We start from the raw sequence: 53,196 nt of genomic DNA, 5'->3' as shown, positions 1-53,196 counted from the left end.
CGCTGGGTGGTGACCACCTCGACCTCCGTGGTGGTCGCGTTGGCGGCTTCGGCTGTCTGAGGTTTCGACACGGAGGTCACCACCGGGCCCGGGCTACCGGAAGGCGGCGGCTCCGGCGACGAGGTCGGTGCGGGCGTCGGCGATCAGCGCGTCCCGGTCCTCGGGGAGGATGAAGCCTGCGGTGATGGCGGTGTCGGCGGCGCTCGTGTAACTCGCCAGGTATTCCCGCTCGTCGGCGTAGAGGTCGACGAGGATCGACGGCGGCAGGGGACTGGTGCTGCCGAACAGGACGCAGATCCGGGGCACATCGGCATCCACCACACCACTGAGGACCTGGGTCGGGACGTCGACGCACGGTGTGCGCACCCCGTCGAGGACATTGCCGACCGCGTCGACCTCGAACCGCGGATGGCCATAGGCATCGGTGACCAACAGCGGTGGGGCGACCGGGGGTTCGGCGGTCCCGACCACCCAGTCGCGTAGGTGCCGTAGCGCGGCCCGCAGCACGAACCGCTGCTGACCGCGGTTGACCGGTGTCGGGCAGCCGAGCATCGACTCGTACTCGCCGATCTGATGCAGGTCGGCGTGCGCGGTTCCGGCGATCTCCCACACCCGGAGACGATCCGAATCGTCCTGGCGTGCAAGGACATACTGGAAGTTGGTGAGCACATCGGTCTCGGTCTGCACCACGAACACCGGGACGGTGATGGTGGGGGAGATCGGCACCGGCTCCCCGCGGTAGGCATCGGTGATGTCGGCTGGACCACCCACCGGCCCCAGCGGTAGGGTGCCCATCGACCGGCTGTGGATGAGCACCCCGTCGAAGACCTGATGATGGTCGACGAAGAGATTGGTGTAGGTGGTCAACGCCATCGCCGACTGCGATTCGCCGACAGCGATCAGGTGCCGGATCGACAATCCGGCGAGCGGATGGGCGGGGAAGTCGTTGCCGGCGAGCGCCGCCCCGATCTGCCCGAAGATGTCCCAGCAGAACGCATCACCAGGATGATGCAGTGTGCCGTATCGTTCCGGTTCCTTCGCGGCCAGACCCCGCGGACCGCCGAGCGCATCACCCATACCCACCGAACCGGCACCACCCTCGATCCCGGTGAACTGCGCCGACACCCCCACCCAGGCATAGCCCGAGCGGACGAGTTCGTCTGCCAGATAGGAGTATTCGGGTGCTGCATCGGTCCCGGAGGACACGTTGAACCACTCGACGACGACGAATCCGTTGAAGTCATCGGCCCGCTCGGGTCTGCGGACCAGGATGCGAGTCGTGTACGGGGCGGTACCCGCCTCGACGAGCCCGCCGTGGGCATCGGCGAGGAATCGTCGGGCGGTACCGCCTGCGGCGTACTCGGTTTCGGAATAGCCCGCATCGGCAAGATCGGGGGTCTTCGCGGCTCCGAGGATGTTGTGTCCCTTCCCGCCGTGCAGGACGGTGAAGGTGACGACTGCGCTCATGTCCCGAGTGTAGGTCACGACGACTGCTGTGCCCCGTCGCTCTGCGCGGCCTTCTTCGCCTGCTCCTTGCGGTGTTTGGCGATGACATTGCCGAACATGAAGTGCATCTTGGTGCCCAGCGGCCAGCCCACGTAATAGCAGAGGAACAGGCTGATCTCCTCGAGCTGCTCGGGGGTGAGTTCACCGTTGCCCAGGGCGGATCCCGCCTGGATCTCGGCGACGTCGATCTGCCCGGCCTGTGCGAGCGCGCCGAGCAGGATCAGTCGCCGATCCCGGATGGACAGGCCCTCGCGACTCCACACCTCGCCGAAGACCTGGTCGGCGGTGTGCGCGAAATAGTCACCCGGGCCGTCGGCCATCTCCCAGCCGTAGACCTCGGCCATCTTGGCCAGGCCCTTGCGGCGCTGGGCGGTGGGTTCGGTGGGCTCGGTACCCGATGCGTCGGTGCTCACTGGTCTTCTCCTTCGGTGTGGGGGACGCCGAGTGCGGCGGCGAGATCGCGACGGGCCAGTTCGGCGAGCGGCAGGTCGACGCCGAGGTGCGCGCCGAGTTCGAGGGCCAGGGTCAGGTCCTTCTCGCCGAGCGTGCGCACCGGTGTGAAGATGCCGTACCAGAAGTCGTCCTCGGCGATCGGGGCGGTGGTGTCGCGGAGCATGATCGACCCAGCTCCTCCGGTGATCGCGTCGGTGTGGCGCACCACCTTGCCCAGTTTGGTGATGTCGATCCCGGCGGCCTCGGCCAGCCGTGCGGCCTCGGCGGTGGCGGTGAACGAGACGAAGTGCAGCAGATTGCGGGCCAGCTTCATCCGGGTGCCCGCACCCACCTCGTCACCGGCGTGCACCAGCATGTCCGAGGTGAGCGCGAACGGCTCCTTGATCCGCTCGTAGGCCTCGCGCGGTCCGCCGACCATGACCGCCAGTCGGCCCTCGGCGGCCCCGCCCGCACCACCGGAAATGGGCGCATCGAGCAGGGTGACACCTTGGGCCGCACAGGTTTCGGCCAGCTCGACGGCGGTCTCCGGAGAGATGGTGGAGTGCACCGTGATGATGGTGCCCTCCCGTGCCGCCGACAACAGGCCGCCGTCACCGGCCACGACGGTGCGCACCTGCTCGTCGTTGAGCACGCAGATCCCGATGATGTCTGCGGAGGCCGCGAGCTCGGCGAGCGAGCCGGCCCGCGTCGCCCCCTTCTCGACGACCTTGGCGATCGCGTCGTCGGACAGGTCGAAGACACTCAGGCCGCCATGCCATGTGGCGAGGCTGCCGGCCATCGGACCGCCGATGTTGCCCAGGCCGACATACCCGAGACGGAGGGTGGGGGCGCTCACGGCCGGTACACCTGCCCGCCGTCGACGTTGAAGATCTGGCCGGTGATCCAGCTCGCCTCGTCCGACAGCAGGAACTTGCACATGCCGACATGATCCTCGGCGGTGCCGAACCGCTTGAGCGGCAAGGCCTTGACCATCTCGGCGACCATCTCCTTGGGGGTGGTGGTGCGGGTGGCCTCGGTGTCGGTGGGGCCGGGGGCGATGGCGTTGACCCGGATGTTGTTGCCGCCCAGCTCGTTCGCCAGCTGGAAGGTCAGGTTGTTGATACCGGCCTTGGCGAGTCCGTAGAAACCGCTGTAGACGTAGGCGGCGGTGGAGGACTGGTTGACGATCGCGCCGCCGTGGGTCATGTGCGGGTACACCGCGCGGGTCACGTTGAGCGCGCCGTCGAGGTTGACGCTCATGAACTTCTTGTAGTAGTCCCACGGCACGGTGATCAGGAAGTCGAGCTTCATGCCACCGTAGATCGCCGCATTGTTCACCAGACCGTGGATGGTGCCGTAGCGCTCGACGGTGGCGGCGGCGAGATTCTGTGCGGAGTCGGGATCGGCGACGTCGGCGTGCACGTACAGGCCACCGATGTCGGCGGCGACCTTCTCGCCGGCCTCGTCGTTGAGATCGGCGACGACGACGTTGGCGCCCTCTTCGGCGAGTCCGCGGGCGTAGCCCTCGCCGATGCCGCCGGCGGCGCCGGTGACGATGATGGTCCTGCCGTCGAAACGTCCTGTGCTCATGGGGTTCTCCTCAATGGTGGCTGGGTGGGTTGTGCGTGGGTGGATCGGGAACGGGTGCCGGTCAGGCTGGGCGGGCGACGGCCTTGATCTCGAGGTACTCCTCGAAGCCGGCGACGCCCATCTCGCGGCCGATGCCGGAGGCCTTGTAGCCGCCGAACGGGACGTCGGCGGAATACCAGATACCGCCGTTGACGGCCATGGTCCCGGTGCGAACACCGTTGACCACGTGGTCGATCCGGTCCTCGTCGGTACCCCAGACGGCACCGGACAGGCCGTAGGGGGAGTCGTTGGCGATCCGGATGGCGTCGTCGTCATCGTCGAACGGCAGGATCACCAGCACCGGACCGAAGATCTCCTCCTGGGCGACGCGGGCGGAGTTGTCGAGGCCGGAGATCAGGGTGGGCTCGACGAAGAAGCCCTTCTCCTTGCCGGCCGGACGACCGCCGCCGATCTCGATGGTGCCGCCCTCCTCGCGGGCGAGGGCGATGTAGGACTCGACGCGTTCGCGCTGGCGGGCGGAGATCAGCGGCCCGCAGATGGTGCCCGGATCGGTCGGGTCACCGGCGACCAGACCGGCCAGGCTGTCGCGGGTGATCGCGGTGGCCTCGTCGAGCTTGCTGCGCGGGACGAGCAGGCGGGTGGTGATCGCACAGCCCTGCCCGGCATGGGTGACCACGGCGAAGGCGGCCATCGAGCAGGCGGCGGCGAGGTCGGCGTCGTCGAGGACGATGAATGCCGACTTTCCGCCCAGTTCGAGGAACACCTTCTTCAGCGACTCGGCGGCGCCGGCCATCACCTTCTTGCCGGTCGCGGTGGACCCGGTGAACGAGACGATGTCGACGCGCGGATCGGAACCGAGCTGGGCGCCGAGGGCGTGGTCGCTGGAGGTGACGATGTTGATCACGCCGAGCGGGAAGTCGGTCTCCTCGGCGATCACCTTGCCGACCAGCGCGGCACACCACGGGGTGTCGGGGGCGGGTTTGAGGACCACGGTGCAACCGGCGGCCAGCGCCGGTCCGATCTTGGCGAAATTGATCTGGTGGGGGAAGTTCCACGGTGTGATGGCGCCGACGACGCCGACCGCCTCGGCGCGCAGCTCGCGCCGGTTCTTCAGGCCCATCGGCTTGGCCTCGCCGAGATCGGTTGTCCACGCGTAGTTGTCGGCGAGATCGGCGAAGTAGCCGAGGTCGGTGATCGGCCCCTCGAGCTGGGGTCCGTGGGTGAGGAACACCGGGCAGCCTACCTCGGCGACGGTGAGGTCGCGCAGCTCGTCGGCGTGGGCGAGCAGGGCGTCGCGCAACTGGCGCAGGCAGCGTGCACGCAGGGCGTGGTCACGCGACCAGTCGGTGGTGTCGAAGGCACGGCGGGCCGCGGCGATCGCGGCGTCCATGTCGTCGGAGGTGGCGTCGGCGGCATGGCCGATCGTCTCCTCGGTGGCTGGATCGACGATGGCGAAGGCGCCCCCGCTGCCGGGGACCAGCTTTCCGTCGATGAGTAGATCCGATGCGGATTCGGGTCGGAGAGACATGAACTGGAACTCCATCTGGACAGGTGTCTGGACTCGAGTTCGAACCTAGTGTAGCGTCGGTCACATGTCCAGCCCCGTATCGCAGGAATCGACCCGACGACGCCTCTCGGCACAGCAGGCGGAAACCGTCGCCCGCCTCACCGACGCCGCCGTCGAAGTGCTCAACGAGGAGGGCTTCGACGGCCTCACCGTGCGTGCGGTCGCCAAGCTCGCGGGGGTGGCACCGGCGACTGCCTACACCTACTTCTCGTCGAAGAGTCACCTCGTGGCCGAGGTGTTCTGGCGGCGGCTGGCCGACGGGGTCGCCGATCCGGACACGGCGCTGCCGCCGAGCGAACGCGTCGCGCAGGTACTGCGTGACGTGTCGATGGTGGTTGCCGGCCAGGGGCAGCTCGGCGGTGCGGTGACCGTCGCACTGCTGGGCACCGACCCCGACGTCGAACACCTGCGCCTGCGGATCGGCGGGTTCATCCGCCGCCGCCTCGCCGAGGCCCTCGAGGTGGACCCGGAGAACCCCGGGCCCGTCGTCGAAGCCCTCGAAATGCTCTATGCCGGAGCGCTCGTGCACGCCGGCATGGGGCACCTCAGCTACGAACAGACCTCCGAGCGACTCGTCGCCGCAGCCCACCTACTCATGGAGAACCAGTCCTAGATCATGGAGCGATTCCGATGACCGACACCGTCACCCAGGCAGGCATGGAGCAACGGATCCCGTTCGATCCGTACGCCTATGACTTCCACGAGGACCCCTATCCCACCTATGCCCGACTCCGGAGCGAGGCGCCGGTCTACTACAACGGCGCGATGGACTTCTGGGCACTCGCCCGGCATGCCGACGTACGCAGCGCCTTTCGCGATTCGGTGAACCTGTCCAACGCGTGGGGAGTCTCGTTGGACCCGTCGTCGTACAGCCCCGACGCGCACAAGTCCATGTCGTTCCTGGCGATGGACGACCCCAAGCACATGCGGATCCGCAAGCTCGTCTCCAAGGGCTTCACCCCGCGCCGCGTCAACGACCTGTCCGAGCGGATCACCACGCTGACCCGCCGGCACTGGGATGCGTGCCTGGAGAAGGGCGAGTTCGACTACATCGCCGACTTCGCCGGCCTGCTCCCGATGGATGTGGTCTCCGAACTGCTGGGCGTCCCCGAGGCCGACCGTGCATTCCTGCGTCGGCAGTCGGATCTGTTGCTGCACCGCGAAGAAGGGGTGCTCGACATCCCCGAGGCCGCGATCTACGCCTACCTCGAACTGCACAAGTACTACAGCGCCCTGATCGCCGACCGCCGCAAGAATCCCGGCGAAGACCTCGTCTCCGCGCTGATCGACGCCGAGATCGACGACGAGAACGGCGACAAGACCAGTCTCAGCGAGGACGAGATCGTCGGCTTCATGGTGCTGATGGTGGTGGCGGGCAACGAGACCACCACCAAACTCCTGGCCAATGCGCTCTATTGGGGCTGGCGCAATCCGGATGAGCTCGCCAAGGTGATCGCCGATCCCGACGCCGTGCCCGAATGGACCGAAGAGACTCTGCGCTACGACAATTCGACGCAGATGGTGCTGCGCCGGGTGGCCAACGACGTCACCTACGGTGATCATCTGATCCCGGCCGGACAGCGCGTGCTGCTGCTGGTGGGATCGGCCAACCGCGACGCCGACGTCTTCGACGAGCCCGATGACTACCGGATCGGCCGCAACTGCGGGCAGGCCCTGATGAGCTTCGGGATGGGCACCCACTTCTGTCTCGGTGCCCACCTCGCCCGCCTCGAGGCCAACATCGGTCTGGCCGAGGTGGCGCGCACCGTCAGCGCCGTCGACATCGACATCGAGCGCGCCGTGCGCGTGCACTCGGTCAACGTGCGCGGCTTCGCCGAACTGCCGGTGCGGATCACCCGCCGGAACGGAGGACACTGACATGGGTTTCGTCCCACATCCCGACCGTCGTCCGGTGCTGGTCGCCGGCGCCTCCTCCGGAATCGGTGCGGCCACCGCCGAATGGCTTGCCGGACAGGGGTATCCGGTGGCGCTGGCGGCACGCCGGGTGGAGCGGCTGCAGGCACTCGCCGAGAAGATCGTCGCCGACGGCGGGGAGGCCGTCGCGGTTCCCCTGGACGTGACCGACGAGGCCTCGGTGATCGACTGTGTCGCCAAGGCGCAGGCGGCCGTCGGTGACCTGGAGATCGTCGTCGCCGGTGCCGGCGACCTCGCCGTCGGCCTGTCCTACCAGACCAGCCCCGAGGCCTTCGCCGACCAGATCAACATCCACCTCAACGGCGCCTACCGGGTGTATCGGGCGGTGATCGGCGGCATGATCGACCGTGGCCGAGGCGATTTCGTCTTCATCGGCTCCGATGTGGCGATCCGGCCGCGGCCCTGGTCGTCGGCCTACGTCGCCGCCAAGTCGGGGATCGACGGCCTGGTCGCGACCATCCAACTCGAACTCGAGGGCACCGGGGTGCGCGCCGGCGTGGTGCGACCCGGACAGACCCTCACCGGCATGGGGATGGACCTCGACCCCGAGGTCACCGAGAACATGCTCAACGACTGGATCAAGCACGGACTGGCCCGCCACGGCAATTTCCTTGCCCCCGAACACATCGCGCAAGCGGTGGCCGCCATGGTCACCATGCCCCGCGGCGCACACATGCGTTCGGTGGAGGTCGAGGCAGAGGGTGCGGTCCCCAAGAACAAGCTCGCTGCGAAAGGACAAGACCGATGACCACACTGACCACTCCCAAACGCGTCTCCGGCGGCGAGGGAGAACACGGCCACCTCGATGAACTCGCCACCGACCCGATCGCGCTGTTCTGGCGCATCCGTTCCGAGTGCGGCGACGTCGGACAGTTCCAGCTCGCCGACCGCGAGGTGGTGCTGGTGTCCGGGGCCACCGCCAACGAAGAGTTCTTCCGGGCCCCGGAAGAAGATCTCGACCAGGCCGCCGCCTATCCGTTCATGACCCCGGTCTTCGGTGAGGGCGTCGTCTTCGACACCAGCCCCGAGGAACGCTCCAAGGCGATCCACAACGCGGCGCTCAAGGGGCCGCACATGAAGCAGCACGCGATCACCATCCCCAACGAGGTGGAACGGATCATCGCCGGCTGGGGTGACGAGGGTGAGATCGACCTGCTCGAGTTCTTCGCCGAGCTGACCCTCTACACCAGCTCGGCCTGCCTGATCGGCCGACGCTTCCGCGAACAGCTCAACGGACACATCGCGCACCTGTTCCACGACCTGGAGAAGGGCACCGACCCGATCGCCTACGTCGACTACAACGCCGACATCGAGAGCTTCCGCAAACGCGACTCCGCGCGTGCCGAACTCGTCGAGTTCATCCAGGGTGTGATGAACGACCGGATCGCGAACCCCACCGAGAACAAAGACGATCGCGACCTGATGGACGTGCTCGTGCAGGTCGGATTCGACGCCAACACCATCACCGGGATGTTCATCTCGATGATGTTCGCCGGGCACCACACCACCTCGGGCACCGCCGCCTGGACGCTGATCGAGCTGCTGCGCAACCCCGACTACATGCAGCAGGTGTATGCCGAGCTCGACGACATCTATCGCGGCGGTGGCGGCGAGGGGGCCGACGACGGCGCCGCCGCCGGCACCGGGCGGGTGGAGTACAGCTTTGCCGCGATGCGCCAGATCCCGAAGCTGGAGAACGCACTCAAGGAGGCGCTGCGACTGCATCCGCCGCTGATCGTCCTGATGCGAGTGGTGCAGAACGACTTCCACATCGAGGACTTCGAGGTCAAGGCCGGACAGTCGATCGCGGTGTCGCCGGCGATCTCCAACCGGCTGCCCGAGGACTTCCCGAACCCCGACGCCTTCGACCCGGACCGGTACGTCAAACCGCGCCAGGAGGATCTGGTCAACCGGTGGACGTGGATTCCCTTCGGTGCCGGCCGGCACCGTTGCGTCGGAGCACAATTCGCGATCATGCAGCTCAAGGCGATCTTCTCGGTGCTGTTCCAGAACTACGAGTTCGAGATGGCCCAGCCCGCCGATTCCTATCACAACGACCACTCCAAGATGGTCGTCCAGCTCGCGCAGCCGTGCCGGGTCCGGTACCGCCGGCGGGCGGAGGCGAACGGAGCGGGCTGATGCGGATCGAGATCGATCTGGATCTGTGCCAGGGCCACGGGATGTGCGAGATGGAGGCCCCGGAGGTCTTCGTCGCCCACCGCGATCACGCCGAGATCCTCGACGCCCACCCGGACGAGAGCCTGCGCGAGCAGGTCCTCGCCGCAGTCCAGTACTGCCCCACCCAGGCGCTGCGCATCGTCGACGACGATGCGCAGAGCGCCTGACCCGGAGACCTGCCGAACCCCGAGACCTGCCGAACCCCGATACCTGCCGAACCCCGACACCGCCCGACCACCGGGTCCGCCCTGACCCACAACCGACGTTCACCGACGAAAGAGGTTGAGATACATGTCGTTCGACCGTGCCGAACTGGAAGAGATGAAAGAGCGTTGGCTGCAGGCCAACATCGAGGCCGAGAAGGCCGGTGACTGGAAGCCGCTCGCCTCGTTCTACACCGAGGACGCCACCTACGGCTGGAACTACGGCCCCGACAAGGACTTCATGGCCGTCGGCCGCGACGAGATCCGCGAGATTGCGCTGGGTCAGGAGATGGAGGGCCTCGAGGGCTGGACCTATCCCTATCAAGAGTGGGTGATCGACGACCGCACCGGATCGATGATCGGACTGTGGAAGCAGGTGTACGAGCGGACCCGCGAAGACGGCACCCACTACGCACTCGAGGGCATCCAGGGCAGCTGGTTCCGGTACGGCGGGAACTTCCAGTTCTCCTGGCAGCGTGACTTCTTCGACTACGGCAACGTGTCGGCGCTGTTCATCGAACTGCTCAAGAACAACGCGATGAGCGACGGCATGCTCAAGCGGATCGAGAAGGCCACCGGCGACCAGCCGGGCTGGTATCCGTTCGGCAAGGTACCCGTCCCGTTCTGGTGATGCACACCCACGAAAGCCGAACACGAACGCAGAGAACGAGAATGACGCATACAGCCCAGTCGTACTCCGACCTCACCGGCGAGCAGTTGGCCGGTCTCGTTCCCGAACTGCTGCTGTCGGGTCAGCTGATCGACCGCAGCGGCATGGCCCACCTGATCAGTGCCTTCGGCCGCGAGACCATGACCCGGGTGGCCATCGAGGAGTGGATGGCCGCCAGCCCGGTCTACACCCACCGCATGCGCACCGCCCTCGGGATCGACGGCGACGGTGTCGAGGACATGTTCAAATGTCTGCAACTCGACATCGGCGCACCACCGCAGTTCATGGACTTCCGGTACGAGATCACCGACCGCTATCACGGTGCGTTCGTGCTGAACCACTGTGGCGCACTGATGGATGTGGAACCCCTCGGCGACGAGTACGTCACCTCGATGTGCCATGACATCGAGGATCCCACGTTCGACGCCACCGCCATCGCCACCAACCGGCGTGCCCGGATCCGGCCCATCCACCGGCCGCCGCGTCGTCCGGCCGACCGGCATCCACACTGTGCGTGGACGGTGACGATCGAACCCGACCGTGACGAGCTGCCGCTGCCCGCCGACGCGGAGACCATGTTCACCTCACGCGCGGCGTCGACCGAACTCTCCGAGATCGACCCCTCGGCCCTCGACGGCTGGGTGGACTATCGCGGACCGCTGGTGGAGGACCTGCAGTTCCGCGAATGGTCGACGAGCGCCCTGGTGCGCATCGCCGAAGAGGTCGCGCTGCAACATCAGTTGCTGGCGTTGGGGTTCCTGCTGTCGGTGACGCGGTATGCGGAGTCGGCGGAGCAGGCACTCGAGATCTACCGCAAACAGTTCACCGGCATCGCGGGGTTGTCGGCGGATCGTCTGCGGCGGGCCCTGCGGTTGGGCACCGGGGCCGACGACCTGGCCCAGGTGATCCGCCTGGTGCCGGTCCTCGGGCCGCAGCAGTACAGCGGTGTCACGGCCACCGTGGAGGGGGACGGCCGTGATCACGGTGAGGTGGTGGTGCACATCCCGTCGTCGTCGGATGCCTATGCCGACGGCGGCTGGGTCACGGTGCTGACCGCAGACCACACCGAACCGCTGGCGGCGATCGGTGTCGCGGTACATCCGCGGTGGACGATCGGTGCCGCCGAACAGACCGACGACGGTCTGCGGGTGCGGTTCGTGCTCGGCCACGACGACCAGAAGGAATGCGGTGAGGTGGCCATCGCACGGTTCTCCTCGGGCGCCGACTTCTCCTTCACCGACCGCGGCCGGTCGATCCCGATCACCCCGGTCGCCAGCGGCGTCTGATGACCGACGCCGGATTGGCCGGGCGGGTGGCGATGGTCGCGGGCGCCACCCGGGGAATCGGACTGGCGGTCGCCTACGCCCTGGCGGGGAGCGGGGTGTCGGTGGTGGTCAACGGTCGGGACGAGGCCGCGGTGACCGCCACCGTCGACGAGATCGTCGGCGGTGGCGGCTATGCCGTCGGCGTGTGTGGTGCAGCGGGGCAGGCGGGGGTGGCCGAGAAGATGGCCGACGCCGCGCTGTCGGGGTTCGGGGCCCTCGACATCGCGATCAACTGCGCCGGGATCGCCGAGCCGGCCGGATCGACGGTACTCACGATCACCGAGGACGAGTTCCGCGAGCAGGTCGACGCACACCTGATGAGTGCCTTCCACATCACGCAGGTGGCGGGAAGAGTGTTCGCCGAACAGAATTCGGGGTCGATCGTGCTCACCGGATCGGCCGCATCCCTCGGGACGTTCGGCGGCAGCGGGTACCCGGCGGCGAAAGGGGGCGTCAACGCGCTCGCGTTGGCCGCCGCCGGGGACCTCACCGGCCTCGGGGTGCGCATCAACGTCGTGATGCCCGGGGCCAGGTCGCGGTTGTCGTCGGGCGACGACTACGTGCGGCACATCCACAGCCTGCACGAGCGGGGCATTCTCGACGACTACACCCGCGACGCCGCGCTCGACCCGGCACCGCCGGAGTACGTCGCCGCCCTCTACGAGTTCCTGGCGGGCGACCTGTCGTCGGGGATCACGGGCCAGATCTTCACCGCCGCAGGTGGTTTCATCGGCCGGTACGATCCGCAGCAGCCGACGTTCATCGCCTACCGCGACCACAAGGACACCGCGCCGTACAGCATGGCCGAACTGGCCGAGATGCTCGGCTGAGGTTTTGTGTTGTCAGAAGGGGCCGCTACGCGGTGTAGGTGTGGGTTCGCGGCTCCCGCACCCACAGCGTGCCGTCACCGGCCGTGGGGCCCTGGGCCTTGAGCGTCCGCTTGACGATCTTGTTGGTCGCCGTGGTCGGCAGGGTCTTGGCGACCCGCACATACCGCGGCCACGCCTTGGGGGAGAGGTCCGGCTGTGCCTCCAGCTCGGCGACGAACTCGTCCGGGGAGAGTTTGACGTCGTCGTCGAGGACGATGGCGGCCATCACCGCATCACCCACCTGGTCGTCCGGAACCCCGTATACCGCAACCTGATTGACCCCGGGAATGCGCTGCAGGATGCGTTCGATCGGTCCGGCGGTCATGTTCTCGCCGTCCACCCGCATCCAGTCGCCGGTACGGCCGGCGAGGTAGATCCAGCCGTCGGCGTCACGGTAGGCGAGATCCCCCGACCAGTACTTGCCGCCGCGCAGACGCTCGTCGGTGGTGGCCGCATCGTTGTAGTAACCGGTGAACATACCGGCGCCGTCGGTGTTCACGAGCTCGCCGATCGCCTCCTCGGCGTTGGCGAGGGCGCCGTTCTCGTCGAAGACGGCGACGGCACACTCGGTGTCGGTGGCCGGGTCGTAGACGGCGACACCGGGGAAGCCCTTGCCGATCGATCCGGCCGGGGTGTGGGGCTCACGGGTGACGATGATCGCCAGCTCCGACGACCCGTATCCGTCCCAGACGTTGCAGTCGAATCGTCGTGCGAACTCGGTGATGTCGTGATCGGTGGCCTCGTTGCCGAACGCCGCGCGCAGCGGGTTGTCGGCGTCGTCGGGCTTCTCCGGGGTGGCCAGGATGTAGGCGAGCGGCTTGCCCACATAGTTCATGTAGGTCGCGCCGTGGCGGCGGATGTCGTCGAGGAAGGTCGACGCCGAGAACCGGGCCGGCACCATCGACGCACCGGCGGCCGCCGCGGCGCAGTATCCGCCGAGCAGCGCCGCGGAATGGAACAGCGGCATCGACAGATAGCAGACGTCGCCGGAGGTCAGACCGAACTTCTGCACCAGGGGCGGTCCGGCGAAGGGGATCAGCATGTGTGCCAGCCGAACCGGCTTGGGGTTACCACTCGTCCCCGAGGTGAAGATCAGCATGAACGGGTCGAGCGGACCCGGCACCGAATGTGGCGTCAGCTCACCGGCATTCGCGACCCGCTCGGCCCACTGTGGGCTCGACGTGTCGATCACGGTGACCCCCGACAGATCCAGGCCGTCCAGCAGATCGCGGTGTTCGGCGTCGGTGAGCAGGATCTGGCAGTCGGCGCGCCGGATGTCGCCGAGCAGTGCGTCTCCACGTCGTGTGTTGTTGATCCCCGCCGTGACGTAGCCGCCGAACGCGCCCGCCGCGATGGCGATCAGCATGGTGGGGGTGTTCCCCAGCAGTGTGCCGATGTGCATCGGGCGGGCGGGGTCGGCGTCGGTGAGGACGGTGGCCGCCGTGCGGCGGGCCTCGTCGATGTACTCGCGCCAGGTCCATCGGCGGTCCTGGTAGGTGATCGCCACGTTGTCGTCGTCGCTGCGTTCGGCGAGGAGTTGGGTCACGGTGTCGGCCATGCCCCAAATCTAGAACGTGTTCCACCTACCGGTGGACAGATTCGCGAAAATGTCTACTAGCGGTTGACGTTGACGATTCCCGGCGAGAGCGTGACCGTGTTGCCGCCGTCGCCGAGCACGGTGACGGTGAGACTCAGGGTGCCCGCACCGGTCGGCAACGCCGGACTGATCGTCGGCTTACCCGAGGTGCAGGCCGGGAAGGTCGCATCGTCGGCCTTGTGGGTGGAGGTGTTCTTCCAGCTCACCGCAACCTTCGCGGTCCGCAGGCTGGTGGCGCACGCGTTCCCGGGCATCGGCTCGAGCCAGACGACGGTGGTGTCGGTACCCGTGGCCGCGGCGGCCAGCGGCGCGACGAACCCGCCGGTCGGCAGGATGCCCACGCGCGTGATGCCGATGGTCGGCGTCTGGTTGGACACGTCGAGCTGGCGGACGGCGGGCTGGGTGGGAGCGGTCGACCCCGGAACGGTGGCATCCGGTGCTGCAGGGCTCGGTGTGCCGGATTCCGGCGTATTCGTCTGTGGCCCGCTGTCGGGTGCGGCAGCGGCGACTCCGGCGGCAACGGGTGCGACGGCGAGTGCGAGGACCCCCGCTGCCGAGACGGCAATTCTCTTCAACATCATGAGTAACATCAGCCCCTTCCGTCACACGACGGTACCAGCGGGCCCATCCAGGGGCCACTTCGTCGAAATGGGTACATGGGTGTATCGGGTGATAGGACTGTGGGCATGACCGAGGCTCCATCTGTTCCCGCTGCCACGACCGAATCCGCCACCCCGATGTCCGTACTGCACATCGGGCACATGGTGGTGGAGGGGACCACGATCCGCGCCGAGCAACAACTCTGCGCGCGATTCGCCGATCATCGCGGGCGTATCGACCTGCCTGCCCTCGGGGTGCTCTTCGACCACGTCGCCGGTATCCCGTTCTTCCGCCTCGGCGCCGAGGCCGGCGCGCTGAGCATGCAGGCCCGCCTCGCCATGTCCGGCCTCGGGCACATCGACGTCGACGAGAAGATCAGCTGCAGCGCCGAGGTGGTGATGCACGACGACGGGACGGGGATCACCACCGTCGACATCCGTACCTCCGACGGCACGCTGGGCTGCACCGGCCTCGCCCGCAACATGCGGGTCGCGCGGCCGGCCGCCGGCGACGAGGACGAGACCCCGATCGCCGTCGACACCCCGGACTGCGACGGACACGGCATCGAACTCCCCGGTCCGGTTCCGGCCCACCTCGACGGACGTGACGTGATCGCCGAGATCGCCGAAGGCCGGCGTCCCATCGGTCCGCTCGCCGAACTGCTCGGCGGCCGGATCGAGTTCGACGGCGACACCGGCATGCTGCGCTTCACCGCGGCCACCGACCCGTGGATGGCGAATGTCTTCGGCACCATGCACGGCGGCGTGATCGCCACCATCATCGGACAGGCCTTCTCGCTGGCCGGCCAGGCACACGCCGCCGCAGGCAAGGACTACCGCGTCGGCGACCTCACCTTCGGCTTCTACCGCTCGCCCGCGGTCGGTGGCGTGGACGTCGTCGTCGACGTCACGCCGGTCAAGATCGGTCGTCGGATCGCGGCCTTCCGCGCGACGATGGTCGACGCCGACGGGAAGCTGCTCGCCGACGGTAGCGCCGACATCCACTACTCCTAGGGTCCGCCCGCCACCTGGGTCTGCCCGGGTCGGCGACCCGCTGCGTCACGCCCGGCGGCGCAGTCTCCGACAGAAACAATCATGTGTGCTTGATTTTTATTGTCGGATGTGTGACGCTCATCGCATGTCGAACGTGCAGGAGGTCGTGGCCGACCTCACCGCAGAGTCCCGGGTACTCGACGAGCTGGTCGCCGGTCTCGACGCCGCCGGCTGGGCCACTGCGACCCCCGCACCCGGGTGGACCGTCGCCCATCAGATCGCGCACCTGAGTTGGACCGACACCCAGTCGGGGATCGCCGCCACCGATCCGGCGGCGTTCGCCGCCGTCGTCGCCGAAGCGCTGGAGAATCCCACCGGCTTCGTCGACGAGGCCGCCGAGCAGGGGGCACGGCTGCCGGGGGCCGAACTGCTCGCGCAGTGGCGGACCGCCCGGGAAGCCCTGGCGGCGGCGCTGCTCGCCGTTCCGGATGGCACCAAGATCCCGTGGTTCGGCCCGCCGATGTCGGCCACGTCCATGGCCACCGCCCGCCTGATGGAGACCTGGGCCCACGGCCTCGACGTCGCCGACGCGCTCGGCGTCACCCTCGAACCCACCGACCGGATCAAGGCCGTGGCCCACATCGGCGTGCGGACCCGCGACTTCGCCTACGCGGTGAACGGCAAACAGCCACCCGCACAGCCGTTCCGCGTCGAACTCGTCGCGCCGTCGGGGGCGCTGTGGACCTGGGGCCCCGACGACGCCACCGACATCGTGCGCGGTCCCGCGCTCGACTTCTGCCTGCTGGTCACCCAGCGGCGTGCCCCCGCCGATCTCGCACTGCACTTCGTCGGCGACGACGCACGTGAATGGTCCACGATCGCACAGTGTTTCGCCGGTCCTCCGGGGGCCGGACGCGAACCCGCGACGACCACCCCGGATGCGACCACGACAGCGGAGGGCTGATCACATGACCGTGCAGAAGAGCGTACGGATCGGCAATGCGTCCGGTTTCTACGGCGACCGGTTCGCCGCGGTGCGGGAGATGCTCGAGGGCGGCGAGCTCGACTTCCTCACCGGCGACTACCTCGCCGAGCTCACCATGCTGATCCTCGGCAAGGACCGGCTCAAAGACCCCAAGGCCGGTTACGCCAAGACATTCCTGCGTCAGATGGAGGACTGCCTGGGCCTGGCCGTCGACAAGGGCGTCAAGATCGTCACCAATGCCGGCGGACTCAACCCGCACGGCCTGGCCGTGGCGTTGCGCGAACTCGCCGACCGGACCGGCATCGATGCCGGCATCGCCTTCGTCGACGGTGACGACCTCCTCGGTCGCGCCGCCGACCTGGGTCTCGGGAAACCGTTGACCGCCAACGCCTATCTCGGCGCCTTCGGGATCAAGTCGGCCCTCGACGCCGGAGCCGACGTCGTCGTCACCGGACGGATCACCGACGCCTCGCTCACCGTCGGCCCGGCGGCCGCCGTGTTCGACTGGGACTACGACGATCTCGACGCGCTCGCCGGTGCGGTGGTCGCCGGTCACGTCATCGAATGCGGGGCGCAGGCGACCGGCGGCAACTACGCCTTCTTCACCGAGCTGCCGTTGCGCGAGTCGCGCGCCGCCGGACACATCGGATTCCCCATCGCCGAGATCGCCGCCGACGGCTCGTCGGTGATCACCAAACACGACGGCACCGGGGGAGCCGTCACCGTCGGAACCGTCACCGCACAACTCCTCTACGAGGTGAGCGGCCCCCGCTACCTGGGCCCCGACGTGACCACCCGCCTGGACTCCATCACCCTCGGCCAGGAGGGCCCCGACCGCGTCTCGATCAGCGGCGTCCGTGGCGAGGCGCCGCCGGAGACCACCAAGGTGTCACTGAATCATCTCGGCGGCGTCCGCAACGAGATCACCATGATCCTCACCGGTCTCGACATCGAGGCCAAGGCCGAACTGTTCCGCGCTCAGTTCCTTGCCGCCCTGCCCGCGCTGCCGCAGCAGATCAACTGGGAGCTGTCCCGCCTCGACCGCGCCGACGCACAGACCGAGGAGCAGGCCAGTGCCCTGCTGCGGTGCGTCGCCCGCGACTCCGACGCCGGCAAGGTGGGGCGCGCATTCTCTTCAACCGCAGTCGAACTCGCCCTGGCCAGCTACCCCGGATTCTCCATGACCGCCCCGCCCGGAAACGGATCGCCCTTCGGGGTGTTCGAACCCGGCTACGTCGACGCCGCTCTGGTCGAGCATCGCGTGGCCTTCCCCGACGGTGTGGTGGAGCGGATCGACCCGAGTCCCCTGCGCACCCGGGTGGAACCCGATGTGTCCGACCCGCAGTCGGTCACGGCCACCACCGATTTCGGCCCCACCGAACTGCAACCGCTCGGCCGGATCGCCGGTGCCCGCAGCGGCGACAAGGGCGGCAGCGCCAACATCGGTGTGTGGGTGCGGGACCCGCAGCATTACGCGTGGCTGGAGGAGACCCTCGACGCCGAGCTGCTCGCCGAACTGCTCCCCGAGGTGCACGGACTGACCATCCACCGTCACCGGCTGCCCAACCTGCTCGCGGTGAACTTCGTGATCGAGGGTGTGCTCGGCCGCGGCGTCGCCGACAACGTCCGCTTCGACCCGCAGGCGAAGGGGATGGGGGAGTGGCTGCGCTCCCGGCCGGTGCCGATTCCGCGGTCCTTCCTCTGAGCGTCCACCGCTACGCCACAACCACTCTCGAATCCGCTTCCTGCTGACGTCATCCCGGCACCACGCCCACGATTGCGAGGACCCACAGACATGCCGATCACCGACCCCGTGTGGGACGGTCCCGAACGCCGCGCACTGCGCGAGACCGTCCGCGGATTCGTCACCCGCCACGTCCTGCCGCACCAGGACGACTGGGAACGCGACGGAGAGATCCCCCGTGACGTCCACCGCGCGGCCGCCGAACTCGGGCTGTTCGGACTGGGCGTCGACGAGGCGATCGGCGGCAGCGGCGGCGACATGATCGACGCGACCGTCCTCGCCGAGGAACTACACCACGCCGGTGCCGCCGGCGGTGTCTTCGCCTCGCTGTTCACCCACGGAATCGCCCTGCCGCACCTGATCGCCGCCGGTGACCCCGACCAGATCGACCGCTGGGTGCGACCCACCCTCGCCGGCGAGATGATCGGCAGCCTGGCGATCACCGAACCCGGCGGCGGCAGCGACGTCGGGCACCTGACGACCCGGGCGGTCCGCGACGGCGACCACTACATCGTCAACGGCGCCAAGACCTACATCACCTCCGCGGTACGCGCCGACTTCGTCGTCACCGCCGTACGCACCGGCGGCGACGGGGCCGCGGGGGTGTCGCTGCTCGTGATCGAGAAGGACACACCGGGATTCACCGTCACCCGCAAGCTCGACAAGATGGGCTGGCGATGCTCGGACACCGCCGAACTGTCCTTCGTCGACGTCCGCGTGCCGGTGACCAACCTGGTGGGTGCCGAGAACTCCGGATTCGCCCAGATCGCCACCGCCTTCGTGTCCGAACGCTCGTCGCTGGCGGTGCAGGCCTATGCCAGCGCGCAGCGCTGCCTGGACCTGTCGCTGGCCTGGGCACGCGACCGCGAGACCTTCGGCAAACCGATCATCACACGACAATCCGTGCAGGACACCCTCACCGAGATGGCCCGCCGGATCGACGTCGCCCGCACCTACACCCGGGCCGTCGTCGAACGCAAGGTGACCTCGGACGACGACATGATCGCCGAGGTGTGCTTCGCCAAGAACACCGCCGTCGAGGCCGGGGAATGGGTGGCGTCCAAAGCCGTTCAGCTGCACGGCGGACTCGGCTACATGACCGGCACCGAGGTCGAACGCCAGTATCGCGACATGCGCATCATCGGCATCGGCGGTGGCACCACCGAGATCCTCACCGGACTGGCCGCAAAACGATTGGGGTACCAACGATGACTGCACTGCGTTCCACCCTCGACCCGACCGGCGAGGACTACACCCGCAACCGCGAGCAGATGCTCGGCAAACTCGACGAGCTCCAGGTGGAACTCGACAAGGCGCTGGCAGGCGGCGGGGAGAAGAGCGTCGCCCGACACCGCAAGCGCGACAAGATGCTTCCCCGTGAGCGCATCGAGATGCTGATCGACGAGGACTCGGCCTTCCTCGAACTGTGTCCGCTCGCGGCCTTCGGTTCCGACTTCACGGTCGGGGCGTCGGTGATCGTCGGGATCGGTGTGGTCGAAGGCATCGAATGTCTCGTCGTCGCCAGCGATCCCACCGTCAAGGGCGGCACGTCCAATCCGTGGACCCTGCGCAAGAACCTGCGCGCCAACGACATCGCGCTGGCCAACCGGCTGCCGGTGATCTGCCTGGTGGAGTCCGGTGGCGCGGACCTGCCGACCCAGAAGGAGGTGTTCGTCCCCGGCGGACGACTCTTCCGTGATCTCACCCGGCTGTCGGCGGCCGGAATCCCCACCATCGCACTGGTCTTCGGCAACTCCACCGCCGGTGGCGCCTACATTCCCGGCATGAGCGATCACGTCGTCATGATCGAGAACCGGTCCAAGGTGTTCCTCGGCGGTCCGCCGCTGGTCAAGATGGCCACCGGTGAGGACAGCGACGACGAATCCCTCGGCGGCGCACAACTGCACGCCCGGCAGTCGGGTCTGGCCGACCACTATGCCGCCGACGAGCAGGACGCCTTGCGGATCGGACGGCGGATCGTGGCCCGCCTCAACTGGCGCAAACAGGGGCCGAAGCCGGTCGCCGAGGTCGTCGAACCCCGTTACAGCACCGAGGAACTGCTCGGCATCGTCCCCGGTGATCTGAAGATCCCCTTCGATCCGCGCGAGGTGATCGCCCGCGTCGTCGACGACAGCGACTTCGACGAGTTCAAGTCCGAGTACGGCAACTCGCTGTGTACCGGATGGGCGCGTATCCACGGCTATCCGATCGGCATCCTCGCCAACGCGCAGGGCGTGCTGTTCAGCCAGGAATCGCAGAAGGCGGCCCAGTTCATCCAGCTCGCCAACCGCAGCGACACCCCACTGCTGTTCCTGCACAACACCACCGGCTACATGGTGGGGCAGGAGTACGAGAAGGGCGGGATGATCAAGCACGGCTCGATGATGATCAACGCCGTCTCCAACTCCAAGGTCCCGCATCTGTCGGTGCTGCTGGGCGCCAGCTACGGTGCGGGGCACTACGGCATGTGCGGACGCGCCTTCGACCCGCGTTTCCTGTTCTCCTGGCCCAGTGCGAAATCCGCGGTGATGGGGGCCGCGCAGCTCGCCGGCGTCATCTCGATCGTGTCGCGGGCGGCCACCGAGGCCCGCGGCGGCACCGTCGACGAGGCCGCCGACGCCGCGATGCGCCAGATGATCGAGGCACAGATCGAGGCCGAGTCGGTGCCGGCATTCCTGTCCGGGATGCTCTACGACGACGGCGTGATCGACCCGCGCGACACCCGCACGATCCTCGGACTGTGCCTGTCGGCGATCCACAGCGGACCGGTGGAGGGGACGTCGAACTTCGGCGTCTTCCGGATGTGAGGGGACAACGTTGAACAACACCACGATCACCGCAGCAACAACCACGTCCGGGAGCGCCTCGGGAGCCGCAGGCGACGGACCGGCCATGGCCGGACCGATCACCTCGGTACTCGTCGCCAACCGCGGCGAGATCGCCCGCCGGGTGTTCACCTCGGCGGCCGCCATGGGGCTCGACACCGTCGCGGTGTTCTCCGATCCCGACGCCGCGTCGCCGCATGTGGCCGCCGCCGACACCGCGATCCGACTGCCCGGCACGACGTCTGCCGAGACCTATCTGCGTGGCGAGCAGATCATCGCCGCCGCACGCGCGGCCGGTGCCGACGCGATCCACCCCGGCTACGGATTCCTCTCGGAGAACGCCGAGTTCGCCGCCGCCGTGCTCGACGCCGGACTGGTGTGGGTGGGCCCGCCGCCGTCGGCGATCGCCGCGATGGGCTCCAAGGTCAACGCCAAGAAGCTGATGGCCGACGCCGGGGTGCCGGTACTCGGTGACATCGATCCCGATGCGGTCACCGCCGACGACCTGCCGCTGCTGATCAAGGCGTCCGCCGGTGGCGGTGGACGTGGCATGCGGATCGTCCGTTCGCTCGACGATCTCGCCGAGCAGGTGGCCGGCGCCCGACGCGAGGCCGAGTCGGCGTTCGGTGATCCCACGGTGTTCTGTGAACCGTATGTCGAACGCGGACACCACATCGAGGTGCAGGTGCTCGCCGACACCCACGGGACGATCTGGGCGGTGGGCGAGCGGGAATGCTCCATCCAGCGTCGTCACCAGAAGGTCGTCGAGGAAGCCCCCGCACCGCTGGTCGAGCGGATCGGCGAGGACATGCGGGAACGGCTCTACGCCGCCGCGCGCACCGCGGTGGGCGCGATCGGCTACACCGGTGCGGGCACCGTGGAGTTCCTCGCCGACGATCGCGGCCGGTTCTATTTCCTGGAGACCAACACCCGCCTGCAGGTGGAGCACCCGGTCACCGAACTGACCACCGGCACCGACCTGGTGGAGTGGCAGCTGCGGATCGCGATGGGGGAGAAGCTCGATGCCGAGCCGCCGGCGGCGCGAGGTGCCTCCATCGAGGTGCGCCTGTATGCCGAGGATCCGGCCGCCGGATGGCAGCCGCAGTCGGGCACCGTGCACACGTTTGCACTCGACGCCGTGACGTCGTTCGGTCCGCTGGACCGTCCGGGCGTCCGTCTGGACTCCTCGATCGGTGACGGCTCGGAGATCTCCACCTTCTACGATCCGATGCTGGCCAAGGTCATCTCCTGGGCGCCCAACCGGGCGCGTGCCGCGGCCATGCTGGCCCGCACCCTCGCCGATGCGCGGATCCACGGCCCGGTGACCAACCGTGACCTGCTGGTGAACATCTTGCGCGAGAAGACCTTCCGCGCCGGTGAGACCGATACCGGCTACCTCGACGAGGTGGGCATCGACGTGCTGTCGGCGCCGCTGGCCGACGAGGCGGCCCGCGCCCGTGCCACCATCGCGGCGGCCCTCGCGACCGGCGCCGCCAACCGGGACTCCGCCCGCGTCCAGGCGAGCCTCGAATCGGGCTGGCGCAACATGGCGTCGGGCTATCAGACCAAGACCTATCTGCTGCCCGACGACACCGAGACGGTGGTGCGCTACCGCCACACCCGCGACGGCGTGGAACTGCCGGACGCCCCGGGGCTGGTCGTGGTCGCCGTCGGCGCCGACACCGTCACCCTGGCCGACGCCGACGGGGTGCAGCAGACCCTGACGGTGGCCCGCTACGGCGAGACCGATGTCTACGTCGACGGACCGGGATTCGGTGTGCACCTGCGCCGTACGCCGCGCTTCGTCGACCCGGCCAGTGTGCAGCGGCCGGGATCGCTGCTGGCGCCGATGCCGGGGGCGGTGATCCGGGTGGCCGTCGCCGAGGGCGACACCGTCACCGCCGGTCAGCCGATCATCTGGCTCGAGGCGATGAAGATGGAACACACGATCAGCGCCCCCGCCGACGGTGTGGTGGCCACCCTCGCGGTCGAACCGGGCCGCCAGCTCGCCGTCGGCGATGTACTGGCCGTGATCACCGACGGTGATACGAACCGAACAGACGTGAACGGAACAGAAGGGGCCCGGGCAGCATCTGCCGCGGCCGAGCAGGAGGGGAACGCATGACCGACAACCCGTTCGTCGAGACGACCGAACGATCCGAGCTGCGCGCGGCGGTCGCCGGACTGGCCGCCAAGTACGGGCAGGACTACTTCCGCGAGTGCGCCCGCGAGGGCCGCAAGACCGACGAACTGTGGCGGGAGGCAGGACAACTCGGCTTCATCGGGGTCAACCTGCCCGAACAGTACGGCGGCGGTGGCGCCGGTATGTACGAGCTGGCGATCGTGATGGAGGAGATCGCGGCCGCCGGGACCGGACTGCTGATGCTGGTGGTCTCCCCGGCCATCTGCGGCAACATCATCGCGCGCTTCGGCACCGAGGAACAGAAGCAGAAGTGGTTGCCGGGTCTCGCCGAGGGCACGCTCACCATGGCATTCGGTATCACCGAACCCGACGCCGGCTCCAACTCCCATCAGATCACCACCACCGCGCGCCGTGACGGATCGGACTGGATCCTCAACGGGCAGAAGGTGTTCATCTCCGGTGTCGACCAGGCCGACGCCGTGCTGATCGTCGGGCGCACCGAGGACGCCAAGACCGGCAAGCTCAAGCCCGCACTGTTCATCCTGCCGACCGACGCGCCGGGCTTCACCTACACGCTGATCGAGATGGAACTGCAGAACCCGGAGAAGCAGTTCCAGCTGTTCCTCGACGATGTCCGGCTCCCCGCCGATGCACTCGTCGGTTCCGAGGACGCGGCGCTGAGCCAGCTGTTCGCGGGGCTGAACCCCGAACGCATCATGGCCGCGGCCTCGGCGGTCGGTATGGGGCGCTTCGCCCTCGACAAGGCCGTCGCCTACATCTCCGACCGCACCGTGTGGAAGGCGCCGATCGCCACCCACCAGGCCATCTCACATCCGCTGGCGCAGGGCAAGATCGAGCTCGAGATGGCCAAGCTGATGATGCAGAAGGCCGCGACCCTCTACGACGCAGGCGACGACTGGGGTGCCGCCGAACCGGCCAACATGGCCAAGTACGCGGCCGCCGAGGCATGCGTGAAGATCGTCGACCAGGCGGTCCACTCGCTGGGTGGCAACGGGCTGACCAGTGAATACGGGCTGGCGCCGATGCTGAGTCTGGCCCGGATCGCCCGGATCGCACCGGTCAGCCGCGAGATGATCCTGAACTTCGTCGCGCAGACGAGTCTCGGATTGCCCAAGTCGTACTGACCACCCCCCGTCACACCGAGCACCCGGCCGAGGAGAGACACGATGACCGAGACATCGCCGGAGGTGGTGCACGCCACCACCGTCAACGGCATCACCACGATCACGCTGGATTCCCCGAGCAACCGAAATGCGTTGGGCGAGGAGCTTGTCGGGCGGTTGCTGTCGGCGTTGCGGGCGGCCGGTGCCGCCCCGGACGTGCGTGCGGTGGTGCTCACCCACGCGGGGTCCACCTTCTGTGCCGGCGCCGACCTCGGGGAGGCGCTGCGCCGTGGCGCGAGTGTCGAGGAGGCCTCGGCGGCCGGCACCGAGGCGATGCTGCAGGTGATGCGGACCATCCTGGAACTGCCGAAACCGGTGGTGGCGCGGATCGACGGGCACGTGCGGGCAGGAGGGTTCGGGTTGATCGGAGCCGCCGACATCGTCGTCGCCGGACCGTCGTCGACCTTCGCACTCACCGAGGCACGGCTCGGTCTGGCGCCGGCGATGATCTCGGTGGTGCTGCTGCCCAAGATGACCGCGCGCTCGTCGGGTCGCTACTACCTGACCGGTGAGACCTTCGATCCGGCAACGGCCGAGCAGATCGGACTCCTCACCCGGGCCTGTGCCACCGCCGATGACCTCGACACCGAGGTGGCCGCCATCCTCGCGGGTATCGGCAAGGCGTCACCGCAGGGGCTGGCCGCGTCCAAGCGGCTGACCACGGCGTCGATCCTGCGCGACTTCGACCGCGACGCCCGCCTGCGCGCCGAGGAGTCCGCGGCATTGTTCGGCAGCGACGAGGCACGTGAGGGGATGGCCGCCTTCCTCGGGAAACGGCCACCTGCGTGGGACCTCTCCGGACGGTCGGAGACGGCATGACCACTACAGTGACACCATGACCACCGCAGGCCGCACGAATCGGCGTGAACCACAACAGGAGCGATCACGGATCACCCGTGAGCGCCTGTTGTCGTCGACGATCGAGGCGCTCGCGCAGGACGGCTGGTCGGCCGCCACGGTGGCGGCGGTGGCCGAGCGGGCCGGGGTGTCGCGCGGTGCGGCACAACATCATTTCCCGACCCGCGAGGCCCTGATCACCGCGACGCTCGAGCAGGTCTTCGACGACCTCGCCGACTCGGCCACCCGGGCACATCCGGTGCCCGACGATGCCGACCGTGTGTCGGTGGCCGTGGAGCATGCGGTCGCAATGTACACCGGTACCGAATTCAAGGCGGCCCTGCAGATCTGGGCGGCCGCGGCATCCGATTCGGCCCTCCGGGCGCTGATCCTGCCGATGGAGGCGAGGTTCGCGCGAGCGGCACACCGTACGACGATGGCCGTACTCGGCGCCGAACCCGACGACGACGCTGCCCACCGTGCTGTGCAGGCCACGCTCGACCTCGCACGTGGACTCGGCCTCGCCGACACCCTCTCCGACGACTCCGCCCGTCGCGCCCAGGTGGTCGCGACCTGGTCGGAGATGATGCGCGCGATGCTGGTCTGATCGAGACTCACTCGGTGACGCCTGGTGGTGGTTGAGCGAGGACCTGTGTTTCCGGGGTGGTTGGGACCCGGGGCGTGTGGTGCGGGGATTTCGACTCGGGTCCTCGCCTTTCTGGCTCGGTCCCGGCTCAATCATCAACTCGTGGTGGGTGGTTGAGCCAGGACCGAGCGTAGCGAGTACCTGTGTCGAAACCTTGGTGGGCTGAGCTGCGGGCGTGACCGGTTTGGGGGTGGTTGGCGCCGGGTGTGTGTTGCGGGGATTTCGACTCGGGTCCTCGCCTTTCTGGCTCGGTCCCGGCTCAATCATCAACTCGTGGTGGGTGGTTGAGCCATGGCCGTGGGGACGCGACCACCTCGGCGGTGGTCGCGTCCCTGGGTGTCACTCAGCTGTCGTGGATGATCACACCGCGAATGTTCTTGCCGTCGCGCAGATCCTGGTAACCGTCGTTCACCTGGTCGAGGGTGTAGGTCTGGGTGATCAGCTCGTCGAGCTTGAGCTGGCCGGCATCGTAGAGACGGAGCAGCCGGACGATGTCGTACTGCGGATTGGCCGAACCGAACAGAGTGCCCTTGATGGTCTTCTGGTTGAGGGTCAGATCGGTGCCCGACACGTGCACGGTGAGCTTGGTGGGATCGGCCAGGCCGGTGATCACCACGGTGCCGCCCTTGCCGATCACCGCGGTCGCGCTCTGCACCACCTGCTCGTCGACGGTGCCGACCAGGATCAGTGCCTGATCGGCACCCTGGCCCCAGGTGAGCTCGTTGACCTTGGCCGCGGCCTCGTCGGCGTCGGCGAAGGCATGTGTGGCACCGAACTTCAGGGCGGTCTCGCGCTTCAGGGCGACCGGATCGACGGCCACGACGTACTTGGCGCCCGCCGACACCGCACCCTGCACCGCGTTGATACCCAGTCCGCCGATGCCGTAGATCACCACGGTGTCACCGGCTTGGACCCCACCGGCGTACACCGAGGTACCCCAGCCCGACGGTACACCGCAGCCGACCAGCACGGCCTTGTCCAGCGGCAGCCACTCGTCGACCTTGACCACCGAGTGCTGGCTGATGGTGGCCCGTTCGGCAAAGGTGCCGAGCATGCACATCGCGCCGAAATCGTCCTTGCCGGAATGGAATCGGAAGGTGCCGTCGGGCATGGAGCCCTCCAGGATGGTGGCACCCATGTCACACAGGTTCTGTCGCCCGGTGGAACAGTAGCGGCAGGTGCCGCAGTTGGGGATGAAGCTGCACACCACGTGATCGCCGGGCTTGACCTTGGTGACGCCCGGACCGATCGCCTCGATGATCCCCGACCCCTCGTGACCGCCGACGATCGGATAGCGCGGCGGGAGGTCGCCGTCGGTCAGGTGCAGGTCGGAATGGCACAGGCCGGCGGCGGTGTACTTGATCAGTACCTCGCCCTCGCGGGGCTCGTCGAGGTCGAGTTCGACGATCTCGAACGGCTTGCCGGGGCCGGTGAGGACGGCGGCCTTGGTGGTCATGCTCATGGTGCGGACTCCTTTGTCGTGATGGGTGAATCGTGGTGAGAGGGGGAGCGGAGGATCAGAGCGCGATGTTGACGGCCTTGGTCTGGGTGTAGAGCTCGATGGCCGACTGGCCGAGTTCACGACCCCAGCCCGACTGCTTGTACCCGCCGAACGGCATGGCCGTGTCGAAGCCGTTGTACTGGTTGACCCACACCGAGCCGGCCTTGATCTGGCGGGCCGTCTTGTGCGCCTTGGACAGGTCCTGCGTCCAGATCCCCGCGGCCAGACCGTAGATCGAGTCGTTGGCCGCCGCGGTCACCCCGGTGTCGGCGTCGAAGGGCATCGCCGCCACGACCGGGCCGAAGATCTCCTCCCGCACGATCGAGAAGTCGGGCTCGACGTCGACGAAGACCGTCGGCTCGATGAAGAATCCCTCCGTGCCCCAGCGCTTTCCGCCGGTCAGTGCGCGTGCGCCGTCGGCGATACCCGCGACCAGATAGCCGGAGACACGGTCGAACTGTTCCTGACTGACCAGCGGTCCGAGCTCGGTGGCCGGGTCGAGGCCCGGTCCGATGGTGGCCTGGGATGCGGCCTCGGCGACGGCGGCGGTGAAGTCGTCGAAGATGGGACGTTCGACGAACAGGCGGGTCCCGGCCACACAGCACTGGCCGTGGTTGAACATCCACGCCGCGACCGACCCGGCGACCGCCTTCTCGAAGTCGGCGTCGGCGAAGACGATGTTGGGGCTCTTGCCACCCAGCTCCAGTGACACCTTCTTCAGGTTGCCCTTGGCCGCGTCGACGATCTTCTTGCCGACCTCGGTGGAGCCGGTGAACGCGATCTTGTCGACGTCGTCGTGCGCCGACAACGCGGCTCCGGCGTCACCGAAACCGGTGACGATGTTGACCACCCCGGGCGGGAAGCCTGCCTCGCAGAACACCTCTCCGAGCAGCAGCGCGGTGAGCGGGGTCTGCTCGGCGGGCTTGAGGATCACGGTGTTGCCCGCCGCGAGTGCCGGGGCCAGCTTGAAGGCGGCCATCAGCAGCGGGAAGTTCCACGGCACGATCAGCCCGCACACACCGACCGGCTCGCGCAGCGTGTAGGCGTGGAACTCGCCGCCGGGGACGAACGGCATCGACACGTCGACGGTGGAGCCGGTGATCTTGGTGGCCAGACCGGCGTTGTAGCGGAAGATGTCGGCCGACCACGCGACGTCGACGGCGGTGGCGATGGTGGCGGCCTTGCCGTTGTCGAGGGCCTCGAGCTGGCCGAACTCCTCGGCGCGCTCGGTGAGGATGTCACCCACCCGCCACAACAGCCGCTCCCGCTCGTTGGGCTTCATCCGCGCCCACGGCCCGTCGGTGAACGCGGCGCGGGCCGCCCGGACCGCACGGTCGACGTCGGCGGCGTCACCGTGGGCGACCGCGGTGAGCGGGCGGCCGGTGGCCGGATCGATGGTCTCGAAGGTGCGGCCCGACGCGGCCGGCACCCACTCACCGCCGATCAGCATCTGGCGATCGCAGGCGATGAAGTCACGGACGGCGGGCAAGGGCTCGGTGGCGACGGCAGTCATGTGTGCTCCTGGTCGGGACTCGGTGGCGAAGTGATCTGGGTCATAGATGCGCATCTGCATCTATTTCTGCCACCGCATGAGTGCGCCGGGATGTCCAGAAGCTGAACAGTGCGGGGTGGACAGTTCCCGCGATCGGACCTGACCGAACACTGTCCGGCCGGGCAGTGCCGTGCGAGGTGATCGGGGTGAACACTTCTCAGCCAATGGCGTTCTCACACTCGGGGTGGTGGCCGGTGAGGGAATCGGACACCGCTAGCGTGAGATCGCCCCGACCGTGACAACAGGAGAGCCGAGCATGTCCACCAGACGCGCGGTGTCGGTCCGTGCCGCGATCCGGAGCCTCGGCCCGGCGTCGCCGGCCGGAACGCCGTGGGAAGCGGTCCGCGCCGGGGTCGGCGCCCTGCTCGGCATGGCCGTCGTCGGTGCGGTACTCGTGTGTTCGGGCGTCGACCTGACCACCGGCCTCTACATGATCGCCCCGTTCGGGGCCACCACCGTGCTCGTGTTCGCCGCGCCCAGCAGTCCACTGGCCCAGCCCTGGCCGACGGTGGTCGGCAGTGTCCTCTCGGCGGTGGTCGGTGTCGCGGTGACACTGACCGTGTCCCAACCACTTCTGCGTGTGGTGCTGGCCGTGGGTCTGGCGGTCACCGCGATGATCGCCTGCCGCGCCGTGCATCCCCCGGCCGGTGCGGTCGCGCTCACCGCGGCACTCTCACCGGATGCCGTGCACGCATTGGGTTTCCGGTTCGCCCTCGCCCCGGTGGCGGTGGGTGCTGTGCTGCTGGTGCTCGTGGCCACCGTCTACGGGCGGGCCACCCGACGGCACTACCCGTTCCGTCAGTTCGCCGATGAGCCGCGCCCGCCGGAACGGCTCGGCCTCACCGAGGACGAGCTGACCGACATCCTGGCCCGCTACCGGCAGTCGCTGAACCTCGGTGTCGCCGACCTCGCCCGACTGATCGGTGCCGCCGAGCTGCAGGCCGCCGGCCACCGGACCGATCCGCTCGACGCGGCATCGGTGATGTCGCGCGATCTGATCACCGTGGCGCCCGACACCACGCCGGAACGACTCGCGCAGTTGTTCGGCGAGTACGGGTTCACCTCGTTGCCGGTGATCGCCGACGACGGCAGGTATGTGGGCGTGGTCTTCCAGATCCATCTGATCACCGCACTCGGCGGACACCGCACACCGATCGGGGCGGTCGACGTGATGGACGTCGACCTGCCGGTGGCACACCCCGACACCCCGGTCGCCGCCCTGCTGCCGCTGCTCGCCGACGGCGGGTGTGACGCCGTGCCGGTGCTCGACGGCGATCACATCGTCGGGATCGTCACCCAGACCGACCTGATCACCGCCCTGGCCCGCCAGACCCTGCGCGCCGACGAGGCCGGGCCCGTCCCCGGTGACGAGAGTCCCGTCCCGAGCCTCTAGATCCCGAGCGCGCGGATTCGGGCGTACAGCGTGGTGCGGCTGATCCCGAGTTCGCGGGCCGCATGAACCTTGTTGTGGCCGTTGCGGTCCAGCGCGTCGATGATGGCCTGACGTTCGGCCTGCTCACGGCCGGCCAGGCGCGATGCGCGACTGGTGGTGCGGTAGCGCTCCGGCAGATCGGCGAGGTCGACGGTGCGCGACCCGCGGGTGGTGCTCGCCGCGACCGCGTCGCCGAGCGCGGTGACCAGCTCGGTGAGGTTGCCCGGCCACTCCTGTGAGAGCAGGGCGTCGGCGGCGCCGCTGGACAGTTCGGTTCCCGGCGCGAGCTCGGTGATGACCGATGTCGCGATCACCGCGAGTTCGGCGGTGCGATGCCGCAGTGGCGGCAGTTCGATCCGTCGCCCGCATTGCCCGAGCAGTGCGGCCGCACCCGATCCGATCTGTGTGGCCGGGCCGGTCACCACGATCAGCGGGGTCGGCGACGTCCGCGCGGCGACATGGCGCAGCAGGGTCAGCGACCGGTCGTCGAGCAGGTCGGCGCCGTCGACGATCAGGGCCGCGCCGCGGGCGCGGGCCTGCGTGAGCAGCGCGGGAACGTCCGGCGGGGTGCCCTCGAGGAGGGTCTCGGCGACGTCGACGACCACGGGTGCGACGTCGGCGAGGTCGGTGGCCACCCGGTGCGCCTCGGTGCTGCGGCCGGTGCCGGGCTCGCCGGTGATCGCGGTGCTGCGGACCGGCGGGACGGAGGCGCCCGGTGCCGACACCGGGGCCGGAGAACGGGTGGGGGTGGCCGGTGCCGGCCGCAGATGGAACACCGCCGCACCCCGGGTCCCGCCGACCGGTTCGACGAGCACCTCCACCGCCGTCCCCGACGTCAGGGTGGTGCGCATCGAGGTCGCGTGCAGCGATGGATCGGCGACGACCATCCGCAGGGCGCCGATATCGGTGGGGGAGAGCAGGTCGGCGGCAAGGGCATTGGTGAGCTGCAGATCGTCACCGAGGGCGGCGACCGCGACGTCGCGTCGGGGTGCGGCCCGCTGGAAGGCGTCGAGTACGCGACGCTGGTGCGCGCGTGACCGGTCGAGGAGGCGGTCGGCGATGTCGTTGACGATCGCGGTCACGAACGGGATCGACAGCGGATTGGCGCGGTCGCCGACCTCGGTCATGCACAGGCTGCCCGCGAGGCGACGGGTCGCCGGGTGGATGATCGGCTGCCCGAAGCAACTGAGCTGCTTGAACCGGTCGAGGTAGTGCTCGGAGCCGTTGACCAGCACACCGCGGCGGATCTCGGCGGGGGTGCCGAGCGCGGTGGTGCCGACCGCGGACTCGGTGAAGGCCACCCCGCTCGACGCACCCGCGTCGTCGAGGATGCGTTCGATGGTGGCGCCCGCCGTCACCCGCGACACCATCCGGCATTCGTGGTCGACCAGCAGCAGCGACATGTCGGTGTCGGCGATGCGGACCGCGGCCTCGTCGAGGACCGGTCGTGCGGCGTCGAGCAGCGGATCGGCCGACGACACGTCGACCGGGTCGGGGAGCGTGGTGGACTCCGGGCGCACCCCCGACAGCGCCGAACGCCGCCAGCTCTGCGCGATCACGGTGCGGCGAGGTGGTGGCGGGTCGTTCCGGGCGGGCCGGTGGGCGGTCGGTATGTCGATGCTCACACCATCACACACCGGGGCGGTGAGGGGAAGGCCCCGCTGTCACGGCGGCTCAGCCGTGACGGACGTGCTCGACGAACCGGCGGTACGGGCTGTCGGCGTCCATCGGTGCGCGGGTCGGTGAGCTGCCGGCGAACCAGCGGTCGACCACCGTCGCCTGCTGTTCCAGCGTCATCGCATCCCACTCGGGCGGGGTGGCGGCCAGGTGGTAGACGTTCGTGCCCCGAAGGTGGCGGACCTGCTCCCAGATCGCGGTGGCAAGGGTCCGGGCGCGGCGGCGATGGGTGAACTGCCAGACGTGGACGAGCTCGTGGACGAACAACCGGCCGGGCTGGGGGTAGGCGGGGGTCGACGACGTGGTGGGGCGGGCAGCGCAGTCACCGATGTTGCACAGGACGGTCCGCCGGGTGAGCGGGAAGACGAAGGCACGTCCCCGCCACCCGATGAACCCGGTGAGGACGACCGTGTCGAGCCAGTCGGCCCGCGGCCCGAACACCGCCCGCGCGAAGTCCTTCTCCGCGTTCGTCAGTCGTCTCGGGCGGCCCGGTGGGTGCATACCCCCACGGTAGGCGGGTCGTCACGGGGGTTACCGCGCTGTCGGGGTACCGCACTAGCCTGATCCCATGCGTGTCGCGACCTGGAATGTGAACTCGGTGAAGCAGCGGATCCCCCGATTGCTGCCGTGGTTGGACGAGCGGCAGCCCGATGTGGTGTGCCTGCAGGAGACCAAACTGTCCGACGACGTCTTCGACACGGTCCTCGGACCCGAGTTCACCGACCGCGGCTACGAGTTCGTGCATGTCGGTCAGGGGCAGTGGAACGGTGTGGCGATCCTGTCGAAGGTGGGGCTCGACGACGTCCGGCGCGGATTCGACGGCGCCCCCGGCTTTCCCGACCGCGACGACAAGCCCGAGGCGCGTGCGGTGTCGGCGGTGTGTGGTGGGGCGCGGGTGTACTCGCTCTACGTCCCCAACGGCCGCGAGATCGACTCCGACCACTACCACTACAAGCTCGCCTGGCTGGACCGGCTTCGTGAGGTGGTCGAGCCCGAGGCCGCCGACACCATGCTGTGCGGTGACATCAACATCGCCCCGGCCGACGCCGACGTCTACGACCCGCGCGCCTTCGCCGGCCACACCCACGTCACCGAACCCGAACGCAAGGCACTCGCCGGACTCGAGGGACTCGGCCTGACCGACGTGGTGCGCCGCCGCTGGCCCGACGAGCAGATCTACAGCTACTGGGACTACCGCGCCGGGATGTTCCACAAGGACCTGGGCATGCGGATCGACCTGATCCTGGCCGGGACATCGGTCTCGGATCGGGTGGCGGCGGCCTGGGTCGACCGTGCCGCCCGCAAGGGCACCAAGCCGAGCGATCACGCACCGGTGGTCGTCGACGTCGACACCGCCCCGGACGGCGACATCGGGCCGATGGTGCCGCCGCCGTCGAATCCGGCCAAACGCGGCGGACCCACCACCAAGCTCCCGCACGCCAAGGACTGAGACCCCGCCGGGGCCGGCAGCCGAAGGACCATCGGACGACAGGGGAATCCAGTGATGACCGAGGATGTTGCCGACCAGGCCGACGACGATGCCACGGGACGGCCGTCGTTCTTCCGCAAACTCACGGAGCGACGCGACGGACCACTTCCGCGGCACCGTGCGACGTCCCGGTTGTCGGCCTATGTCTACGGCAACATCCTGGTGCTCGCGGCCGTGGTCGTCGCGACCGCGCACACGATCACCGACGGCACCGCCGCGCTGATCGTGCTGGCCACCGGCGCGACCACCTACATCGCGCATGTCTTCGCCCAGCTGGTGGGTGATGCGAGCATCCCGCCGGAGTCCGGCCGCCCCGACCGCGAGGATGTTCGCCGCACGGCCCGCCACGAACTCCGCGACGCACTGCCGATCATGTCGTCGGCGGTGTGGCCGGCGATCGTCCTGGCGCTCGGCTATCATGACCTGTTCCCGACGCGCCTCACCCAGCTGGTGGCCGGTGCGATCGTGGTGGTGCGGATCGCGTCCCTGCAGATCGTGGCGCAGCGGGTGCAGGGCAATCCGCTGGGATTCCGCGCCGTGGCCGCAGGCCTGTTCACCGCGCTGCTGGCGGCGGTGATCGTCGTGATCAAGAACTTCTTCCTGCACTGAGGCCGCGTCGCACGCTTCCGGCCCCGAATGTCGTCTTCCACACCGCCCGGCGGGCTTTCCTGCCCGGGCCTGCGGATTCTCCGACACCGAGGAGGAGGAACTTCGCGCAGCGGGCCCCGCGAGCGCGGATCGGGGCGTAGCGTGGTCGGCATCGATCGATCACCCTCCGCTCACCTGCACGTCGCCCGTGGTTGGCGACCTGGATCCGATTTTTGACCTGTGCAAACTCGATCGGTAGAGTTGGTCGTCGGTGCCTGGCGCATGCCGGGCCAGTCCGCGTGCCCTGCCGACGTCATCGACTCCGGTGATCGAGGTGAGCATGTCGCACGGGTACTCCCGCCCCGTGTGACGGGACCGTCGGACTGACATGCGATACCGCCGTGGTGTGCGTGACACGCCCGACCTCGGGGTAGCGATAACTGTACTGACCAGCATGAATGTGCTGGTGGGGCGAGTTGTGGAGGTCGCCGAAAACCGGGTTTTCCGGATTTCGACAACCTGCCCGGAGCACAAACCACAACGACGACAACCGCAAGGGATCGCCCCGTGCCGGCAAGCACGGGCGGTCAGTGCCGAAAAGGAAGATCACACCAAGTGCCAACAATCAATCAGTTGGTCCGCAAGGGCCGTACGGACAAGCCTGCGAAGAAGAAGACCGCAGCGCTCAAGGGGAGCCCGCAGCGTCGCGGCGTGTGCACCCGCGTCTACACCACCACCCCGAAGAAGCCGAACTCCGCGCTGCGTAAGGTCGCCCGCGTGCGCCTGACCAGCTCCGTCGAGGTCACCGCTTACATCCCGGGTGAGGGTCACAACCTGCAGGAGCACTCGATGGTGCTCGTCCGCGGTGGTCGTGTGAAGGACCTCCCGGGTGTGCGTTACCGGATCATCCGCGGCTCGCTGGACACCCAGGGTGTCAAGGACCGCAAGCAGGCCCGCAGCCGCTACGGCGCGAAGAAGGGGAGCTGATAAGTCATGCCTCGTAAAGGACCCGCACCCAAGCGCCCGCTGATCAACGACCCGGTCTACGGTTCGCCCCTGGTCACCCAGCTGATCAACAAGATCCTCCTCGACGGCAAGAAGTCGACCGCCGAGCGGATCGTCTACCAGGCCCTCGAGCAGGCCCGCGAGAAGACCGGCACCGACCCGGTCGTCACCCTCAAGCGCGCCCTCGACAACGTCAAGCCGACCCTCGAGGTGAAGAGCCGCCGCGTCGGTGGTGCCACCTACCAGGTGCCGATCGAGGTCAAGCCGGGTCGCGCCAACACCCTGGCGCTGCGCTGGCTGGTGACCTTCTCGCGGCAGCGTCGCGAGAAGACCATGGTCGAGCGTCTGGCCAACGAGCTCCTCGATGCCTCCAACGGCCTCGGTGCTTCGGTCAAGCGTCGTGAGGACACCCACAAGATGGCCGAGGCCAACCGGGCGTTCGCGCACTACCGCTGGTGAGAACCTGCTCCGCGTGACCGTCGCATCCCGCACGGTCACGCGGGGCGACAAGTCCCTTGTACAAAGCAATTCCCGAAGGGAAACCACGTGGCACAGGAAGTGCTCAGCGACCTCAACAAGGTTCGCAACATCGGCATCATGGCGCACATCGATGCCGGCAAGACGACCACCACCGAGCGAATCCTCTACTACACCGGTGTCAACTACAAGATCGGTGAAACCCACGACGGTGCCTCGACCACCGACTGGATGGAGCAGGAGAAGGAGCGGGGTATCACCATCACCTCCGCGGCCGTGACCTGCTTCTGGAACAAGAACCAGATCAACATCATCGACACCCCGGGTCACGTCGACTTCACCGTCGAGGTGGAGCGCAGCCTGCGCGTGCTCGACGGTGCCGTTGCCGTCTTCGACGGCAAGGAGGGCGTCGAGCCCCAGTCCGAGCAGGTCTGGCGGCAGGCCGAGAAGTACGACGTGCCCCGCATCTGCTTCGTCAACAAGATGGACAAGCTGGGCGCCGACTTCTACTTCACCGTCAAGACCATCGAGGACCGCCTCGGGGCCAAGCCGCTGGTGCTGCAGCTCCCGATCGGTGCCGAGGACAACTTCGACGGCGTCGTCGACCTGATCGAGCAGAAGGCCATCACCTGGCGCGGCACCGTCGAGATCGGCGCCGAGCCGACCATCGAGGAGATCCCCGCGGACCTGGTCGACAAGGTCGCCGAGTACCGCGAGAAGCTGCTCGAGACCGTCGCCGAGACCGACGAGGCGCTGCTCGAGAAGTACTTCGGTGGCGAGGAGCTCTCCGCCGAGGAGATCAAGGCCGCGATCCGCAAGGTCACCATCTCGCGCGAGTTCTATCCCGTGCTGTGTGGTTCGGCGTTCAAGAACAAGGGTGTCCAGCCGATGCTGGACGCGGTCATCGACTACCTCCCGTCGCCGCTGGACGTCCCCTCCGTCGAGGGTCACGCCGTGGGCAACGAGGAAGAGGAGCTGTCGCGTAAGCCTTCCGCCGAGGAGCCGTTCTCGGCCCTGGCGTTCAAGATCGCTGCGCACCCGTTCTTCGGCAAGCTGACCTTCGTCCGCGTGTACTCGGGTCACATCTCCGCCGGCACCCAGGTCCTGAATGCCACCAAGGGCAAGAAGGAGCGCATCGGCAAGCTCTTCCAGATGCATGCCAACAAGGAGATGCCGGTCGAGGACGCCACCGCGGGACACATCTACGCGATGATCGGCCTCAAGGACACCACCACCGGTGACACCCTGTGTGATTCGAGCGCCCCGATCGTGCTCGAGTCGATGAGCTTCCCGGACCCGGTCATCAACGTCTCGATCGAGCCGAAGACCAAGTCCGACCAGGAGAAGCTGGGCACTGCGATCCAGAAGCTCGCCGAAGAGGATCCGACTTTCTCGGTGCAGCTCGACGAGGAGACCGGCCAGACCGTCATCGGCGGTATGGGCGAGCTCCACCTCGACATCCTGGTCGACCGCATGCGTCGCGAGTTCAAGGTCGAGGCCAACGTGGGCAAGCCCCAGGTCGCCTACCGCGAGACCATCCGCAAGACGGTGGAGAAGCACGATTACACCCACAAGAAGCAGACGGGTGGATCGGGCCAGTTCGCCAAGGTCCAGATCAAGCTCGAGCCGCTGGTCGATGCCGAAGACGGCGCAACCTACGAGTTCGAGAACGCCGTGACCGGTGGTCGCGTGCCGCGTGAGTACATCCCGTCGGTGGATGCCGGTGCGCAGGACGCGATGCAGTACGGTGTGCTCGCCGGTTACCCGCTGGTCAACCTGAAGGTCACCCTGCTCGACGGTCAGTACCACGACGTCGACTCCTCGGAGATGGCCTTCAAGATCGCCGGCGCGCAGGCCCTCAAGGAGGCCGCGAAGATGGCGAGCCCGGTCATCCTGGAGCCGATCATGGCCGTCGAGGTCACGACCCCGGAGGACTACATGGGTGACGTGATCGGCGACCTGAACTCCCGCCGTGGCCAGATCCAGGCCATGGAGGAGCGCAGTGGTGCCCGTGTCGTCAAGGCACAGGTTCCGCTGTCGGAGATGTTCGGCTACATCGGCGACCTTCGGTCGAAGACCCAGGGCCGGGCTAACTACTCCATGGTGTTCGACTCGTACGCCGAGGTTCCGGCGAACGTGTCGAAGGAAATCATCGCGAAGGCCACCGGCGAGTAATCCCTACTCGGCCAGAGGTTTTGGCGAAGCGCTGGCACACCACCAGGTGTGCTCCACGGCGCGAACAACGTAAGAGAAAACCCCTGCTGGGATCCGCCCAGTAGAGCAACAAGTCCAGGAGGACAATCAAGTGGCGAAGGCGAAGTTCGAGCGGACCAAGCCGCACGTGAACATCGGCACCATCGGTCACGTCGACCACGGCAAGACCACCCTGACCGCGGCCATCACCAAGGTCCTGCACGACAAGTTCCCGGAGCTCAACAAGAGCTTCGCGTTCGACCAGATCGACAAGGCTCCCGAAGAGAAGGCTCGTGGTATCACGATCAACATCTCTCACGTGGAGTACGAGACCGAGAAGCGTCACTACGCGCACGTCGACGCCCCGGGTCACGCCGACTACATCAAGAACATGATCACCGGTGCGGCTCAGATGGACGGTGCGATCCTCGTGGTCGCCGCCACCGACGGCCCGATGCCGCAGACCCGCGAGCACGTGCTGCTGGCCCGCCAGGTCGGTGTTCCTTACATCCTGGTCGCCCTGAACAAGGCCGACATGGTCGACGACGAAGAGATCATCGAGCTCGTCGAGATGGAGGTCCGCGAACTGCTGGCCGCCCAGGAGTTCGACGAGGAAGCCCCGGTCGTCAAGGTCTCGGCCCTGAAGGCTCTCGAGGGTGACCCGGAGTGGGTCAAGTCCGTCGAGGAACTGATGGACGCTGTCGACGAGTCGATCCCGGATCCGGTTCGCGAGACCGACAAGCCGTTCCTGATGCCCGTCGAGGACGTCTTCACCATCACCGGCCGCGGCACCGTGGTCACCGGTCGTGTGGAGCGCGGCGAGGTCAACGTGAACGAGGAAGTCGAGATCGTCGGCATCCGCGAGAAGTCGCAGAAGACCACCGTCACCGGTATCGAGATGTTCCACAAGCTCCTCGATTCGGCTCAGGCCGGCGACAACGCGGGTCTGCTGCTCCGCGGCCTCAAGCGTGAGGACGTCGAGCGTGGCCAGGTCATCGTGAAGCCGGGTACCACCACCCCGCACACCGAGTTCGAGGGCCAGGCGTACATCCTGTCGAAGGACGAGGGTGGCCGCCACACCCCGTTCTTCAACAACTACCGTCCGCAGTTCTACTTCCGTACCACCGACGTGACCGGCGTCGTGACCCTCCCCGAGGGCACCGAGATGGTCATGCCGGGCGACAACACCGAGATGAGCGTCAAGCTGATCCAGCCGGTCGCCATGGACGAGGGCCTGCGCTTCGCCATCCGCGAGGGTGGCCGCACCGTTGGTGCGGGTCGAGTCACCAAGATCAACAAGTGACGATTTGCCACGCCCGTCGCGGCAGCGTGTGAGCGTTGTCGTTCGGGCGTGGGCCTGCGTCACGGATCAACAAGTGATTCTCTGAGTCTCACTTTGTCGATCTGACTCGCCGAGTCTGACAAACAGAGCGCCCCAACCGCTTTCGCGGTTGGGGCGCTCTGTTGTGTCGGTCGTGCCGTCGGCCGGCGGTTGGCCCGACTCGCCGACCTGCGTTGTCGGTGCTCGGAAACCGCTGGGCGGTAGGCGAATCGACCGTCAGGATGCGTGGTGACCATGCGTCCGCCGATGACGCCGGTTGCCCGTCTGTATCGCCGTATGCTGTCGGGGTGTCGAAGGCGGTGGAGCAGTGGGCGGCCCGATTGCGGCGACTGGACCGCGCCGAATGGCCGGGGTTTCTGGATGCGAACTCCGGGCTGCCGGGGCCGCGGGCCAATACGTCACTGGCGATCGCGGTGACCAGGTCGCCGATGATCCACAACTGGTCGACCGGCTCCTGCGGAGCGACGACGAGTACCAGGTGATGTGCGGGGCGATCTGCTTGGGCACCCGGATCGCCGACCCGACATCGCGCTCACGGTTGCGGGAGCTGGCCGTCGATGACCGATGGCGGGTGCGTGAAGGTGTGGTGATCGGCGTGCAGGAGGCCGCGGACGCCGATGGTGACGCCGTGCAGTCGCTGACCCGCGACTGGGCCGGTGACCCGAACCCGCTCATCGCGCGGGCAGGTACGGCGGCCATCTGCGAGCCGCGCCTGCTACGCACACCCGAAGCGGCAGCGGTGGCAGTCGAGGTCTGTCGCCGCGCGACGGCTGTTTTGGGCGCGCTACCCGTGGGTGCATCACGACGCACTCCCGCAGCGCGAGTCCTGCGACAGAGCCTTGGCTACTGCTGGAGTGTGGCGGTGGCAGCCGATCCGCAACCGGGATTGGCCGTGTTCGACGCCCTCGACACCACAGACCCCGACCTCGCGTGGATCGTCAAGACCAACCGCACAAAGAAGCGGATGGCCCACCTGCTGTGAGCGGGAGTGCGCTGCGGCCTGCAGCCGGGAGTGCTCTGTGACATGGAGCCGGAAGGGTTCTGTGACATCGAGCCGGAAGGGTTCTGCGGCGTGGAATCGGTGCGTGGATGGATGACCGCCGAAATCGCCGACAGATAGACCACACGAGTCACATTAGTAACATCCTGCACCAATAGCCACTTGGGTAACTGGTTGGTATCAATGGGGGCGCCCTGTGGTCACGGCGCCCGTTTCGGGGTGTTCCCGAGGCCTCCGGGGCCATACTGTTCCGCCCGTGCGTTCCCCTTTGAAGCGGTCGGTTCACAAGCGCGTGGGCCGGCGAGTGATCGCGGTGGTGATTGCTGCGACAGCGCTGGTGATCGTCGGCGCAAGCGGTGGTGGTCCCGCCGAGGCGGCGACCTTCAACCGGATCAAGGTCGGCGGCTGCGGTATGCCCGCGAGCCCGGTCGACATCTGGAGCCGACCGGGTAACTACAAGACCGTCATCGCGCTCGACGGTCTGCGCGCGACGAGCGACATGTCGGGCTGGCGGCACGAGACCCGCATCCAGCGGATGGCGTCGTCGGGTGTCAACGTGGTGGAGCCGGTCGGTGGTCTGGGGAGCTTCTACACCGACTGGGAGTCGGCCAGCCCTGGCAGCAAGATCGCCTATCGCTACCGCTGGACGTGCCGGCTCGATGCCATCGTCCGCGCCCTCGACGCCCGCGGCCTGGCCGTGGGGCCGTGGCACAAGTACGCGGTCATGGGGATCTCGATGGGCGGCGGCGCGGCGATGATCTACGGCGCCTACCACCGGGCGCGCATCTCGCACGTCTTCTCCATGTCGGGCTACGTCAACATCTCGGCGCCGACGATGCGTGAGGCCGTACGACTGGCCCTGCTCGACGCCGGCGTGGAGGGCGGGGTGGGCCCGCTCAGCGCCGACGCGATGTGGGGTCCGCCGTGGGCGCCGCGCTGGGAACGCAACGACGCCCTCGTCCAGCTGCCGCGGATGCGCGGGATGAAGATCCGCGTCGCATCCGGATCGGCGACGTGGGGTCCGCACAACACCGATGCCGTCGCGTCGGTCAAGGGCACCCCGCTCGAGGTGGTCGCGCTCGCCCAGTCACGGGCGTTCGAGGTCGCCGCGGCCCTGCAGGGCATCCGGATCTCCACAGACTTTCCCAATGTCGGCACTCATCAGTGGGACTACTGGGAAGACATGGTCTGGCGCGCCAAGCGCGCCGGCTGGTTCCTCGACCGCTGATCGCCGACGAGGCGCCGATGGGGATGCGGCGCCTCGTCGATGATCGCGGTTGCGGTGCGGTATATGCCGCCGGCGACGACCGACCACCTCGCGAACCGGGGTGGTCGGTCGTCGCCGGCGGAGCCGTCTGATCGAGTCTGCCGGCGGAGCCGTCTGTACGGTCCTGCGGGCGGAGCCGTCTGTACGGTCCTGCCGGCGGAGCGGCCGGCCGAGATCTGCCGGTGCGGCTGCGGGTTCACCAGTCGTCGAGGGTGGCGTACCCGTCCTGGATCGCACGGACGAACAGACTCGACTTGGATGTCGCCGGGCGCCCGGCCGACTCGTATTTGACCCGAATCCGCGAGATGTGGGTGCTCACCGTCGACACGCTGATGAACAGTTCACCGGCGGCCTCCTGCTTGGATTCGGCGCGTAGCCACGTGAGCATCACCTCGATCTCACGGTCGGACAGTCGGGGCCGCCGGGAAGCCGGTGCGGGGACGACGCGCAGACGACCGGTGGGGGTGGGTGCGGACCGTCCGGACGGTGCGGGACGGTCGGTTCCGGTGATGATCGCTGCCTCCTGGACGAGGGATCGGTGACCTCGGATCGAGTGGGGGCACCGTTGTGTGGATGGGTGGACTGTCGTCCGTTCGGGCCAATCCTGGTCCCCGGAACCTCTCACGGACGTGTCGAAACCGTCAGCAGAGCCAAGTCGATACGAATTCCGATACGCTGACCTGCGCAAATCTCGCCGGCGGAGGGGATTCGGGATGAGCCCGGAATCTGTATCGACTCGCGACGAGCTGGGTCGTGCACTGACCCGGCTGCGTGAGGATTCGGGTCTGAGCGTGCGCGATGTGGCGACCGAGGCGAACGCCCTCCTGGGCACCGTCGCGGGCTGGTTCGCCGGACAGCACGCCCCGACCAAGGCCAGTCGCGAGATGTTCGAGCGGGTGCTGCGGACGTGTGGCGTGGTCACCGACGACGACCTCGCGCGGTGGTGGTCGGCGGCCGAACGCTCCTCGCGCCGGTCGCGTAGGCGTGCCACGGCCGACTGCCCCTATCGCGGTTTCGAGGCATACGGCACCGCGGACGGGTCGGTGTTCTTCGGCCGGGACGCCGTCGTCGACCGGCTGGAGCGGACCCTCGTCGGGCGTCTGCCGGATGAGCCGGTGACCGATCCGGCGCAGGGGGAGCCGTACCCGGCGCTGGTGGTCGTCGGCGCGTCGGGGGTGGGCAAGTCGTCTGCGGTGCGGGCCGGTCTGCTGGCGCGGGTGGGTGCCCCGGGTCCGCTCGCCGGCTGGCGCTCGGTGATCGGGGTTCCCGGAGACGACCCGATCGCCTCGCTCGCGGCGGCCTTCGACGGGATCGCCGAGGTGCCTGCCGACGTGCCGGTGGCGGTGGTGATCGATCAGCTCGAGGAGCTGTGGACCCAGCACGATCAGGCCACGCGGTCGGCGTTCCTCGCCGAGATCGATCGGCGGACGGCCGGGCGCCGGGCGGTGGTGGTGGCGGTGCTGCGTGCCGACTTCTACGGGCGGGCCGCGGCGAGTGCGGCCTTCGCCCCGATCCTGGCCGCCGCCCAGGAGCTGATCCCGCCGATGACCCGCGCCGAACTGCGGGAGGTGATCGTCCGCCCCGCCGAGTCCGCCGGGGCCACCGTCGACGACGACCTGGTCACCATGCTCCTCGACGACGTCGCGCCGGCGTCGCCGAACCGGCCGACCGACACCGGGGTGCTGCCGCTGCTGTCCCACGCGCTGCGCGCCACCTGGGAGAAGTCCGACGGCCGACGGCTCACCGTCCGTGACTATGTCGCCACCGGCCGGATCTCCGGCGCCGTGGAGCAGACCGCGGAGTCGGTGTATGCCGAGCTCGACGACACCGAACAGGCCACCGCCCGCCGCATCCTGCTGGCGATGGTCAACGTCGACGAGGACACCGTCACCCGCCGTACCGTCCGGCTCGCCGACCTCGGCCCGGACACCGCGCCGGTGCTCGACACCTTTGCCGCGGCCCGCCTGATCACGGTGACCTCGTCGCATGCGCAGGTCGCGCACGAGGCCCTGCTGACCGCATGGCCGCGGCTGACCGAATGGATCGACGCCGACCGTGAACGGTTGCTGCTGTTGCGGCGGCTGCGGACGCTCGCCGAGCCGTGGGACAGCAATGGCCGGCCCGACGACCTGCTGCCGTCGCAGGCGCGACTCGAGATGTTCGCCACGCTCACCGACACCGGCTCCGCAGGCCTCGCTCCCACGGGACCGGTGCCGGTCGGGACTTCGCAGGGCGATGCCGGTCGGATCGGCCCGGATGAGACCGGCCGTGACTTCCTTGCCGCGGGTGCTGCGCGGGTCCGCGACCAGGCCGAGCACGAGCAGCGTCGGGCCCGGCAGCTGCGTCGCTTCGCCACGTTCGCCGCGGTGTTCGGTGTGGTGGCGGTACTCGCCGCGGTGACCGCGGTGGTGGCCGGCGTCAATGCCGTGCACCAGCGTGAACGGGCCGAGGACGCCCGCAACCAGGCGCTGTCGCAGCAGATGGCGGTGGTCTCGGCCGATCTCGTCGACCGTGATCCGCTGCTCGCCGCGCAGATGGCGATGGTCGGATACGAGATCTCCCCGACGCTGGAGGCGCGATCCCAGCTGATCGACACCACCTCGGGTGCCCTGCCGATCCGGTTCGTCGGGGTGGCGGGATCGTTGCTGCTCGCCCGGTCGGGCCCGTTGGCGGCGGCCATCGGCGGCGCCGGCCAGGTGCGGTTGTTCGAGGTCTCCGACGACACCGGGATCCAGCGGCAGGTCGGCGACTTCAACGGGGCCACCGGGTCCGATGACCGTCTCGGTGCGGCCGCATTCCTCCCCGACGGCAAGACGTTGCTGATCGGCAGTCGCGGTGCGATCACGGCCTGGGACGTCTCCGACCCGGCCCGTCCGGTCCGCGGGGGACAGGTTCCCGGCGTCACCGGGGACATGAATGCCCTCGCGGTGAGTCCGGACGGGCGCTTCGTCGTCGCATCGGGGCCCGATGTCGGCGTGCAGGCGTGGGTGTCGGCGGACGGGGCGTGGCGTCAGGTCGAACTGCCCGGAGCTGCCGGTGGTGTCGCCGGCGCGGTCGCCTTCAGCCCCGACGGCGCGACCCTGGCCACCTCGGCCGCCAACCGGCGCATCGACCTGTGGCGGGTGGCCGGAGACCGGATCGAACCGTCCGGACAGATCCTCCTCGACGACTGGCGCGACAACGAACTCGCCCAGGGCCTCACGTTCACCCCCGACGGCACCCGGCTGGTCGCGGCGCTGCGCAGTCGCGTGGTGAGCGTGTACGACATCACCGATCCGGCCGCCCCCCGCGATGTCCAGCGATTCGGCGGCTTCACCAGCTATGTCACCGCGGTCGCGGTGAACGCCGACGGCACGCACATCGCCGCCGCCGGCGCCGACAACTCGTTGCGGATCTTCGACCTCACCGCACCCGCCACCTCACCGCGGGTGCTGGCGAACTCGTCGAATGTGGTGTCGGTGGTCTTCGCCGGCAGGCATGTGATCGCCGCCAGCGACGACGGCCGGGTCCAGGACTGGCCGCCCGCCGACGACATGACCTTCGTCGGTTCCAAGAACGTCTTCCAGATCCCGGTGGACGGTGCCGGTCGCCGGCTGGTGGCCGCCGACACCGGTACCGACGGCCGGCTCACCCAGTGGGACATCGGCGACACGGGGTTGACCCGGGCGGGTCCCGATCTGGTGCCGGCTCCCGGTCTCGTCTACTCCGGTGCGGTGGTGATGTCGCCGTCGGGCAAGGTGGTCACCATCGGCACCGTCACCGGTGAGGTGCAGTTCGCCGACTACTCCGATCCGGCGCGACCCCGGGTGATCGGTGCGGTCGCCGCGCAGCCGACCCTCAACGAGACGGTCGACTACAGCGAGGCCTCCGGACTCGCCGTCACCGGCGCCACCGACTCCAACATCCTCACCGTGATCGACGCGTCCGACCTGACCGCACCCCGCGTGGTCTCCACCTTCGACACCGGGGGCGGCGTGTGGTGGGCGTCCCTGGCACCGGACGGCCGGCACGTCGCGGTGGCCACGACCACCGGCGGTGTGCGGATGCTCGACCTGTCCGATCCGGCGCATCCGCGGGCACTGGCCGACCCGATCACCTTCGACGGGGCGGCACTCGCGGTGCGCTGGGACCGGACCGGTACGCGGGTCGTGGCCACCTCGGAGGAGAAGAGCGTGGAGGTGGCCGACGTGTCCGATCCCCTGCATCCGCGGACGGTGGCGACCATGGCCGGACCGGCCGGGCAGCTCTACAGTGCCGGGTTCTCCCCGGACGGTCGGCGCGTGATCGCCGGCGGCTCCAACTCGGAGGTGTGGGTGTGGGATCTCGACGGTGACTCCGCATCCGCCGGGCTGGTGTTGCGGTCGTTCCCGGGCCGGGTGTGGGATGTCCGGTTCGTCTCCGACAACCACATCCTGGTGTCCGGGCAGCAGGGGCTGATCCGGTCCTGGGATGTGGAACCGCGCGCGGTGCTCGACGACGAGTGCGCCCGGCCCGGCGACGGGATCACCGAGGAGGAGTGGACCGTCCACGTCCACGGGCTGGACTACTCGCCACCCTGCGGCGGCAGATGATCCGGGGCCGCCGGGGCGTTCGACGAGGATCACAGGCCTGGCCGGGGGATCGTCGGGGAGCCGCGCAGTACCCTGGCCGGGTGCGATTGGTAGGACGACCGACCGAATCCGGTGATCTGACCCTGGCCGTGCGCACCTCGGGTACCCCGGGCGCAGCGCCCCCGGTCCTGCTGGTGCACGGGATGGGAGGCGATCACTCCACCTGGCGGTATTTCGCCGGTCAGCTGCGTGCGGCCGGGCGTGCCGTGCTCGCGGTGGACCTGCGTGGCCACGGTCGCAGCGGGCGCCCCGGCGACTATCGGCTCGAGTCGTTCTCCGACGATCTCCGGTATGTGCTCGACGATCTCGACGTCGCGCAGGTCGACGTCGTCGGACATTCGCTGGGTGCGCATGCGTCACTGCGGCTGGCGATGTCGGCCCCGGACCGGGTGCGGTCGCTGGTGCTCGAGGAGGTGCCGCCGATGCCACGCGATCAGGCCGACGTCGACGAGGGCATCGTGATGGATTCCTCGCTCGGCGAGCGGGTTCGCGGTCTGGCGTTGCTGCTGGCCAATCCGATGCCGTTGCTGCGGTTCGACAGGGCGGTCGGCGGTCAGGTGGGCGCGGCGTTCGAGCAGGCCGAACCGCAGTGGTGGCAGCGGTTGGCGCAGGTGTCGGCACGCACCCTGGTGATCTCCGGCGGGCAGCGCAGTTTTCTTCCGTCGCAGCATCTCCGGACGCTGGCGGAGACGATTCCGGGTGCCCGCTTCGAGGTGATCGAGGCCGGCCACAGCGTCCACCGTGATCGGCGTCGCGAATTCTGCGGTGCCGCAGGAGGATTCCTCACACAGGCGTGAACCCCGGGATCCTGTCCGCATGCCGGTGGGATCCGGCGGTGCCCGGGACGCGGTCGCCCCTCGTCGACGACGTCCCAGGCACCGACCTCAGGCCCCGATCCTGCTCTGGGCCGGCTTGTTGTGCAGCGGGCGGGGATCCACCCCGACCTGCTGCCACGCCTCATAGGCCCACGGCACGTACAGCCATTTCAGCGGCAACCGGTTGATCACCGGATTGAGTGCCCGCATGAACGCGGCGAATCGCTGGAAGCGCTTCTCCCGCTTGTCGTCCCATTCCAGGTCGCAGACCGTGCGCATCTGCGGCGGGAGCGTGCCCACCACGACGGTGCGGATGAACGCGTCGAGTGGTTTCGACACCACCCGCCACACCGGGGCGGGGATGCTCGCGGGCCGCGGGAACCCTTTTCGGATGTAGCCGGTGGCGTAGACGATGGTCTTGTGCGGGACGAAGCGGTCGAGCATGTCGTCCCAGTACGCCCGGAACTCGGCGTAGGTCTGCGGCTGGCTGCGGGCGCTGACACCGTACAGCTCGTACCAGACCTTGCTCTCCTCGAAGATCTGTTCCTTCTCGGCCTCCGAGAGCCGGCGGATGAAGGTGTCGGTGATGTAGAGCGTCTGGTCGACGAAGGTGGCGTGCGCCCAATAGAACAGCTCCGGGTTGAGCGCGTGGTAGCGCGAACCGTCGCTGATGGTGCCCTTGATGTCCTTGTGGAAGTCGCGGACGGTGCGACCCCACTTCTGCGGTTCGGTGGAGTAGACGGTGCGCATCACCGGCGGCCCGGTGCGGCGGGCGCGGCCGAGGAAGTCGTCGAAGATCACCGAGTGGTCGAGGACGGCCTGGCCGAGCTGCTCGATGCAGTTCTCGGTGCCGGCGAGGCGCTGGAAGCCGAGCAGGCCGCGGACGTCGCCGTAGAACTTCCAGATCAGCGAGTCGGCACCGAGGCGTGGCATCGGCAGTGCGTCGTCGGGTGTGTCCGCGACGACAACCGGCTCCGCCTCGCGGATCGCGGCGTCGAACCCCTGGTTGACTGTCATGACAGGGACCATAACCCACTTTGGAACGGATATCTAGATTTGTTTCAACGGTGGGTTCCGGCATTGCCGGGCAGGTCCATGGCCGAAAGAGGGTGTGATGGGTGCCGTGGTGTTGCCGCCGGTGCAGGAGTTGCTCGAGAACGCCGTGGTGGTGCGGCTGCCGATGCGCACCCGGTTCCGTGGGATCACCGCCCGTGAGGTGCTGATCTTCCGCGGGCCGGCGGGATGGGGGGAGTTCGGTCCCTTCGTCGAGTACGACGACGAGGAGTCGGCGGCGTGGCTGGCCGCGGGGATCGAGGCCGCATGGTGGGGGCCGCCGGCCGCCCGGCGTTCTCGGGTGCCGGTCAACGCCACCGTGCCCGCGGTACCGGCCGCGGAGGTCGCGGCGATCCTGGCCCGGAATCCCGGTGCCACCACCGCGAAGGTCAAGGTGGCCGAACCCGGGCAGACTCTCGACGACGACGTGGCCAGGGTTGCCGCCACCCGTGAGCTGATCCCGCGGGTGCGCGTCGATGCCAACGGCAAATGGTCTGTGACGCAGGCGATCACGGCACTGAAGGCGATCGGCGAGCTGGAGTATGCGGAGCAGCCGTGCGCGACCGTCGAGGAGCTGGCGCAGGTGCGCCGGGCGGTGTCGGTGCCGATCGCCGCCGACGAGTCGATCCGCAAGGCCGCCGACCCGATGCGGGTGATCGCCGCCGACGCCGCCGACGTCGCCGTGCTCAAGGTGGCCCCGCTCGGCGGGATGCGGGCGGTGCTGGCGCTGGCCGACGAGATCGGTCTGCCCGTGGTGATCTCGAGCGCGCTGGATTCGATGGTCGGGATGGCCGCCGGGGTCGCCGCCGCCGCGGCGCTGCCCCGACTGGACCTGGCCTGCGGGCTGGGCACCGGATCGTTGTTCGTCGCCGACGTCGCGCCGTCGTTCGCGCCCGAGGGCGGTGCCCTCGTCCCGCGCTGGCCCGGTCCGGATGCACTACCGGTGCCGGTGGGTGCCGGGATGCTCGCCGACGCCGGGCGCACCAGGTGGTGGCGCGACCGGCTGACGCGGTGCCATCAGGTCCTGGAGCGCCGGATGCGGCACGGGGACCCGCGGTATGACGGCGTCGACCTGGGCTGATCGGAACCCACTAGAAACATTCGTCCAATTCTGTTCCAATGGATGTGTACTGGATCACACGACGGTACATGACCGGAGGAGGACGAGATGGTCGCGGTGTTGGCACCGGCACCTGCCGGCAGCGGTCTGCGTTCGGTCCCGCGGGTCGAGCGCAACGGCGTGCTCGAGATGATGGCCATGCGGCGCGATCCGTTCGGCTACGGTGAGCGACGCCGCGCCGAGTTCGGCACCATCTCGGCACTCAAGGCGCTCGGGATCAGCACGGTCACCGTGGCCGGTGCGCAGGCGGCGCACCAGATCCTGATGAACAAAGACCGTGCCTTCGCCAACGGTCCCGCCTGGAGCTACTTCATCGGACCGTTCTTCAACCGCGGCGTCATGCTCCTCGACTTCGACGAGCACCGCCATCACCGGCACATCCTGCAGCAGGCCTTCACCCCCACCGTGCTCAAGGGCTACATGCAGGAGATGCAGCCGATCATCGCCGAGGCGATCGGCCGGTTCCCGGTCGGTGAGGTACGGATGTTCGACCAGTTCAAATCCCTCACCCTCGACGTCGCACTCGAGGTCTTCCTCGGCGTCGAACTCCCCAAGGACCGTGCCGACCAGCTCAACAAGGCATTCATCGAGACCGTGCGGGCCGGCGTCGCCTACGTCCGCGCCCCGATGCCCGGTGGTCGCTGGTGGAAGGGGCTGCGCAGCCGCAAGGTGCTCGAGGAGTTCTTCTACGAGACCATCCCGGCCAAGCGGGCCCGCGAGACCCCCGACCTGTTCTCGGTGCTGTGTCACGCCGAAAGCGAAGAGGGACACCGATTCACCGACGATGACGTCGTCGACCACATGATCTTCGTGCTGATGGCCGCACACGACACCTCGACCATCACGATGACCCAGATGGCCTACCGGATGGCGGCCGATCGGCCATGGCAGGAGCGGGCGCGCACCCAGTCCCTGGAGCTGGGGCCAGAACTCGGCTATGACGACCTCGCCCGGCTCGACGTGCTCGACCTGGTGATGCGCGAGTCGTTGCGGATGTGCCCACCGGTTCCGGCGCAACCGCGGATGGCGATCAAGGACACCGAGATCGACGGCTACTTCATCCCGAAGGGCACGCTGGTGGCCATCCCGCAGCTCACCAACCACCGGGATTCCGCGTTCTACACCCACCCCGACACCTTCGACCCGGAGCGGTTCGCCCCCGATCGTGCCGAGGACAAAGGGCACCGGATGGCCTGGATGCCGTTCGGCGGCGGAGTGCACAAGTGCATCGGATTGTATTTTGGTCAGATGGAGATCAAGACGATCATGCACCACCTGCTGCGCGGGTATGAGTGGTCGGTCCCGGCCGGTTACGAACTCCCGATGGACTACAGCGCGCTCCCGGTCCCCAAGGACCGGTTCCCGGCGACGGTTCGGCGCCGGTGAAGGCGATGGGTTCGGACTTCGACACCACCACGTTCACCGACACCGATGCCGACCTCGGGCCCGCCGATTCCGGTCGGTCCGACGACGATCTGTCCGGCGCCGACGGCAACGGCACAGCCGCCGGGGGCAGCCGGCGCCGCCGCAAGGTCCGCAACACCGACAGCCCGGCCGATCAGAACGCCGCCATCCTCGCCGCGGCGGCCGCCGAGTTCACCGAGGTCGGGGTCCGCCGGGCCAATGTCGACGAGGTCGCCAAACGGGCCGGGGTCAGCCGCAGCACGCTCTACCGGCGCTTCCCCAACAAAGAGGCACTGCTGCTCGGGGTCACCACCGAACTCTACGAGCGAGGGATGGAACGCCTCGTCGAGGCGGTGGCCGGACTCGGCCCGCGCGACGCGGTGGTCGAGGCCTTCGCCGCCGGCGCCGAACTGGTCACCGAGGACCCGCTGATGCGCCGCCTGGTGCTCACCGACTACGAGATGAAGTCCATCACCAAATCGGTGACCTCGCTGTTCATCGACGTCGTCACCGGGCGTGTGGCCTCCACCCTGCGCAATGCCGGCGCCCAGATGCCCGACGCCGAGCTCATCGAGGCCGTCGAACTGCATGTGCGCCTGGTGATCTCATTTCTCGAAACTCCGGCCTCCGATGAGGCCCGGCAGGCGCCGGATGCGGTTCGCGCACTGGCACAGAAGTACCTCGCCCCCATGATCTGGTGACAGGAGTAGGAATGACCCTGCGGGACAAGCTCTTCGGCAAGCGCAATCACGATGCGGTGGGTGCGGTGCTCGCCGACCGCGTGATCGCCGTGACCGGTGGTGCCCGCGGCATCGGGTTGGAGACGGCCACACAGCTTCTCGCCGCCGGTGCCCGCGTGGCCATCGGCGACGTCGACGCGGAGGTGCTCGGCAAGGCAGCCGCCGACCTCGGGGTCGAGGGCATCGTCGTCGACGTCACCGACCGGGGGAGCTTCACCGCCTTCCTCGACGAGGTCGAGAACCGGCTCGGCCCCGTCGACGTGCTGATCAACAACGCGGGGATCATGCCGGTCGGTTCCTTCCTCGGCTTCGACGCCGCACTGATCCGCCGCACCATCGACATCGACCTGCTCGGTGTGATCACCGGAAGCCAGCTCGCCGCCGCACGGATGGTGCCGCGCCGCGCCGGACACATCGTCAACATCGCCTCGGTCGCGGGCCGTCTGCCGATGCCCGGTCTCGCCGTCTACAACGCCGCCAAGGCCGGCGTCATCGAGTTCTCCGAGGCCCTCGACGCCGAACTGTCGGTCCAGGGGGTGCGGGTGTCGACGGTGATGCCGACCTTCACCAACACCGGACTCATCACCGGTCTGCAGACCAACCGCTACATCCAGACCGTCGAGCCGGAGGTGGTCTCGGCCGCCGTCGTCGACGTGATCGCCCGTCCGCGCACCCGCGTCGCCGCACCCGGCTTCATGCGCTGGGTGGACGCCAACCCGTCGTTCCCGCAGGCGCTCAAGCGACTCACCCGACGCCAGACCGGTCTCGACCGGATCTTCCTCGACGTCGACTCGACCGGACGTGCCGACTACGACGCACGCATTCGTGGCGGCGCGGTGGCGTCTGCCGCGGCGCCGGGGTCTGCGGTGTCGGGGTCTGTGGCGTCGAGTTCTGTGGCGTCGAGTTCTGCGGGCCGGTCGGCCTGAGTGGTGCGTTCCAGCACGATCGGTCGTGAGCGGGCGGCGCGACGCGAGTTGCGCTCGGCGGTTGACGATCTCGCCGACGCCGAGTACGCCGCCGGCCTCCGGCCGGGTCTCGCCTGGCGCTGGTGGGCGGTGATCGGGGTACTCGTCGTGGCGTCGGTTCTCGCCGCCGGGATCGGTGTGTGGGCGTGGGTGCACTCCGCCCAGACGCGCTCCGATGCCGAGTTCGAGCAGGCCGCCGCATCCACGGTGGCGCTCCTGTTGAGCCCGAATCCGCAGGACCCGCAACAGGTCCGGCGTATCCTCGACCGCGCCACCGGGGAGTTCTACGACGATTTCGCGCAGTCGTCGCAGGCGTTCACCGAGGTGATCCGCCGCAACGGTGAGGTGGCCTCCGCCGACATCGACGGCTCGGGGGTGTCGGCGCGCACCGCCGACGCCGCCACGGTCCTCGTCGCGGCGACCGTGCACTACGAGGGGGCCGCCGGAACCGACCGGCAGTTCCGGTTGCACGTCGGGGTCGCCGAGGACGCCGGTGTGCTCAAGGTGTCGGCGGTGCAGTACCTGCCATGACCCGACTTCTGCCGGGACGCGACCGGATCCTGTCGCGCACGCGGGCTTTCCTGGTGCTGTCGGCGGCCGTGGTGGTGCTCGTCGTCCTCGTCGTCGCGGTGGTGTGGGGTGTGCGGGCGGCCGACCGGCACCACACCGTCGACGACAACCGGATGTCGTTGCGCGCCCACGCCGGACAGATCGTCGCCACCGTGTTCACCGTCGACCGGGCACACTGGGAGGCCGACCGGGCCCGCGCCCGCGAGGTGATCGGCGGCGACTTCGCGAGCACCTTCGCCACCGCGCTGCGCAGCCCGCCCGCCGACGGCACCGCGGCGGTCACCTGGAGTCCGGGCACCGTGGCACTCATCGACGTCGACACCGAATCCGGCGCGGCACTCATCCGGTCGAATGTGGTCACCCGCACCGACGACGGGCACGAGGAGACCACCGCGCGTACCGTCCGCGCGGGCTTCGTCCGGCATGGCGAGGGCTGGCTGCTGACGTCGGCGGAGGTGATCACATGAGTGCGGACACCGACCGGTCGCAGTCGCGACGGCTCGAGGTGGCCCGTGACCGGGTCGACGCCGCGCGCCGGGCCGCCCGGGTGGCGCGGATCGCCGCGGCC

Annotated in this window: 47 protein-coding genes; 34 read left to right on the top strand and 13 right to left on the bottom strand. The window is 68.5% G+C overall.

The features are described 5' to 3' along the window. Nucleotides 1–93: 93 nt before the first annotated feature. From GD1_RS11815 to GD1_RS11795, 5 genes are all read right to left on the bottom strand, one after another. Nucleotides 94–1,467: an alpha/beta hydrolase domain-containing protein gene (locus GD1_RS11815; RefSeq protein WP_059037171.1), complete on the bottom strand. Its 1,374-nt coding sequence runs from the start codon at nt 1,465–1,467 to the stop codon at nt 94–96. Between the two features lie 14 nt (nt 1,468–1,481). Next, entirely contained in the window at nt 1,482–1,850 is a 369-nt protein-coding gene (locus GD1_RS11810) for a carboxymuconolactone decarboxylase family protein (protein ID WP_082366086.1), read from the bottom strand. Nucleotides 1,851–1,915: 65 nt separating this feature from the next. After that, complete coding sequence (locus GD1_RS11805) at nt 1,916–2,794, bottom strand: NAD(P)-dependent oxidoreductase (protein ID WP_059037169.1); 879 nt, start codon at nt 2,792–2,794, stop codon at nt 1,916–1,918. Beyond that, on the bottom strand, nt 2,791–3,528 hold the full coding sequence (locus GD1_RS11800) for an SDR family oxidoreductase (protein ID WP_059037168.1): 738 nt from the start codon (nt 3,526–3,528) through the stop codon (nt 2,791–2,793). The genes GD1_RS11805 and GD1_RS11800 overlap by 4 nt, the downstream gene beginning before the upstream one ends. Nucleotides 3,529–3,589: 61 nt before the next feature. Beyond that, nucleotides 3,590–5,056, bottom strand: coding sequence for an aldehyde dehydrogenase (locus GD1_RS11795; protein WP_059037173.1), 1,467 nt, complete (start codon nt 5,054–5,056; stop codon nt 3,590–3,592). 64 nt (nt 5,057–5,120) lie between these two features. Here GD1_RS11795 and GD1_RS11790 point away from each other — a divergent pair, with 64 nt between their 5' ends. From GD1_RS11790 to GD1_RS11755, 8 genes are all read left to right on the top strand, one after another. Then, a complete protein-coding gene (locus GD1_RS11790) occupies nt 5,121–5,708 on the top strand; it encodes a TetR/AcrR family transcriptional regulator (protein WP_059037167.1) in 588 nt (195 codons plus the stop codon). A 17-nt stretch (nt 5,709–5,725) separates the two neighbouring features. Next, nucleotides 5,726–6,973: a cytochrome P450 gene (locus GD1_RS11785; protein ID WP_059037166.1), complete on the top strand. Its 1,248-nt coding sequence runs from the start codon at nt 5,726–5,728 to the stop codon at nt 6,971–6,973. A 1-nt stretch (nt 6,974) separates the two neighbouring features. After that, on the top strand, nt 6,975–7,778 hold the full coding sequence (locus GD1_RS11780) for an SDR family oxidoreductase (protein WP_059037165.1): 804 nt from the start codon (nt 6,975–6,977) through the stop codon (nt 7,776–7,778). Further along, nucleotides 7,775–9,169, top strand: coding sequence for a cytochrome P450 (locus tag GD1_RS11775; protein WP_059037164.1), 1,395 nt, complete (start codon nt 7,775–7,777; stop codon nt 9,167–9,169). Before GD1_RS11780 ends, GD1_RS11775 begins: the two co-directional genes overlap by 4 nt. Further along, nucleotides 9,169–9,375 (top strand): ferredoxin, encoded by a 207-nt coding sequence (locus GD1_RS11770; protein ID WP_020792964.1) that lies wholly within the window; start codon nt 9,169–9,171, stop codon nt 9,373–9,375. Before GD1_RS11775 ends, GD1_RS11770 begins: the two co-directional genes overlap by 1 nt. A gap of 124 nt (nt 9,376–9,499) precedes the next feature. Continuing rightward, the gene (locus GD1_RS11765; RefSeq protein WP_059037163.1) at nt 9,500–10,042 is read left to right on the top strand and encodes a Cif family virulence factor; all 543 of its coding nucleotides are present in this window, start codon (nt 9,500–9,502) and stop codon (nt 10,040–10,042) included. 41 nt (nt 10,043–10,083) lie between these two features. Then, entirely contained in the window at nt 10,084–11,367 is a 1,284-nt protein-coding gene (locus GD1_RS11760; protein ID WP_059037162.1) for a hypothetical protein, read from the top strand. Next, the gene (locus GD1_RS11755; protein WP_059037161.1) at nt 11,367–12,236 is read left to right on the top strand and encodes an SDR family NAD(P)-dependent oxidoreductase; all 870 of its coding nucleotides are present in this window, start codon (nt 11,367–11,369) and stop codon (nt 12,234–12,236) included. The genes GD1_RS11760 and GD1_RS11755 overlap by 1 nt, the downstream gene beginning before the upstream one ends. A gap of 25 nt (nt 12,237–12,261) precedes the next feature. Here GD1_RS11755 and fadD1 read toward each other — a convergent pair whose 3' ends face one another. Both fadD1 and GD1_RS11745 read right to left on the bottom strand, forming a co-directional pair. Continuing rightward, a complete protein-coding gene (gene fadD1, locus GD1_RS11750; protein WP_059037160.1) occupies nt 12,262–13,833 on the bottom strand; it encodes a fatty-acid--CoA ligase FadD1 in 1,572 nt (523 codons plus the stop codon). A 56-nt stretch (nt 13,834–13,889) separates the two neighbouring features. After that, complete coding sequence (locus tag GD1_RS11745) at nt 13,890–14,450, bottom strand: hypothetical protein (protein WP_238403974.1); 561 nt, start codon at nt 14,448–14,450, stop codon at nt 13,890–13,892. Nucleotides 14,451–14,558: 108 nt separating this feature from the next. Between GD1_RS11745 and GD1_RS11740 the strand changes: the two genes are divergently transcribed. The 9 genes from GD1_RS11740 to GD1_RS11700 all read left to right on the top strand — a co-directional run bounded on the left by GD1_RS11740 (nt 14,559) and on the right by GD1_RS11700 (nt 25,789). After that, on the top strand, nt 14,559–15,485 hold the full coding sequence (locus GD1_RS11740) for a PaaI family thioesterase (protein ID WP_053778522.1): 927 nt from the start codon (nt 14,559–14,561) through the stop codon (nt 15,483–15,485). 124 nt (nt 15,486–15,609) lie between these two features. Further along, nucleotides 15,610–16,428, top strand: coding sequence for a TIGR03084 family metal-binding protein (locus tag GD1_RS11735; protein ID WP_053778504.1), 819 nt, complete (start codon nt 15,610–15,612; stop codon nt 16,426–16,428). Nucleotides 16,429–16,432: 4 nt separating this feature from the next. Continuing rightward, nucleotides 16,433–18,154 (top strand): acyclic terpene utilization AtuA family protein, encoded by a 1,722-nt coding sequence (locus tag GD1_RS11730; RefSeq protein ID WP_053778505.1) that lies wholly within the window; start codon nt 16,433–16,435, stop codon nt 18,152–18,154. A gap of 90 nt (nt 18,155–18,244) precedes the next feature. Next, on the top strand, nt 18,245–19,405 hold the full coding sequence (locus GD1_RS11725) for an acyl-CoA dehydrogenase family protein (RefSeq protein ID WP_020792562.1): 1,161 nt from the start codon (nt 18,245–18,247) through the stop codon (nt 19,403–19,405). Next, nucleotides 19,402–21,000: an acyl-CoA carboxylase subunit beta gene (locus GD1_RS11720; protein ID WP_053778506.1), complete on the top strand. Its 1,599-nt coding sequence runs from the start codon at nt 19,402–19,404 to the stop codon at nt 20,998–21,000. Before GD1_RS11725 ends, GD1_RS11720 begins: the two co-directional genes overlap by 4 nt. Nucleotides 21,001–21,085: 85 nt before the next feature. Then, nucleotides 21,086–23,143, top strand: a complete 2,058-nt coding sequence (locus GD1_RS11715; RefSeq protein WP_059037159.1) for an acetyl/propionyl/methylcrotonyl-CoA carboxylase subunit alpha — start codon at nt 21,086–21,088, stop codon at nt 23,141–23,143. Continuing rightward, nucleotides 23,140–24,306 (top strand): acyl-CoA dehydrogenase family protein, encoded by a 1,167-nt coding sequence (locus GD1_RS11710; protein ID WP_053778508.1) that lies wholly within the window; start codon nt 23,140–23,142, stop codon nt 24,304–24,306. The genes GD1_RS11715 and GD1_RS11710 overlap by 4 nt, the downstream gene beginning before the upstream one ends. A 42-nt stretch (nt 24,307–24,348) precedes the next feature. Further along, a complete protein-coding gene (locus tag GD1_RS11705) occupies nt 24,349–25,164 on the top strand; it encodes an enoyl-CoA hydratase family protein (RefSeq protein ID WP_059037158.1) in 816 nt (271 codons plus the stop codon). Nucleotides 25,165–25,180: 16 nt separating this feature from the next. Next, nucleotides 25,181–25,789 (top strand): TetR/AcrR family transcriptional regulator, encoded by a 609-nt coding sequence (locus GD1_RS11700; protein WP_059037157.1) that lies wholly within the window; start codon nt 25,181–25,183, stop codon nt 25,787–25,789. A gap of 382 nt (nt 25,790–26,171) precedes the next feature. Here the strand turns inward: GD1_RS11700 and GD1_RS11695 are convergent, their stop codons facing one another. Then, nucleotides 26,172–27,290, bottom strand: a complete 1,119-nt coding sequence (locus GD1_RS11695) for an NDMA-dependent alcohol dehydrogenase (RefSeq protein WP_020792833.1) — start codon at nt 27,288–27,290, stop codon at nt 26,172–26,174. A 55-nt stretch (nt 27,291–27,345) separates the two neighbouring features. Further along, nucleotides 27,346–28,842 carry an aldehyde dehydrogenase family protein gene (locus GD1_RS11690; RefSeq protein ID WP_059037156.1) on the bottom strand — a complete coding sequence of 499 codons (1,497 nt, stop codon included), beginning with the start codon at nt 28,840–28,842 and terminating at the stop codon, nt 27,346–27,348. A gap of 295 nt (nt 28,843–29,137) precedes the next feature. Here GD1_RS11690 and GD1_RS11685 point away from each other — a divergent pair, with 295 nt between their 5' ends. After that, nucleotides 29,138–30,274 carry an HPP family protein gene (locus GD1_RS11685; RefSeq protein ID WP_059037155.1) on the top strand — a complete coding sequence of 379 codons (1,137 nt, stop codon included), beginning with the start codon at nt 29,138–29,140 and terminating at the stop codon, nt 30,272–30,274. Here GD1_RS11685 and GD1_RS11680 read toward each other — a convergent pair. Further along, the gene (locus GD1_RS11680) at nt 30,271–31,938 is read right to left on the bottom strand and encodes a sigma-54-dependent Fis family transcriptional regulator (RefSeq protein ID WP_059037154.1); all 1,668 of its coding nucleotides are present in this window, start codon (nt 31,936–31,938) and stop codon (nt 30,271–30,273) included. The genes GD1_RS11685 and GD1_RS11680 overlap by 4 nt on opposite strands. Nucleotides 31,939–31,987: 49 nt before the next feature. Further along, nucleotides 31,988–32,491 (bottom strand): hypothetical protein, encoded by a 504-nt coding sequence (locus GD1_RS11675; protein ID WP_059037153.1) that lies wholly within the window; start codon nt 32,489–32,491, stop codon nt 31,988–31,990. Between the two features lie 67 nt (nt 32,492–32,558). On the opposite strand from GD1_RS11675, the gene GD1_RS11670 reads away from it, so the two are divergent. From GD1_RS11670 to GD1_RS11635, 8 genes are all read left to right on the top strand, one after another. Then, entirely contained in the window at nt 32,559–33,440 is an 882-nt protein-coding gene (locus tag GD1_RS11670; protein ID WP_059037152.1) for an exodeoxyribonuclease III, read from the top strand. Nucleotides 33,441–33,494: 54 nt separating this feature from the next. Beyond that, nucleotides 33,495–34,088 (top strand): hypothetical protein, encoded by a 594-nt coding sequence (locus tag GD1_RS11665; protein ID WP_020792708.1) that lies wholly within the window; start codon nt 33,495–33,497, stop codon nt 34,086–34,088. Between the two features lie 594 nt (nt 34,089–34,682). Beyond that, on the top strand, nt 34,683–35,054 hold the full coding sequence (rpsL, locus tag GD1_RS11660) for a 30S ribosomal protein S12 (protein WP_020792705.1): 372 nt from the start codon (nt 34,683–34,685) through the stop codon (nt 35,052–35,054). 6 nt (nt 35,055–35,060) lie between these two features. Continuing rightward, on the top strand, nt 35,061–35,531 hold the full coding sequence (rpsG, locus tag GD1_RS11655; protein ID WP_020792709.1) for a 30S ribosomal protein S7: 471 nt from the start codon (nt 35,061–35,063) through the stop codon (nt 35,529–35,531). 87 nt (nt 35,532–35,618) lie between these two features. Beyond that, nucleotides 35,619–37,724, top strand: a complete 2,106-nt coding sequence (fusA, locus tag GD1_RS11650) for an elongation factor G (RefSeq protein ID WP_053778514.1) — start codon at nt 35,619–35,621, stop codon at nt 37,722–37,724. 130 nt (nt 37,725–37,854) lie between these two features. Continuing rightward, nucleotides 37,855–39,045 carry an elongation factor Tu gene (tuf, locus tag GD1_RS11645; RefSeq protein WP_020789921.1) on the top strand — a complete coding sequence of 397 codons (1,191 nt, stop codon included), beginning with the start codon at nt 37,855–37,857 and terminating at the stop codon, nt 39,043–39,045. 382 nt (nt 39,046–39,427) lie between these two features. After that, nucleotides 39,428–40,066, top strand: a complete 639-nt coding sequence (locus tag GD1_RS11640; RefSeq protein WP_020789920.1) for a hypothetical protein — start codon at nt 39,428–39,430, stop codon at nt 40,064–40,066. Between the two features lie 274 nt (nt 40,067–40,340). After that, nucleotides 40,341–41,312 (top strand): alpha/beta hydrolase, encoded by a 972-nt coding sequence (locus tag GD1_RS11635; protein ID WP_059037151.1) that lies wholly within the window; start codon nt 40,341–40,343, stop codon nt 41,310–41,312. Nucleotides 41,313–41,547: 235 nt separating this feature from the next. Here GD1_RS11635 and GD1_RS11630 read toward each other — a convergent pair whose 3' ends face one another. Further along, a complete protein-coding gene (locus GD1_RS11630) occupies nt 41,548–41,976 on the bottom strand; it encodes a response regulator transcription factor (RefSeq protein WP_373855316.1) in 429 nt (142 codons plus the stop codon). An 88-nt stretch (nt 41,977–42,064) separates the two neighbouring features. On the opposite strand from GD1_RS11630, the gene GD1_RS11625 reads away from it, so the two are divergent. Then, entirely contained in the window at nt 42,065–45,922 is a 3,858-nt protein-coding gene (locus tag GD1_RS11625) for an nSTAND1 domain-containing NTPase (protein WP_059037150.1), read from the top strand. Between the two features lie 80 nt (nt 45,923–46,002). Continuing rightward, entirely contained in the window at nt 46,003–46,758 is a 756-nt protein-coding gene (locus GD1_RS11620; RefSeq protein WP_059037149.1) for an alpha/beta fold hydrolase, read from the top strand. An 87-nt stretch (nt 46,759–46,845) separates the two neighbouring features. Here GD1_RS11620 and GD1_RS11615 read toward each other — a convergent pair whose 3' ends face one another. After that, nucleotides 46,846–47,793, bottom strand: a complete 948-nt coding sequence (locus GD1_RS11615; protein WP_059037148.1) for an oxygenase MpaB family protein — start codon at nt 47,791–47,793, stop codon at nt 46,846–46,848. 97 nt (nt 47,794–47,890) lie between these two features. Here GD1_RS11615 and GD1_RS11610 point away from each other — a divergent pair, with 97 nt between their 5' ends. The 6 genes from GD1_RS11610 to GD1_RS11585 all read left to right on the top strand — a co-directional run bounded on the left by GD1_RS11610 (nt 47,891) and on the right by GD1_RS11585 (nt 53,095). Then, nucleotides 47,891–48,910, top strand: a complete 1,020-nt coding sequence (locus GD1_RS11610) for an o-succinylbenzoate synthase (protein ID WP_059037147.1) — start codon at nt 47,891–47,893, stop codon at nt 48,908–48,910. A gap of 87 nt (nt 48,911–48,997) precedes the next feature. Then, complete coding sequence (locus tag GD1_RS11605; RefSeq protein ID WP_059037146.1) at nt 48,998–50,335, top strand: cytochrome P450; 1,338 nt, start codon at nt 48,998–49,000, stop codon at nt 50,333–50,335. A 5-nt stretch (nt 50,336–50,340) separates the two neighbouring features. After that, the gene (locus GD1_RS11600; RefSeq protein WP_083534114.1) at nt 50,341–51,054 is read left to right on the top strand and encodes a TetR/AcrR family transcriptional regulator; all 714 of its coding nucleotides are present in this window, start codon (nt 50,341–50,343) and stop codon (nt 51,052–51,054) included. 11 nt (nt 51,055–51,065) lie between these two features. Continuing rightward, entirely contained in the window at nt 51,066–52,019 is a 954-nt protein-coding gene (locus tag GD1_RS11595; protein ID WP_059037145.1) for an SDR family oxidoreductase, read from the top strand. A 3-nt stretch (nt 52,020–52,022) separates the two neighbouring features. Beyond that, complete coding sequence (locus GD1_RS11590) at nt 52,023–52,589, top strand: Rv1363c family protein (protein WP_244882679.1); 567 nt, start codon at nt 52,023–52,025, stop codon at nt 52,587–52,589. Beyond that, nucleotides 52,586–53,095, top strand: coding sequence for a hypothetical protein (locus GD1_RS11585; protein ID WP_059037143.1), 510 nt, complete (start codon nt 52,586–52,588; stop codon nt 53,093–53,095). Before GD1_RS11590 ends, GD1_RS11585 begins: the two co-directional genes overlap by 4 nt. The last annotated feature ends 101 nt before the right edge of the window (nt 53,096–53,196 follow it).

This window comes from Gordonia desulfuricans NBRC 100010 (genome assembly GCF_001485495.1).
GTDB classification, from domain to species: Bacteria; Actinomycetota; Actinomycetes; order Mycobacteriales; family Mycobacteriaceae; genus Gordonia; species Gordonia desulfuricans.
The sequence above is the reverse complement of the archived record's forward strand: the minus strand, read 5'-3'. Positions and strand labels throughout refer to the sequence as shown.

Bases quoted from the DNA above. Each gene is read 5' to 3' on its own strand.
- GD1_RS11605 (WP_059037146.1), top strand. From the start codon at position 48,998: ATGGTCGCGGTGTTGGCACCGGCACCTGCCGGCAGCGGTCTGCGTTCG.
- GD1_RS11730 (WP_053778505.1), top strand. From the start codon at position 16,433: ATGACCGTGCAGAAGAGCGTACGGATCGGCAATGCGTCCGGTTTCTAC.
- GD1_RS11740 (WP_053778522.1), top strand. From the start codon at position 14,559: ATGACCGAGGCTCCATCTGTTCCCGCTGCCACGACCGAATCCGCCACC.
- GD1_RS11715 (WP_059037159.1), top strand. From the start codon at position 21,086: ATGGCCGGACCGATCACCTCGGTACTCGTCGCCAACCGCGGCGAGATC.
- GD1_RS11720 (WP_053778506.1), top strand. From the start codon at position 19,402: ATGACTGCACTGCGTTCCACCCTCGACCCGACCGGCGAGGACTACACC.
- GD1_RS11810 (WP_082366086.1), bottom strand. From the start codon at position 1,850: ATGGCCGAGGTCTACGGCTGGGAGATGGCCGACGGCCCGGGTGACTAT.
- rpsG (WP_020792709.1), top strand. From the start codon at position 35,061: ATGCCTCGTAAAGGACCCGCACCCAAGCGCCCGCTGATCAACGACCCG.
- GD1_RS11775 (WP_059037164.1), top strand. From the start codon at position 7,775: ATGACCACACTGACCACTCCCAAACGCGTCTCCGGCGGCGAGGGAGAA.
- GD1_RS11625 (WP_059037150.1), top strand. From the start codon at position 42,065: ATGAGCCCGGAATCTGTATCGACTCGCGACGAGCTGGGTCGTGCACTG.
- GD1_RS11815 (WP_059037171.1), bottom strand. From the start codon at position 1,467: ATGAGCGCAGTCGTCACCTTCACCGTCCTGCACGGCGGGAAGGGACAC.
- fadD1 (WP_059037160.1), bottom strand. From the start codon at position 13,833: ATGGCCGACACCGTGACCCAACTCCTCGCCGAACGCAGCGACGACGAC.
- GD1_RS11735 (WP_053778504.1), top strand. From the start codon at position 15,610: ATGTCGAACGTGCAGGAGGTCGTGGCCGACCTCACCGCAGAGTCCCGG.
- GD1_RS11785 (WP_059037166.1), top strand. From the start codon at position 5,726: ATGACCGACACCGTCACCCAGGCAGGCATGGAGCAACGGATCCCGTTC.
- GD1_RS11615 (WP_059037148.1), bottom strand. From the start codon at position 47,793: ATGACAGTCAACCAGGGGTTCGACGCCGCGATCCGCGAGGCGGAGCCG.
- GD1_RS11585 (WP_059037143.1), top strand. From the start codon at position 52,586: ATGACCCGACTTCTGCCGGGACGCGACCGGATCCTGTCGCGCACGCGG.
- GD1_RS11755 (WP_059037161.1), top strand. From the start codon at position 11,367: ATGACCGACGCCGGATTGGCCGGGCGGGTGGCGATGGTCGCGGGCGCC.
- GD1_RS11795 (WP_059037173.1), bottom strand. From the start codon at position 5,056: ATGTCTCTCCGACCCGAATCCGCATCGGATCTACTCATCGACGGAAAG.
- GD1_RS11790 (WP_059037167.1), top strand. From the start codon at position 5,121: ATGTCCAGCCCCGTATCGCAGGAATCGACCCGACGACGCCTCTCGGCA.
- GD1_RS11765 (WP_059037163.1), top strand. From the start codon at position 9,500: ATGTCGTTCGACCGTGCCGAACTGGAAGAGATGAAAGAGCGTTGGCTG.
- GD1_RS11675 (WP_059037153.1), bottom strand. From the start codon at position 32,491: ATGCACCCACCGGGCCGCCCGAGACGACTGACGAACGCGGAGAAGGAC.
- GD1_RS11595 (WP_059037145.1), top strand. From the start codon at position 51,066: ATGACCCTGCGGGACAAGCTCTTCGGCAAGCGCAATCACGATGCGGTG.
- GD1_RS11700 (WP_059037157.1), top strand. From the start codon at position 25,181: ATGACCACCGCAGGCCGCACGAATCGGCGTGAACCACAACAGGAGCGA.
- GD1_RS11725 (WP_020792562.1), top strand. From the start codon at position 18,245: ATGCCGATCACCGACCCCGTGTGGGACGGTCCCGAACGCCGCGCACTG.
- GD1_RS11760 (WP_059037162.1), top strand. From the start codon at position 10,084: ATGACGCATACAGCCCAGTCGTACTCCGACCTCACCGGCGAGCAGTTG.
- GD1_RS11665 (WP_020792708.1), top strand. From the start codon at position 33,495: ATGACCGAGGATGTTGCCGACCAGGCCGACGACGATGCCACGGGACGG.
- GD1_RS11710 (WP_053778508.1), top strand. From the start codon at position 23,140: ATGACCGACAACCCGTTCGTCGAGACGACCGAACGATCCGAGCTGCGC.
- GD1_RS11695 (WP_020792833.1), bottom strand. From the start codon at position 27,290: ATGAGCATGACCACCAAGGCCGCCGTCCTCACCGGCCCCGGCAAGCCG.
- GD1_RS11670 (WP_059037152.1), top strand. From the start codon at position 32,559: ATGCGTGTCGCGACCTGGAATGTGAACTCGGTGAAGCAGCGGATCCCC.
- GD1_RS11800 (WP_059037168.1), bottom strand. From the start codon at position 3,528: ATGAGCACAGGACGTTTCGACGGCAGGACCATCATCGTCACCGGCGCC.
- GD1_RS11640 (WP_020789920.1), top strand. From the start codon at position 39,428: ATGGCCGGGGTTTCTGGATGCGAACTCCGGGCTGCCGGGGCCGCGGGC.
- GD1_RS11745 (WP_238403974.1), bottom strand. From the start codon at position 14,450: ATGTTGAAGAGAATTGCCGTCTCGGCAGCGGGGGTCCTCGCACTCGCC.
- GD1_RS11690 (WP_059037156.1), bottom strand. From the start codon at position 28,842: ATGACTGCCGTCGCCACCGAGCCCTTGCCCGCCGTCCGTGACTTCATC.
- GD1_RS11780 (WP_059037165.1), top strand. From the start codon at position 6,975: ATGGGTTTCGTCCCACATCCCGACCGTCGTCCGGTGCTGGTCGCCGGC.
- GD1_RS11705 (WP_059037158.1), top strand. From the start codon at position 24,349: ATGACCGAGACATCGCCGGAGGTGGTGCACGCCACCACCGTCAACGGC.
- GD1_RS11600 (WP_083534114.1), top strand. From the start codon at position 50,341: ATGGGTTCGGACTTCGACACCACCACGTTCACCGACACCGATGCCGAC.
- GD1_RS11685 (WP_059037155.1), top strand. From the start codon at position 29,138: ATGTCCACCAGACGCGCGGTGTCGGTCCGTGCCGCGATCCGGAGCCTC.
- GD1_RS11770 (WP_020792964.1), top strand. From the start codon at position 9,169: ATGCGGATCGAGATCGATCTGGATCTGTGCCAGGGCCACGGGATGTGC.
- GD1_RS11610 (WP_059037147.1), top strand. From the start codon at position 47,891: ATGGGTGCCGTGGTGTTGCCGCCGGTGCAGGAGTTGCTCGAGAACGCC.